The 57,671-nt window shown below is 46.8% G+C and carries 51 protein-coding genes and 1 tRNA gene (2 of these 52 cut by a window edge); 17 read left to right on the top strand and 35 right to left on the bottom strand.

The annotated features are described in order from the left end of the window. From cysS to B5M13_RS01395, 6 genes are all read left to right on the top strand, one after another. Window positions 1-1,438 carry the 3' portion of a cysteine--tRNA ligase gene (cysS, locus tag B5M13_RS01420; RefSeq protein ID WP_080053966.1) on the top strand. 62 nt of this gene lie to the left of the window's left edge, so only the last 1,438 of its 1,500 coding nucleotides appear in the window; its start codon lies beyond the left edge, outside the window; it ends in the stop codon at window positions 1,436-1,438. A gap of 93 nt (window positions 1,439-1,531) precedes the next feature. Next, window positions 1,532-2,053, top strand: a complete 522-nt coding sequence (dcd, locus tag B5M13_RS01415; protein WP_080053965.1) for a dCTP deaminase — start codon at window positions 1,532-1,534, stop codon at window positions 2,051-2,053. Window positions 2,054-2,153: 100 nt separating this feature from the next. Then, window positions 2,154-3,098: a ThuA domain-containing protein gene (locus B5M13_RS01410; protein ID WP_080053964.1), complete on the top strand. Its 945-nt coding sequence runs from the start codon at window positions 2,154-2,156 to the stop codon at window positions 3,096-3,098. Between the two features lie 78 nt (window positions 3,099-3,176). After that, the gene (locus B5M13_RS01405) at window positions 3,177-5,993 is read left to right on the top strand and encodes a M16 family metallopeptidase (protein WP_080053963.1); all 2,817 of its coding nucleotides are present in this window, start codon (window positions 3,177-3,179) and stop codon (window positions 5,991-5,993) included. A gap of 744 nt (window positions 5,994-6,737) precedes the next feature. Beyond that, window positions 6,738-7,292, top strand: a complete 555-nt coding sequence (locus tag B5M13_RS01400) for a TetR/AcrR family transcriptional regulator (RefSeq protein WP_170061074.1) — start codon at window positions 6,738-6,740, stop codon at window positions 7,290-7,292. Window positions 7,293-7,307: 15 nt separating this feature from the next. Then, entirely contained in the window at window positions 7,308-8,198 is an 891-nt protein-coding gene (locus B5M13_RS01395) for an alpha/beta fold hydrolase (protein ID WP_080053961.1), read from the top strand. Between the two features lie 359 nt (window positions 8,199-8,557). Here B5M13_RS01395 and B5M13_RS01390 read toward each other — a convergent pair whose 3' ends face one another. Continuing rightward, window positions 8,558-9,016: a winged helix-turn-helix transcriptional regulator gene (locus tag B5M13_RS01390; RefSeq protein ID WP_080053960.1), complete on the bottom strand. Its 459-nt coding sequence runs from the start codon at window positions 9,014-9,016 to the stop codon at window positions 8,558-8,560. A 103-nt stretch (window positions 9,017-9,119) separates the two neighbouring features. Between B5M13_RS01390 and B5M13_RS01385 the strand changes: the two genes are divergently transcribed. After that, window positions 9,120-9,983, top strand: a complete 864-nt coding sequence (locus B5M13_RS01385) for an SDR family oxidoreductase (RefSeq protein WP_080053959.1) — start codon at window positions 9,120-9,122, stop codon at window positions 9,981-9,983. Window positions 9,984-10,143: 160 nt separating this feature from the next. Here the strand turns inward: B5M13_RS01385 and B5M13_RS01380 are convergent, their stop codons facing one another. From B5M13_RS01380 to B5M13_RS01370, 3 genes are all read right to left on the bottom strand, one after another. Continuing rightward, complete coding sequence (locus B5M13_RS01380; protein ID WP_080053958.1) at window positions 10,144-11,421, bottom strand: alpha/beta hydrolase; 1,278 nt, start codon at window positions 11,419-11,421, stop codon at window positions 10,144-10,146. A gap of 485 nt (window positions 11,422-11,906) precedes the next feature. After that, window positions 11,907-14,267 carry an ABC transporter permease gene (locus B5M13_RS01375; RefSeq protein ID WP_080053957.1) on the bottom strand — a complete coding sequence of 787 codons (2,361 nt, stop codon included), beginning with the start codon at window positions 14,265-14,267 and terminating at the stop codon, window positions 11,907-11,909. A gap of 649 nt (window positions 14,268-14,916) precedes the next feature. Continuing rightward, window positions 14,917-16,113 (bottom strand): anhydro-N-acetylmuramic acid kinase, encoded by a 1,197-nt coding sequence (locus B5M13_RS01370; RefSeq protein WP_080053956.1) that lies wholly within the window; start codon window positions 16,111-16,113, stop codon window positions 14,917-14,919. Window positions 16,114-16,167: 54 nt separating this feature from the next. Here B5M13_RS01370 and B5M13_RS01365 point away from each other — a divergent pair, with 54 nt between their 5' ends. The 3 genes from B5M13_RS01365 to B5M13_RS01355 all read left to right on the top strand — a co-directional run bounded on the left by B5M13_RS01365 (window position 16,168) and on the right by B5M13_RS01355 (window position 19,442). Further along, a complete protein-coding gene (locus tag B5M13_RS01365) occupies window positions 16,168-17,058 on the top strand; it encodes a fructosamine kinase family protein (protein ID WP_080053955.1) in 891 nt (296 codons plus the stop codon). Between the two features lie 85 nt (window positions 17,059-17,143). After that, a complete protein-coding gene (locus B5M13_RS01360; protein WP_080053954.1) occupies window positions 17,144-18,571 on the top strand; it encodes a DEAD/DEAH box helicase in 1,428 nt (475 codons plus the stop codon). Window positions 18,572-18,647: 76 nt separating this feature from the next. After that, entirely contained in the window at window positions 18,648-19,442 is a 795-nt protein-coding gene (locus B5M13_RS01355; RefSeq protein ID WP_080053953.1) for a tetratricopeptide repeat protein, read from the top strand. 77 nt (window positions 19,443-19,519) lie between these two features. Here B5M13_RS01355 and B5M13_RS01350 read toward each other — a convergent pair whose 3' ends face one another. Next, window positions 19,520-20,356: a toxin-antitoxin system YwqK family antitoxin gene (locus tag B5M13_RS01350; RefSeq protein ID WP_245859671.1), complete on the bottom strand. Its 837-nt coding sequence runs from the start codon at window positions 20,354-20,356 to the stop codon at window positions 19,520-19,522. A 302-nt stretch (window positions 20,357-20,658) separates the two neighbouring features. On the opposite strand from B5M13_RS01350, the gene fcl reads away from it, so the two are divergent. Next, entirely contained in the window at window positions 20,659-21,600 is a 942-nt protein-coding gene (fcl, locus tag B5M13_RS01340) for a GDP-L-fucose synthase (protein ID WP_080053950.1), read from the top strand. A gap of 84 nt (window positions 21,601-21,684) precedes the next feature. On the opposite strand, the gene B5M13_RS01335 is transcribed toward fcl, so the two are convergent. Next, on the bottom strand, window positions 21,685-22,317 hold the full coding sequence (locus B5M13_RS01335) for an acetyltransferase (protein WP_080053949.1): 633 nt from the start codon (window positions 22,315-22,317) through the stop codon (window positions 21,685-21,687). A 112-nt stretch (window positions 22,318-22,429) separates the two neighbouring features. Between B5M13_RS01335 and B5M13_RS01330 the strand changes: the two genes are divergently transcribed. Both B5M13_RS01330 and B5M13_RS01325 read left to right on the top strand, forming a co-directional pair. Continuing rightward, window positions 22,430-23,257: a UDP-2,3-diacylglucosamine diphosphatase gene (locus tag B5M13_RS01330; protein ID WP_080053948.1), complete on the top strand. Its 828-nt coding sequence runs from the start codon at window positions 22,430-22,432 to the stop codon at window positions 23,255-23,257. Window positions 23,258-23,322: 65 nt separating this feature from the next. Further along, complete coding sequence (locus B5M13_RS01325; protein ID WP_080053947.1) at window positions 23,323-24,465, top strand: glycosyltransferase family protein; 1,143 nt, start codon at window positions 23,323-23,325, stop codon at window positions 24,463-24,465. 43 nt (window positions 24,466-24,508) lie between these two features. Here B5M13_RS01325 and B5M13_RS01320 read toward each other — a convergent pair whose 3' ends face one another. From B5M13_RS01320 to B5M13_RS34720, 28 genes are all read right to left on the bottom strand, one after another. Beyond that, window positions 24,509-25,345, bottom strand: coding sequence for an NAD(P)-binding domain-containing protein (locus tag B5M13_RS01320; RefSeq protein ID WP_155297155.1), 837 nt, complete (start codon window positions 25,343-25,345; stop codon window positions 24,509-24,511). A gap of 2 nt (window positions 25,346-25,347) precedes the next feature. Further along, window positions 25,348-26,358, bottom strand: coding sequence for an outer membrane beta-barrel protein (locus tag B5M13_RS01315; protein WP_080053946.1), 1,011 nt, complete (start codon window positions 26,356-26,358; stop codon window positions 25,348-25,350). Continuing rightward, window positions 26,355-27,293, bottom strand: coding sequence for a hypothetical protein (locus B5M13_RS01310; RefSeq protein ID WP_080053945.1), 939 nt, complete (start codon window positions 27,291-27,293; stop codon window positions 26,355-26,357). Before B5M13_RS01310 ends, B5M13_RS01315 begins: the two co-directional genes overlap by 4 nt. Next, window positions 27,259-27,882 (bottom strand): RNA polymerase sigma factor, encoded by a 624-nt coding sequence (locus B5M13_RS01305; RefSeq protein WP_080053944.1) that lies wholly within the window; start codon window positions 27,880-27,882, stop codon window positions 27,259-27,261. Before B5M13_RS01305 ends, B5M13_RS01310 begins: the two co-directional genes overlap by 35 nt. A gap of 145 nt (window positions 27,883-28,027) precedes the next feature. Next, on the bottom strand, window positions 28,028-28,270 hold the full coding sequence (locus B5M13_RS01300) for a hypothetical protein (protein WP_245859667.1): 243 nt from the start codon (window positions 28,268-28,270) through the stop codon (window positions 28,028-28,030). Between the two features lie 376 nt (window positions 28,271-28,646). After that, complete coding sequence (locus B5M13_RS01290; protein ID WP_080053941.1) at window positions 28,647-29,189, bottom strand: DUF420 domain-containing protein; 543 nt, start codon at window positions 29,187-29,189, stop codon at window positions 28,647-28,649. 5 nt (window positions 29,190-29,194) lie between these two features. Continuing rightward, a complete protein-coding gene (locus B5M13_RS01285; RefSeq protein ID WP_080053940.1) occupies window positions 29,195-29,905 on the bottom strand; it encodes an SCO family protein in 711 nt (236 codons plus the stop codon). Window positions 29,906-29,909: 4 nt separating this feature from the next. Continuing rightward, window positions 29,910-30,239 (bottom strand): cytochrome C oxidase subunit IV family protein, encoded by a 330-nt coding sequence (locus tag B5M13_RS01280; RefSeq protein WP_080053939.1) that lies wholly within the window; start codon window positions 30,237-30,239, stop codon window positions 29,910-29,912. A 15-nt stretch (window positions 30,240-30,254) separates the two neighbouring features. Beyond that, complete coding sequence (locus B5M13_RS01275) at window positions 30,255-31,052, bottom strand: cytochrome c oxidase subunit 3 (protein WP_020598557.1); 798 nt, start codon at window positions 31,050-31,052, stop codon at window positions 30,255-30,257. Between the two features lie 15 nt (window positions 31,053-31,067). Next, the gene (locus B5M13_RS01270) at window positions 31,068-31,658 is read right to left on the bottom strand and encodes a cytochrome c oxidase subunit 3 (RefSeq protein WP_080053938.1); all 591 of its coding nucleotides are present in this window, start codon (window positions 31,656-31,658) and stop codon (window positions 31,068-31,070) included. Between the two features lie 9 nt (window positions 31,659-31,667). Further along, a complete protein-coding gene (cyoE, locus tag B5M13_RS01265) occupies window positions 31,668-32,555 on the bottom strand; it encodes a heme o synthase (RefSeq protein ID WP_080053937.1) in 888 nt (295 codons plus the stop codon). Beyond that, window positions 32,548-33,567, bottom strand: coding sequence for a COX15/CtaA family protein (locus tag B5M13_RS01260; RefSeq protein WP_080053936.1), 1,020 nt, complete (start codon window positions 33,565-33,567; stop codon window positions 32,548-32,550). Before B5M13_RS01260 ends, cyoE begins: the two co-directional genes overlap by 8 nt. Further along, window positions 33,542-35,425: a cytochrome c oxidase subunit I gene (locus B5M13_RS01255; protein WP_080053935.1), complete on the bottom strand. Its 1,884-nt coding sequence runs from the start codon at window positions 35,423-35,425 to the stop codon at window positions 33,542-33,544. The genes B5M13_RS01260 and B5M13_RS01255 overlap by 26 nt, the downstream gene beginning before the upstream one ends. A gap of 28 nt (window positions 35,426-35,453) precedes the next feature. Beyond that, entirely contained in the window at window positions 35,454-36,572 is a 1,119-nt protein-coding gene (locus B5M13_RS01250) for a cytochrome c oxidase subunit II (protein ID WP_080053934.1), read from the bottom strand. Between the two features lie 19 nt (window positions 36,573-36,591). Beyond that, window positions 36,592-37,902 (bottom strand): quinol:cytochrome C oxidoreductase, encoded by a 1,311-nt coding sequence (locus tag B5M13_RS01245; RefSeq protein WP_080053933.1) that lies wholly within the window; start codon window positions 37,900-37,902, stop codon window positions 36,592-36,594. A 76-nt stretch (window positions 37,903-37,978) separates the two neighbouring features. Further along, window positions 37,979-38,584: a c-type cytochrome gene (locus tag B5M13_RS01240; RefSeq protein ID WP_170061073.1), complete on the bottom strand. Its 606-nt coding sequence runs from the start codon at window positions 38,582-38,584 to the stop codon at window positions 37,979-37,981. A 14-nt stretch (window positions 38,585-38,598) separates the two neighbouring features. Beyond that, window positions 38,599-39,132 (bottom strand): DUF3341 domain-containing protein, encoded by a 534-nt coding sequence (locus B5M13_RS01235; protein ID WP_080053931.1) that lies wholly within the window; start codon window positions 39,130-39,132, stop codon window positions 38,599-38,601. 68 nt (window positions 39,133-39,200) lie between these two features. Beyond that, complete coding sequence (gene nrfD / locus B5M13_RS01230; protein WP_080053930.1) at window positions 39,201-40,631, bottom strand: NrfD/PsrC family molybdoenzyme membrane anchor subunit; 1,431 nt, start codon at window positions 40,629-40,631, stop codon at window positions 39,201-39,203. An 82-nt stretch (window positions 40,632-40,713) separates the two neighbouring features. Then, window positions 40,714-43,830 (bottom strand): TAT-variant-translocated molybdopterin oxidoreductase, encoded by a 3,117-nt coding sequence (locus tag B5M13_RS01225; RefSeq protein WP_080053929.1) that lies wholly within the window; start codon window positions 43,828-43,830, stop codon window positions 40,714-40,716. Between the two features lie 57 nt (window positions 43,831-43,887). Then, complete coding sequence (locus B5M13_RS01220; protein ID WP_245859663.1) at window positions 43,888-45,135, bottom strand: c-type cytochrome; 1,248 nt, start codon at window positions 45,133-45,135, stop codon at window positions 43,888-43,890. A 282-nt stretch (window positions 45,136-45,417) separates the two neighbouring features. Beyond that, window positions 45,418-45,488: transfer RNA gene (locus B5M13_RS01215), tRNA-Cys, on the bottom strand. Between the two features lie 139 nt (window positions 45,489-45,627). Further along, the gene (rpsA, locus tag B5M13_RS01210; RefSeq protein ID WP_080053927.1) at window positions 45,628-47,412 is read right to left on the bottom strand and encodes a 30S ribosomal protein S1; all 1,785 of its coding nucleotides are present in this window, start codon (window positions 47,410-47,412) and stop codon (window positions 45,628-45,630) included. Window positions 47,413-47,657: 245 nt separating this feature from the next. Next, on the bottom strand, window positions 47,658-48,173 hold the full coding sequence (locus tag B5M13_RS01205) for an HNH endonuclease (protein WP_080053926.1): 516 nt from the start codon (window positions 48,171-48,173) through the stop codon (window positions 47,658-47,660). A 154-nt stretch (window positions 48,174-48,327) separates the two neighbouring features. Next, window positions 48,328-48,789: an SsrA-binding protein SmpB gene (gene smpB, locus B5M13_RS01200; protein ID WP_080053925.1), complete on the bottom strand. Its 462-nt coding sequence runs from the start codon at window positions 48,787-48,789 to the stop codon at window positions 48,328-48,330. Window positions 48,790-49,017: 228 nt separating this feature from the next. Then, window positions 49,018-49,614, bottom strand: a complete 597-nt coding sequence (locus tag B5M13_RS01195) for an OmpH family outer membrane protein (protein ID WP_080053924.1) — start codon at window positions 49,612-49,614, stop codon at window positions 49,018-49,020. 60 nt (window positions 49,615-49,674) lie between these two features. Continuing rightward, window positions 49,675-50,034, bottom strand: coding sequence for a hypothetical protein (locus B5M13_RS01190; RefSeq protein ID WP_080053923.1), 360 nt, complete (start codon window positions 50,032-50,034; stop codon window positions 49,675-49,677). A 60-nt stretch (window positions 50,035-50,094) separates the two neighbouring features. Beyond that, a complete protein-coding gene (locus tag B5M13_RS01185) occupies window positions 50,095-51,705 on the bottom strand; it encodes a penicillin acylase family protein (RefSeq protein ID WP_449448530.1) in 1,611 nt (536 codons plus the stop codon). Window positions 51,706-51,746: 41 nt separating this feature from the next. After that, window positions 51,747-52,532, bottom strand: a complete 786-nt coding sequence (locus tag B5M13_RS34720) for a penicillin acylase family protein (protein ID WP_449448528.1) — start codon at window positions 52,530-52,532, stop codon at window positions 51,747-51,749. Between the two features lie 380 nt (window positions 52,533-52,912). Between B5M13_RS34720 and B5M13_RS01180 the strand changes: the two genes are divergently transcribed. The 3 genes from B5M13_RS01180 to B5M13_RS01170 all read left to right on the top strand — a co-directional run bounded on the left by B5M13_RS01180 (window position 52,913) and on the right by B5M13_RS01170 (window position 55,890). Continuing rightward, complete coding sequence (locus B5M13_RS01180) at window positions 52,913-53,224, top strand: sigma factor-like helix-turn-helix DNA-binding protein (protein WP_080053922.1); 312 nt, start codon at window positions 52,913-52,915, stop codon at window positions 53,222-53,224. A 178-nt stretch (window positions 53,225-53,402) separates the two neighbouring features. Further along, complete coding sequence (locus tag B5M13_RS01175) at window positions 53,403-54,296, top strand: glycerophosphodiester phosphodiesterase family protein (RefSeq protein ID WP_080053921.1); 894 nt, start codon at window positions 53,403-53,405, stop codon at window positions 54,294-54,296. A gap of 70 nt (window positions 54,297-54,366) precedes the next feature. After that, window positions 54,367-55,890, top strand: coding sequence for a GH3 auxin-responsive promoter family protein (locus B5M13_RS01170; protein ID WP_080053920.1), 1,524 nt, complete (start codon window positions 54,367-54,369; stop codon window positions 55,888-55,890). Window positions 55,891-55,901: 11 nt separating this feature from the next. Here B5M13_RS01170 and B5M13_RS01165 read toward each other — a convergent pair whose 3' ends face one another. After that, window positions 55,902-57,173, bottom strand: coding sequence for a hypothetical protein (locus B5M13_RS01165; protein WP_080053919.1), 1,272 nt, complete (start codon window positions 57,171-57,173; stop codon window positions 55,902-55,904). Between the two features lie 204 nt (window positions 57,174-57,377). On the opposite strand from B5M13_RS01165, the gene B5M13_RS01160 reads away from it, so the two are divergent. Further along, window positions 57,378-57,671, top strand: partial view of a 4-hydroxy-3-methylbut-2-enyl diphosphate reductase gene (locus B5M13_RS01160; protein ID WP_080053918.1) — the 5' portion only. It continues 936 nt past the right edge of the window; 294 of the gene's 1,230 nt are visible here — the first part of the coding sequence; it begins with the start codon at window positions 57,378-57,380; the stop codon falls past the right edge of the window.

The following is a 57,671-nucleotide window of genomic DNA, read 5'->3' as shown; positions in this document are numbered from 1 at the left end:
TGTGCCGTTGGTCGAGGGGAAAGTGGGCATGTATGTATGTGGCCCCACTGTTTATGGTGAGCCGCATCTGGGCCATGCGCGATCAGCAATTTCGTTTGATATCCTATACAGATATTTCAGGTTCCTGGGCTATCAGGTACGTTACGTTCGGAATATTACCGACGTGGGCCATCTGGAAGATGAACTGAATGGGCAGGGTGAAGACAAGATTGCCAAAAAAGCGCGGCTCGAACAGCTTGAGCCCATGGAAGTGGCCCAGCACTATACCAACCTGTACCGCAGCATGATGGCTAAGCTCAACGTATTGCCTCCATCCATTGAGCCTACCGCATCCGGCCATATCGTTGAGCAGATTGAGATGATCGGGCAAATCCTGGCGAATGGGTTTGCCTACGAAACAGATGGCTCGGTTTACTTCGACGTGCCTGGTTATGCAACAACGTACCCCTACGGGCAACTGTCTGGCCGTGTCCTGGACGATCTGCTGGCCGGAAGCCGCGAACTGGACGGGCAGGAACAGAAGAAACATCCGGCTGATTTTGCGCTCTGGAAAAAAGCGGAAGCAGGCCACATCATGAAATGGCGTTCGCCCTGGGGAACCGGTTTCCCAGGTTGGCATATCGAATGCTCAGCGATGAGTATCAAATACCTGGGGCTGCCATTTGATATTCATGGCGGGGGAATGGACCTCAAGTTTCCGCATCATGAAGCCGAAATTGCGCAGTGCCATGCTGCCTTTGGCCGCGCCCCGGTCCGTTACTGGATGCACAACAATATGGTGACGCTCGATGGACAGAAAATGGCGAAATCGAAAGGAAATTTCATTTCGCTTGGCCAGATGTTTAGTGGCGACCATCCCTTACTGGAGAAGGCTTACAACCCCATGACGGTGCGCTTTGTGATGTTGCAGGCGCATTATGGCAGCACCATTGATTTCTCGAATCAGGCACTCAAGGCCGCAGAAGTAGCGTGTGGGCGGTTGCAGAAGGGGTTAAAACTGATCGAAGGGTTACAGATAGATGAGTCAACGGTCATCGACACCGAGCTATCGGCGCAACTACTACGTGCCTGCGAACGATGCTACCAGACGATGGGCGATGATTTCAACACCGCAGAAACCATCGCGGGTCTGTTTGACCTCCTGCGGTTGGCCCACCAACTGACCCAACGTCAGGGCGGAATTTATCAGCAGACGTTGAACACGCTTCAAACGACCTACCGGGTTTTTTTGATCGATGTGCTGGGCATCAGCCCTGAAACAGATTCGGAAGACACCCGATTACCCGACGTGCTGGCTATCCTGACAAACCTAAGACAGCAGGCACGTACCCAGAAAAACTTTGCGTTGTCGGATCAGATTCGTGAACAACTGGCCTCCATTGGCATACAGGTCAATGATGATAAGACAAGTACGGCCTATGAGTTCGTCGCGAAATAACGAATAACGATGCTGAAGAAACCCGTTTGTCGGGTAACCTTCGTGGTGATGCGGCTCAACGAAAACCAGGTTTAACACAACTGATTTGCAGGAATGATATTGTCAGGCATTGAAATCAAAAACAAACTCGGTACCGATCTCTCAATCGAACCTTTTTCCGAAGCGCAACTCAACCCAAATAGCTACAATCTCAGGCTTCATCACGAATTACTGGTTTATGATGACACACTGCTCGACATGAAACGTAACAACCCGGTGAGCAAAATAACCATTCCGGAAGAGGGTTTGGTGCTCCGTCCCGACCGGCTTTACCTGGCTCGTACCATCGAGTATACGAAAACCCATCGTTACGTACCGATGCTGGAAGGTCGATCGTCGGTGGGGCGGCTTGGGCTATTTGTGCATGTAACAGCAGGTTTCGGCGATGTGGGTTTTGAAGGGTACTGGACACTCGAAATGTATTGCGTGCAGCCGATAAAAATCTATTCGGGTATTGAGATTTGTCAGATTTATTATCACGCGCTGGAAGGAGAATTTGAGCAATATACTTCCGGAAAATACCAGCGAAATACAGGAATTCAACCAAGTTTACTTTATAAAGAATTGATAGCTTAACAAATCAAACGTCTATTAAATCAGTCTGGCTTGACTCCTTCAGGCCCTATCCAAATTGTTTTTACTCTATTGTTTTGGCACTTATCAAATCATGAAACTCATGAAACGTTTATTATTCACCCTTTGCGCGGTCAGCCTTGTTGCGATCTCCCTCAGCGCGCAACCTCCGATCCGGGTTATGCTTCTCGATGGTGAGATGAACCCGTACCATCGTTGGGATCTGACCTCGCCCGTGTTAAAAAAAATCCTCGATGAACCCGGTAAATTTAGCGTTGACGTAGTGACTGCTCCTCCTCAGGACAGCGCGATGGGTTCTTTTATGCCGAAATTTTCGGATTACCAGGTCATTGTGTTAAACTACGATGTACCGGCTGGCCGGTGGGGTGATGCGTTGAAAAAATCGTTTGAGCAATACATGACTAATGGCGGTGGTCTCGTAGTGATTCATGCGGCCAACAATTCATTTCCGGAATGGAAAGAATATAATACCATGATTGGCGTGGGCGGCTGGCGAAACCGGAATGAAGCAAGCGGGCCCTATTGGTATTATAAAGACAACAAATTGGTGTCGGACCCCAAACCCGGTAATGCCGGTAGTCATGGAAACCGGATTCCCTTCCCGATGAAGGTAGTTGACCCAAATCATCCCATCACCAAAGGATTACCGCCCATCTGGATGCATCAGTCGGATGAGTTATACGCGCAACTTCGGGGTCCGGGCAATAACATGACGGTTCTGGTTACCGCGTACTCTGATCCGGCCAACAGAGGAACGGGGTACGATGAGCCACAGTTGATGGTGCTCAATTACGGAAAAGGAAGGATCTTTCACTACGCCCCCGGCCACGATGTCGCTGCCATGAGTTCGGTCGACTACGTCGTTCTGCTTCAGCGCGGCACCGAATGGGCCGCAACGGGTAAGGTAACACAGAAGGTCCCGGACGATTTTCCTACCCCGAAAAGCGTTGCCTACCGGGTAGATATTTCTAAAATGGATCCGGGGCCTGCCGCTCCCAGGCCGGCTGTGCGAGCAGCTAACAAGTAGCGTATTTACGATTTCCCCAAACAGGTAAACTAATCTCTTTATAGTTTTTTTGTCCACTTAAAACCGCTCTTTGCTATCATGAACAAAAGCAGTCTATTTTCCTGGCTATTGGCTTGCCTCACGCTCCTGACGGGCTATAGCACGCTGGCTCAAACCGACTTATCGAAACCAGTACCCTTCGACCCCAACACCAAAAAAGGTACTCTGCCCAATGGCATGACCTATTACATCCGCAAGAACAGCGAACCCAAAAACCGGGCTCAGTTGTTGCTGGCGACCCGGGTTGGTTCCGTGCTGGAAACGGATGACGAGAATGGGCTGGCCCACTTTACCGAACACATGGCGTTTAATGGCACCAAAAAATTTCCCAAAAACGAACTGGTCAGTTTCCTGCAGGCCAACGGGATTAAGTTTGGCGACGATCTGAACGCCTTTACCAGCTTCGACCAGACGATCTATATGCTGCCCGTGCCGACCGACTCAGCGGCCATTTTTCGGCGGGCCTTCGACGTACTGGAAGACTGGGCCCACAACCAGTTGATGGAAGAAGACGAAATCAACAAGGAGCGGGGCGTTATTCTGGAAGAACTCCGGGGGGGCAAAGGCGCTCAGCAACGGATGCGCGATAAGTACTTCCCAATCATTATGAATGGATCGCAATATGGCAAACGCAACATCATCGGCACCGAAGACATCCTGAAAAACTTCAAACCCGAAACCATTCGCACTTTTTACAAAACCTGGTATCGTCCGGACTTAGAGGCTATTATTGCCGTGGGCGATTTTGACGTGGCGGCTGTGGAGAAAATCATCAAAGAGCAGTTCGGGGCTATTCCGGCTGCCGCTGGAGCCAAACCCCGGCCTGATTACGAGATTCCCGCTCACAGCGATACGAAAGTGTCCATTGTGACCGACGAGGAGCAGCCGAATACCATTATCCAGACCCTGTACAAGCATCCGAAATTAATCGAGAAAACCCTGGCCGACACCCGTCAGTTGGTAGCGCGCACTCTGTTCAATTCTATGCTGCAAAACCGCTTGCAGGATATGACCAAAACGGCCGACCCGCCATTTCAGTTTGCCTTCAGCAATATGGGCGGTTTTCTGGGCAAGTACGATGCCTTTCAGAGTTTCGTCGTAGCCAAAACCGGGGCTTTGGAGAAGGGACTTAAGGCTGTGCTCGATGAGAATGCCCGCGTGCAAAAGTTTGGTTTTACGGCCACCGAACTCGACCGGGCCAAGCAGCAGTTGCTGACCTCAACCGAAAAACGCTTCAAGGAGAAGGATAAAACAAACTCGCAGCAGTTGGCTTTCGAATACGTAAACAATTTTGTGAATGGAACGTCTTCGATGGGTATCGATGCATACTACGACTTTGTAAAGACGGCGTTGCCGGCTATTACGCTGACAGACGTAAACAACGTAGCCACCCAATACATTACCAAAGACAACCGGGCGGTTATTGTAATGGGGCCGGAAAAGGATCAAACCACGATGCCCTCGGAAGCCCAGCTGCTGGGCTGGATCGACAATGCAGGTAAAGACGTAACGGCTTATGTCGACGAGGTGGTAACGGCTCCTCTGCTGGCTAAACTCCCCACGGGCGGGAAAGTGGCCACAAAAAAAAGCATTGCCGAACTCGGCGTGACAGAACTGACCCTGAGCAATGGCCTACGTGTCGTGTTGAAACCAACCGATTTCAAGAACGATGAAATTCTGATTTCAGCCTACAGCCCTGGTGGTACGTCGCTGTATCCGATGAGCGATTATTACAATGCCGACTTCTCAAACATGCTGGCCATGCAGGGCGGTGTAGCGGGTTTTTCATCGAACCAACTGCGTAAGTACCTCACGGGCAAGGTAGTCAGCGTCAGTCCGTACGTCGGCGAATTGAGCGAGGGTTTCCAGGGCAGTACCTCACCGAAAGATTTACCCACGGCCCTGCAACTGTTGTATGCCTACGTGACCCAACCCCGCCGTGACCCCGAGGTGGTGAAAGGATATCTGGGCAACGAACGGGATGGGTTGGTGCAGCAGGAAGCGACTCCCGAACCGCAGCAAGTCTTTTACGATACTCTCTCGGCCGTATTGGGCGGCTACAATCCGCGCCGAATGCCGCTGAAATCGAGCGATATTGATAAAATCAGCCTTGACCCGTCGTTGAAGATTTATAACGAGCGTTTTGGCAATGCCTCCGATTTTACCTACTTCTTTGTGGGTAACTTCTCCGTCGACAGCATTACGCCTTTACTCGAAAAATACCTCGGGGCTTTGCCCGGAACCGGCAAAAAGGAAGCTTATAAAGACCTGGGTATTCGCACGCCGAAAGGTAAAATTACTAAAACCATCTACCGGGGTATTGCCGATAAAGCGCAGGCCCAACTGGTTTTCTCCGGAGATTTACCCTACACGCCAGAGAATCGGGTAAACCTGGAAGCCCTCAAGGAAATTCTGAACATCAAGTTTATCGAAGAGATCCGGGAAAAGGAAAGCGGTGTCTATTTTATTGGTAGTCAGGCTGAAGCACAAAAACAACCCGCCCAACAGTACAAATTCTCGGTTGGTTACGGCACTAACCCGGGGCGGGTGGATGAGTTAGCGACAAAAGCAATGGCTATTATCGAGGGCATAAAACAAAACGGTCCCGACCCGAAAGACCTGGCTAAATTTAAAGCCGAGAGCCGCCGTCAGCTGGAAGTACGGATGCGCGAGAACCGTTACTGGATCGGAGCGCTGGCGCGGTCTTACGAGCTTGGCGAAGACCCACGACTTATTATGAAAGGGCTTTCACTCATCGACGGCGTGAGCGTCGCATCGACCAAAGCGATGGCTCAGAAAGTCTTCGGGCCTAATCTGATTAAAGTTGTCCTGCTACCCGAAGTCAGTTCGAAATAAGGCAATGGTCGCGGCTCGTCTGCTGGGCCCGGCACCAACTTTTTAACTTCTCCTAAACGAGTCGACTCTACCGGGTCGACTCGTTTTTTGTTATGTGTATATTACGGCCGTAAGTAGGGCCGCCAATCGGGCTGAACTGGTTCTGATTCAAACTCGGTGAAAACGTGGTATTTCCCCAAGTTTGGGCATGGATCTGTCACCCATTTTGCCCGATCATTGTTAACTTATTGAGCATCCTATCGGCGAAAACGCAATTCCGATTAGCCTAATAGCCACTCAGACTGTTGGTCTCTGTCCAGCTTGCCAGATGCTACTAATAGAGTGCATAGCTTTTACCAACGCACTCTAACTGATTTGCCCATTTGCGGAGAAGCAGTTCACCTTCGGCTTCATCTGCGGAAGAAATCGGCGAGGGTCTGGCCAAGTGGTGCGAAGAGGTCGCGCAAGTGCCAGCTTATATCGGTTTTGTGCGGGAATTACGCCAAGACTATGCGGCTGTTGAGCAAGCGCTTTGTCCGGATCAAACCGAAGAGCAGATGAATCGACTCAAGATGATCAAACGTCAAGGGTACAGACGGGCAACGGGCAGGTTTTGACTTGTTGCGTCGACGGGTGTTATTCCGAAATTGCACCCATCACCGAGATTGAATCAGAATTATTAGCCGTAATATATAAGATGCGGTTATTTCATTACAATTACCAATAAATGTCACATTCATGAGTCATTTGTACTACATTTGTGACATGAGAGTGACGAGAGAAAAATTGATCGAAGCGGCAGTTGTCGCGCTTAACCAAGATGAATCGGCCACCATTGAACAGATTGCTACCGTGGCCGGAGTGACCCGACGAACGGTCCATCGCTATTTCAACGACCGTAATACATTAGTCCAAGAATGTAAACAAACCATGCTCAAAGTTTGCAATCTCAAAATGACGCAGGCCTATCAAAGTAGTGAGCAACCTGCCATCCAGATTGAAAACATGTTCTATGCCGCCTTGGAAGTGGGGATTCAATACTCGTTTGTCAAAAAATTGTTCAAGCGAAATCAGTACACGGATCTGGTCAACAACCAGGAACGGGCTTATGACGACGTCAAAGCCAACTGGTTCAAGTTAGTTGAGCTCCTTCAGCAACAAGGAGCCATTGATAAAAAGCTCTCTGTCCCCTGGATCTACAATTTGTTTGGGGGCATGGTCGACATCGCAATCGATGCTCAGCAAGCAGGCGACGTGGCGCGCAATGATATTAAAACCTTTTCATGGACCTCATTCAAAGGAAGTATTGGCCTTCAATAACCAGCCATCCAACATATGCAATTACTCAACACTGCCGACACCTATATCGACAACGAATTAGTAAAACAGCTTCCCGGTTTCACCAGCCACTACCTACTAGTCAATGACGTTCAACTGCACTATGTACTAGGTGGTCAGGGTAAGCCACTCGTCTTGTTACCGGGCTGGCCTCAAACCTGGTGGAGCTATCACAAAATCATGCCCTTGCTAGCGGAGAGCTATCAGGTCATTGTAGTTGAGCTGCGGGGTATGGGAGGCTCGGATAAACCGATGGCGGGCTATTCGAAAAAAGGCATGGCTGGTGATGTATCGGCTTTACTCGACCAATTGGGCATTGAGCGAACCCTTATCGCCGGTCATGACATCGGGGCAGCCGTAGCCTTCAGCTTCGCGGCCCATTTTCCTCAAAAGACCGAAAAGCTGGTTTTGTTGGACACTCCCCATCCTGACGAGAACCTGTATAGTCTTCCCATACTCCCCACTGGTGGGGGCGTTCATCCGTGGTGGGTCGCTTTTAATCAAGTCAAAGCTCTGCCGGAACAACTACTGGAAGGCCGATTCCATTTAGTACAGAATTGGCTTTTTGACCAACTGCTGGAAGACAAGACGGCTATAAACTCGTTTGACCGGCACGTGTATGCCCAGGCTTATAACCATCAGGACGCTATTAGGGCTTCCAATGGCTGGTATCAGACCTTTCCTGAAGACATTGTCGATATTAAGGGCAAGAGGATCGAGGCCCCAGCTATTGGCATAGCTGGTCCTGCTGGCTACCAGATGCTGTCTTACGCGTTACCCCCTTACATTGACAAGTTGGAATTGAAAGTAGTGGTGGGAGCAGGTCATTTTGTGCAGGAAGAGAGGCCGCTGGAAACGGTCAGATTCATCCAGGATTTTCTGGGCTAGCCAGGTTCTTAAACAAGCCCAACTAGTTTGATGCAAAAAAAGCATTAGTTAATGGAGTTCAATAGTTGCTGACCAGCACCCTCGTCGATCTTCATTTTGGGGTCCCGTTTCTATAAACACTCTATACTTCCTACACAGTCCTTTTGAAGGCAAGTGACGGATTTTTACGAAACGTACCCATCACTCGACCATCTACGTCGATTCGCTGATGCAGAACCTGGGGCTACCCGCTTTCGGCCATACCATCGGTGATCGGTTTACATGGGACTACCCTAACGCCCGCTGACCATGCCTATCAGAATGCGTATCCCGGCATGAGCAAACGACCATACGGTGAGCTTACTTGACTCGCACCGTTTTCAGCCCTCTGCTTTCTGGGCGTGAGCACGCACGACGCTTGGTTTGATCAGGGCCTTTTCTCGGGAGAGCCGTTGGTACTTCGCAACGGCCGTCTCTTTCCCAACCTGAAGTTCTTCCAGCAAACTAGGCTCAACGACGCTGGGGCCATGCTGACTTCCCCATAGTAAGAGCTCTATAAGAATGGGGATCGTATCAACCCCTTTTTCGGTCAGGCGGTAGGTGAACTTCGATTTCTTATCGATAGCCACAGTCTTACTTAACAGGCCCTGCGACTCCAGCACCGCCAGGCGGTCGGCCAGCACGTTAGTCGCCATTTTCTCCGCTGACTGTAGAAATTCCCCATAAGTAGACTTCCCTGCAAACACTATATCCCGCAGAATGAGCAGGTTCCATTTGTCCCCCAATATATCAAGTGCTGTGCTGATAGGACACGTAGACCTATGTTTAAATACTTTCATAATAAATAGATCATCATTTTACTTGCTATTTGCAAGTATTTTAAATTATCTTTGTACTTGCAAATAGCAAGTAAATATACACGAATTTTTAGTTCTTTTTACCATGATTCTAGTAACGGGAGCCACCGGTGGGTTAGGCCACCAAACCATCGACTTTTTGCTCACAACCACCCCAGCCGCAAAAATTGCTGCCTTGGTGCGCGATGTCAATAAAGCTACTGACCTGGTTAAGCAGGGCGTTGACGTACGGCAGGCCGATTACATTGACTATTCTGCGCTGGTGAAAGCCTTTCAGGGCGTCGAGAAGGTGCTGCTGGTTTCGGCTGTGGCCTTTACCGACCGGGTACGCCAGCACCGCAATGTTATCGATGCTGCGGTGCAAGCCGGGGTGAAGCACCTTTTTTACACCAGCATCCAGCGCAGCACCGATTTTGTCATGCCGGAGGTCACCGAAAGCGACCTGGCCACAGAAGCCTACCTTAAAGCGTCCGGACTGGTGTATACCATTCTCAAAAACGGCTATTACTTTGAAGGTCTTGGATACCTGATTGGTAGCGAGGTGCCAGATAGCGAGATCCGTTTCCCGGCGGGCGAGGGCAAAATCGCTTTCGTTAAGCGGACCGAACTGGCTGCTACCACAGCCTCCCTGCTAACCAGTGAAGGACACGAAAACCAGGAGTATATTCTATCGGGGAGTGCAGCCTATTCGTTTCACGATATTGCCCGGGAATTCTCGGCTTTAGCGGGCCGACCCATCGCTTACAAAAGCATTGATGAGGCTCACTACATCGCCCAGAAAGTAGCCGCCGGCTTCCCCGAAGTTGTCGCCAACTTCTTAGCCCAGTGGGGTGCGGCCGCCAAAGAAGGCATGCTGGCTGGGACGAGTGATACCGTCGAGCGTCTGCTAGGCCGCCAGCCAACGTCGCTGCGGGAGTACCTGCAAACGACTTATTTTTCGGGTCGCTAACCGCAGCTAGTGTCGGTCAATACCCCATGCATCCATTCATCCGGGCCGGGCAAGTGACTTTGCATAGGAACTCACTCACCCGGCCATCCCGACTGTTTCCCGCTTTCTGACAAGTGAGTTTACCCCGTTGAAATAATGGATTCTATCGCTACCTGGACATTTATTTTTTCGGCTTAATAGCGGGGGATGGGCTAGGGCTACTGGGCGCTTGTAAAGCCGCTAATTTTTTTCGCGTTGCTGGGGCCTCTTTCACAGAAAGCGCTTTCTGGAAATTGGTCCGGGCATTGACCGTGTCTTTTTGAACCACAAAGTAATCTCCATACGAGTCATAGGCGTTGAAACTGGCTGGGTAATTCGCCACATTGAGTTTAAACAAACTTTCTGCTTTTTTAAACTTCTTCTGGGAGACCATATACTGGCCCAGTTCATTGACCAGAGCCTCCGGGGGCTTCACCAGATAGCCCAACTGCCGGCTGGCGGCCCTAAAATGGGTTGTCAGTTTATCGGCTAACTGGGTATTGTCTTGCTCATAGTCTTGGTCAGTTAGCTTTAATCGGTAGGCATCAAAAATGAAATGGAGCGCGTCGTACTCGGTGATGAGTGGCACCGAACTATGGTCATCCAGGTCGTAGTATTTCCCCTGGTAGCGTAAGCCGGTTTGTCCATTGGCCTTTAGCAAATGATTCAGGGCTAAGATGGAGCGAATGTGTTTGGTCGAGCCACTCGTATCGGCCTGTACCCGTAAGGTATCCATCCCCGACTCCATCGTATTGGCAATACCCATAAACAGGACTTTGCCCGCATACGTCTGGCTGGCTATAACCTGCTTAGCGGTATTGAGCAGCTGTTGATCCGCCCACCACATACTGGGGTCTATGGACACGTAGGCGTTGAACAGGTTGGGGTGATGAATGAGCGTGTTGATGACCAGCAGCCCACCAAGCGAATGGCCGATGAATATTTTGTAAGGCTCCGTGGGATACAATGAGTCAATGTGGGGCATCAGTTCGCTTTCGATGAAGGCGGTGAATTTCTCCCCTCCACCCGAGTTCCTGCGTCGTGAACTGTCGGCCGCCGATGGAATCATGCCGCCCCCCGGTGTGGGCGTCAGATCCCGCCCCCGGTTGGTATTGGTAATCCCCACCACGATCATCTCGGGGCAAATTGTATTGCCATTGACGGAACTTAGTTGATGGATCATGCCTACCACCGAGGGGAAGTGACTCTCGCCATCCAGCAGATAGACGACCGGATAGCGTCGTTTGGATGCTGCTTCCTGTTTATAACTGTCGGGGAGATGCACCCATAGTCTACGGGTCTCATGGAGAATTTTTGAGCTCAGGCTATCCATCTGACCGATGACCATTTGCCGAGTTGGCTGGGCTAGTAGTAGCCGGGGTAAGAGGCCAAACAGGGTAAGTAGAAACCATTTTTTCATAGAGTTGAGGCAAGAAGATTGATGGGTAACGGGACACAAGCCAACGCATAAACAAGGCAAATCTGTTTGTAAGGAGGATATGGAGTAAGTACCAGCCTAGAGTTTACAGCAAGTTATTGCGAATCATAAACTTATTGCAAACCAGTTATAGTTTAGCTAAACTACGAAAAACGGTAGACTAACTACTCATGAATTATACATCTCAACAAACCCTCCCAAATGCGACGATGTGAGATTTAGGTATCTGTCATTTGGGCATTTAAAGTAGATAGGCTACCCAATTTTCAACCATTAAAGTGTCCAATGAGTCGGCCATCTTTGGCGGACCGCCAACAAGTCAGTCATCAAAAACTAATACCTGAGCGCTTAAGCTACATGATACCCTATAACAGCTTGACTTTACCCACTTTTGAGCATCAGGAAGTCAGCGATTTTAACTAAGCTTCGAGAGGCTGACAAGGCTGGATCAAAAGACCAACACAAGACTAATCCATCTTCAACGTTTTAGCTGGATTGGTTTGAGCGGCTACTCTTGAAAAATAGCCTATGGCCCCCAACGCAACGCCCACCACAACTAATAAAAGCCAACTCATTGTCCAATAACTTAACCCATTATTGAACACAAAATATGTATTCATATACACCCCAATAGCAATACCAATAGGTATCGCTAGAGTAGTTGCAATAGCTAACAGTTTGATAAAATCCTTCGCCATCAATTGGATGATGGCGAACGTAGTAGCGCCTATTACCTTTCTGATCCCAATCTCTTTAGCCCGTTTCTCTAAGCTGTACGTTAGTATACCGATGAGTCCCAAGATGGCAATTACAAAAATGACCATTCCTTCTAAGCTCATCAATTGCATTTCATGGCGAGGGAAATAACGCTCATACAGATCCGTATCAAACCAGGAGAAATTCATTTCCTGTCGGGGATGCCGTTTATGCCATAAGTTTTGCAGCTCCGTTTCGATCGATAGCCGATCACTGGCTGGATTTGTCTGTAAACACATCACTTTAAATAAAGAAGGATTGTATTGAAAAACAACGGGCTCAATCTTGCGTTCATAGTCATAATGACAAAAATTAGCCACAACCCCTATAATGGTAGCCGAAAGAGTATCCTGTAGGGTGACAAGTTTCCCAATGGCCTCCTGGTCTGAACCAAGGGCTAGTTTCTCGACCGCTTTTTGATTGACCACAACCAGGGGGGAAGCCTGCTCGCCATGACTGTGTACCAGATTGGTTCCGGCCACAAATCTCAGCCCCATATTCTGGATAAAATTATGGTCGGCGGCATAATAAAAAGTCGAATAAGCAAGGTCGCTTTGCAAGGTTTTAATCGTGGTGGGGGTAGGTTTATTGCCAAAAGTAAGCGATGTATACCCTATAGTTTGTATGTCTTTAAGGGCATTGAGGTCCGCGGCAAAGGGTTGATAGGAGTTGGCTGGCAGGTTGATATTGAGGATATGATGACGATGGTAATTTTCATTATCATTGGCCATATAGTTGATTTGATGGTAGGCATGTCCAATAAAAAATAAATAAACCAAGGCAATGGTGAATTGAACGACAATCAACGATTTTCGAAATCCGATCTTCCCAAAACTGGCGGGTGTACCGCTGCCCTTCAAGACCGTTATGGGTTGAAAGGAAGAGAGAATCAAGCTAGGTGAAGCCCCCGCGAATAAGCCTAACAATAGGTTAAAACCGAAGAAGATCAGGATTAGATAGCCTAAATGATCAATATCCCAGGTCAGCCAGGAAACATGGAGATAATTCTTGATCAACCATAAGATCCCCAGCCCAAAACTCAAAGCTATATACGAAACCAGGACGGATTCAATCAAAAATTGAAAAACCAGTTGGCTTTTAGTGGCACCGGCTACTTTTCGCACTCCAACCTCCCGGCTTCGGTTCATCGACCGAGCCAAGGTCAGATTGATATAGTTTAACGAGGCCAATAACAGGATAATGAGCTGAAAGGCGAAATTGATGGCTATACTTCGAGTATCTTGAATGTATGGATCATTTTTCAGTACCTCTTTGGCGGGCGAAATGTCGGTCAGGTTTTGCGCTTTGAAATACAGTTTCTTACCCGTTGGCACATGGATTAATCCATTAATGGTGTTGGAGGTTTTTGCCAACTGTTCAGTCAGGTTTACAGTGGTCGTTCTACTGGCTAGTTTCAAAAATGTATGTGCATTTAATTCGGCCCAGTTATTTTGTCGATTATGGTTGACTCCATAATCCGCCAGGGGCACAAAAACATCTGTTCTAAACTGCGTTTTCTGGGGGTTGAACGGCTTTAAAACCCCAACGATTTTAAAATTGCCAAGCTTAGGATGTTCCAATATCTTGCCTACGGGATTGGTATTGTTAAAAAACCACCGAGCTGTCTCTTGGGTCAAAACAATCGTATTAGGCTCGATCGGATAAGATCCTGTTTCAAGAGGAAAGTTAAACAGTTGAAAAAAAGCGAGGTCGGTATAAATTGCTTTACTGTTTTTTGTTTTAATTCCATTACTTAATGTCCAATCAAACTCTCGGACCAACGTAGTGGCATTCTCGATGCCCGCCAGATTTTTTTTGGCATAGGTAGCCAATGGCACTGGGCTCGATGCCCAGTTGGTTAGGGTACCATCGGTCTGTCTTTCATCCGTTATTACACGGACGATCCGATCTTCATCTTGATGAAAATTATCGTACTCGTAATAGTTTACGATCTGAATTAAGGCCATTAATGCGGAAGGAATAGCCAAACTTAATCCGATGATGTTAATCAAGGAGAAGAGCTTATATTTTACCAGATTTCTCCAGGCAATTTTGACATAGTTGTATACCATAACCAGCTAATGATTTAGGAATCAGGATAGCTAACGATTGTTCGTTGAAAAAGGTAATGATGAATTATTAGCAAGCTGTTTCTTTTGTGTTGTTTGGCGGGAATTGATTATAAATGGTGTATTTTGATCAACCCAAATTGTTATTGTGTGAGCCCCTGTTAGTTGGACAGATTTCCTGAAAAGGCGGCAGCCGCTGCTGTTGTGTCGTAAGTTGCCTGGGCTTCTCCCCATTTTTGCTGGGGTCCGGTCCGCTGGTGCGGAATACGCCTGGGTCGATCGAGGGATTACCTGTTGAGCCATAAAGTTGTTTGGTGGCCTCATAGATGAAGCCGGGCTGCCGGAGCAGTCAGGCCGAGCGTTTCCTTTAACCGGCGGTAGAAATTATGCTTTGGGATACAGCTGGAAAGCTGAAAATAAGTGATATGCTTTTCGGGATACTCTTTTCGGCCCTGCATACCTGAAGATACAGAAAAGGCTACTTACAATTCTTAAGTAGGGTTGTGCAACAGCCACGCCCGTTGTATGTGATCAAAACAGAGAATCTCTGCTCCCGCTGTTTTTAGATACACCCTATATCAAATTGTTATCTCATAAATCTATGTCTCATTTACAAAACCATGACTGGTATTTGCGACATTAGTTAGGATAGTTATTTCGGAAAACTGATCTTACCCATCGATACAGTCGGAACGCCCTGTCGATCACCAAATGAGGTATGCCCCCCAGCCAAACTCTCATTGGCTAATACGGCAAAAAGAACCGCTTCTTTTGCATCGCCATCTATACCCAGATCGTCAGTACGACCGAATGTACAATCAGGCAGCAATTGCCGTAGCGTTGCGGTCAGAACCGGGTTGTGCATCCCCCCGCCACTCATGTAAATACGATAGGTTTCGCCGGGAACAATAACCCGTCTGATTGAATCGACAATTGTTTCGGCACTAAACTGAACGAGTGTGGCCATCAGATCAGCCTCCGACAAGCCTATGGTTTGGCTACGCGCCTGAGCCTCCTCTACATAAGGCATATTAAAAACTTCGGGGCCGGTCGTTTTGGGAAAGGGGGCATCGAAAAACGGGTTCTTTTTCAAGGCATCAATCAGAGTTGTATTTATTTGTCCCTGTGCGGCTACCTGTCCATCTTCATCATACGGCCGATTCAGAAACTTCCGGGCATACGCATCCAGGAGAGTGTTCCCCGGCCCTGTATCGGTCGTAAAAACGGCATTGGCATCACCATCGGCTGGGAGATAGGTAAAATTGGCAATACCTCCCATATTTAACAGAATCCGGTTTTCACCAGCTTTCGAGAACATAAAGTAATCGCCATATACCGCTAATGGAGCGCCCTCACCCCCAAGTGCAATATGCTTTTGTCGAAAATCACTCAAAGTAATAATGCCGGTTGTGGCCGCAACATGGTCACCATCACCAATTTGCAGGGTAGCATTTGGGAACTTATCACGTCGATGCTGACTTTTAGGCGCGTGGTATACTGTTTGACCGTGGCTGGCGACAATATCGATCTCGACTGGCTGTATGGCCCAATTCTGGAGACATTCCAACACCATCTGACCATGCAACCGGCCAATGAATGGGTTTAGCAAACAAAGTTGTTCAAAGTCAATAAGCGATTTAGCAAAAATGGTCCGAATATCAGCTTTTAACTCCTCCGGATACGGTACCGTCGCAAATCGCTCTACGGATACAGCGGTATCTGAGCCGCTCCCGGCGATGCGGCATAACGCTACGTCAAGACCGTCGAGCGAGGTTCCCGACATGAGTCCGATGATTCTACGCTCATTTTTTTGAGCAATAGTATATAAGTGCTGTATTTGATCGTTCATAGTTAGGTAACTATCCACTAATTTTGGTTAATTCGTAAGAACGGCTGTTAATAAATGGAATTCTGGGGTAACGAGCAATTTACCTTCTTCGAAAGCATTCTATTTTCGGCATTGGGTAAACCGGTCGATGTTTTGGAAACCCAGTTTCTATCTGGGGGCAATATTAACACCGCAGCCCGTGTATTTTCGACTGAAGGTGTTTTCTTCATTAAGTGGAATCAAAGCGATGGCCATCTTGAACAGGATATGTTCGAGGTAGAAGCCATTGGGCTTGATTTACTCCGCCAGACCCATACGTTCCCCATTCCCAAAGTTGTTAGCTGCGGTCACTTCCAGGGTAAATCGTATTTGATTCTGGAATATATTGACTTCGGCAAACGCCCAAAAAACTATTGGGAAACACTAGCCCAGCGATTGGCCTCATTACATGCAAACACCCAGGCGCAATTCGGGCTGTATTTTAATAATTATATAGGTTCTCTACCCCAGCCCAATCCGCTTACTGAAAACGGCTACGATTTCTTTTTTGAACAGCGATTACTCCCGCAGGCTGGTCTGGCACTCTACAAAGAGTTACTCACAAAGCAAACCTACGACGCGCTGCTGCGACTTCGCAACCAGTTGCCCAATTTACTTCCTGACGAGCCGCCTGCTCTGTTGCATGGCGATCTATGGTCGGGTAATGTACTGGTTAATGAAGATGGCTTGCCTGTTCTGATCGACCCCGCCGTTTATTACGGTTTCCGAGAAGCAGAGCTGGCCTTCACGAAACTATTTGCCGGATTCGATGAGCGCTTTTACGATGCATATGATGAAGCCTTTCCGCTGGAAAGTGGTTTCAACCAACGTATAGCCATCTACAATTTATACCCATTACTCGTTCATGTGAATCTGTTTGGCTCTGGTTACGTTAGTGGCGTAGAACGAATATTGAAACAGTTTTAAAGTCGTTAGTCGCTTGCCATCAGTCAACAGGGGTTATTGGAATCACTGTTGACTCATGATTAGCGATTAACGACTGATAAGGTTTATGGACATTATTTCCTTTGAGCAGTTCGACCTGAACCGCCAACTTTTGAATGCGGTGGCTGAACTAGGCTACACAGAGCCCACGCCCATCCAACAAAAAACGATTCCCCTAAGTCTGGGCAATCATGATGTGTTGGGTATTGCACAAACGGGTACGGGCAAAACAGCGGCCTATTTGTTGCCTCTGCTGATGAAAATCAAGTACCCGCAGGGGTCAAACCCCAGAGCCTTGATTCTGGCTCCCACGCGCGAGCTGGTTATTCAGATCAATCAGGCTGTTAGCGAACTTGGCAAATACACAGGCTTACGCCATCTGGCTCTGTATGGTGGACTTGGCCCTAAAACGCAGATTGAAACCCTCCAGCAAGGTGTTGATTTACTGGTGGCTACTCCTGGCCGGTTTATGGATCTGTACCGCATGGGCGAAATTGTCACGAAAGATATTCGCACAATGGTCCTCGACGAAGCCGATAAAATGATGGACATGGGCTTTATGCCTCAGATTCGATCGATTTTGGAAGTGATTCCCACAAAACGACAAAATCTGCTGTTTTCGGCTACATTTGGCGGGCGAGTAGAGCGGCTTTCGGCCGAATTTCTGGAAGCCCCTATTAAAGTAGAGGTCACTCCGCAGGCCTCAACAGCCGATATGGTGACCCAGGTGCTCTACGAAGTCCCCAATTTCCGCACTAAAATCAACCTGCTGGATTACCTGATTAGCAAGGACGCGTTTCAGCGCGTTATCATCTTTGCCCGCACCAAAGGAACTGCCGAGAACATCTATAAATTTCTGGCACGCAAAGTGATAGAGTCCGATAAGATTCGGGTTATCCATGCCAACAAAGGCCAGAATACGCGCATCAATGCTATGGAAGCCTTCAAAGAGGGAAATATCCAGGTATTGGTGGCGACCGATGTAGCAGCCAGAGGGATCGACGTTGCCGAAGTTAGCCATGTCATCAATTTCGACCTGCCATTAATCTATGAAGATTATGTGCATCGAATTGGTCGTACAGGGCGAGCAAATCGATCGGGCGAAGCCATCACCTTTTTGACAATGGCCGAGGAATACCATGTACAGAAGATCGAAAAAATCATCCGCATGACCATTCCTCGTAAACCGCTTCCTCCCGAAGTCGAGGTTACGGAAACGCCTTTCGACGAGCAGCAAGCCATGCTACGGCAGATTGACGAACAACGTCGGAAAGAAGATCCCACTTTTCTGGGCGCTTTTCATGAAAAAAAAGCAAAAAATTTACCGGGTGGTAAAACAAAGTTGATCAACAAAAGTAAACAGGGCGGAACGAAGAAAACAGCCTTTTCGGCCACAGGACAGGCTTCCGGCGGTACAAGGCGTAAAGCGGGTGCATCGTCAGGTCATAAAACAGGTACGGGAAAAGGCCCTGGATCTCGGGGAGGCCGACGGTAATTTGCCTGTAATGTACTAACTTGGTTTCCCGTTTCGTTGTATCGTAACACATACCTGCGTGTAGTACATGCTTCCGATGAGCGTTCGCATAAAGCTGATACAGTGGACTTTACTTGGATTACCGTTTTTGTCGGTAGCCCAACCTAAGCAGTTCATTACATCGGCGCGTTCGGGCGATACGGTTCGGCAATCCAAATCCGAGCACGATCACACAGAAACACTGGCTCACCCGACTGAATCGACTTTAGAGCCATCGGGAGGATTGGCTATCAATACTATCCCTTTGTTTGGCGAACGGCCTAAAACTGCCGAACAGATAAGCGAAGAAATTCACTTTTTGAACGACTGCGACCGAAATTTCGCCAGCCGGACCGAAGCTAGTGAGTTCTTTGCCAATCGGGGCTGGGATTACATTGATAAGCAACAACTAGACACAGCTGCTCACCGCTTCAACCTGGCCTGGCTCCTTAACGATAAAAATGCAGATGCTTACTGGGGCTTGGGTGTAGTCTGTTACCAGAAAAACCAATTGGCTGAAGCCATTCGGCTGATGAAGAAAGGGGTTGCTGTTGACGAAAATAATACGGTGCTCATGACTGATCTGGCAACTCTGGAAATTAAGCATTACCAGGAAAAGCCGAACGAGGAAGTGCTGACGGATGCTGAAGCGAATTTGCAACGTGCGATCACCGTAAATCCGAATGCGTTATCGTATCAAAAACTTTCCGTTATCTATTATTTGAAAGCCAATTACCAGAAGGCCTGGGAGCTTTTCCACCAGGCAAGTTCGCTTGACTTCTCAGCTATCGATATCAGTTATCTCAACGAGCTTCTGGCCAAGCAACCTGATCCTAAAGGGAAGTTCAAGTAGAGACGCATCTTTGCCTCTCATGATCGGCTGGTTTTAAGCAGTGCTGTATTGCTGACGCAACATATTGTAACTCTACATTAATTCTCCGTTTCCTCTTCCTGGACCACTTTTTCTTTTGAGCGTTCATAGGTAACTTTCCCTTTTTCGTCCCACTCGGTAATGGTGTAGGATTCGAATTCGGTATCCCACTGGTTACTGGCATATTGCGTAAGTTTACGACGCATCCGACGACCTCCCGGATTTATAGGATAGTATTCCGTCCAACGACCTACTTTAACTCCATTCTCATATTTCCCTTCTTCAGCCAGCAACCCGTTTTCATGGAAGGCCATATAGGTCCCTTTAATTTTACCATACTCCATCGGGACAATCTCTTTAATCTTATGATGGGTAGAATCGTAAAAGGTCAGTTTTGATTCGGCCGGGACGCCCTGATGCCAGCGAGATTTGTCCAGCAACATAAAATGACTGTCGTACTTTTCCCAACGGCCATCTTTCATACCAGCATAATAGTATCCCTCTTCAACTAAATCGCCGTTCTGATACCGTTTATAAGGCCCATGTAATAACAACCCTGAGCCTTCATCGCGTACAATCGAGTTAGTCACACGGCCTGATTTCTGGTAATACCGATAAATGTCCCTAATATACGGTAAGGGCTTAGCGGCATCGTTATCGCGCAATATATGAAACTCTTCGACGATGGTTCGATCACCACTACCAAACTTAGTATACGCTTTTACCATCGAAAACCCTTCATATTCCGTCTTTGACTGTTTATTTTTGGATTTGCGGTCAGCTTTTAATTTTTTTAATTGCTTAACTTTCAGGCCTAAGTCGGGCATAATACCCGATATGTAAGCATCTTTTTGCTCTTTTAACGACGACATGGTGGGCAACCCCAGGGTTGTCATAGAAGAAGGTACTGAGGAAAACGGAGCAAAAGGGGACGATGCGGCTCCCGCTGATTCGAGCACAGGCTTGGATGCGGTTGTTAAAGAAGCCGGAGCTGTTTGCACTGATTGCGCCCAGCTAATCGGCAAATTTGTTACCGAAATTACCAAATTGACGATAATTAGTTTAAATTTATTCACAATCATGACAATTTGACCAATTGGAGACCTAAGTTTGTTAGTTTTGCAACGCTTTACATCATTGCAATATTTTATCAACCTGTCCACCAGACCTTCCGGTGGTTTATCTATAACGTGTACTCGTGGAAAAACAAGCTCGTATTTATGTAGCCGGACACCGGGGGATGGTCGGCTCTGCTATTGTTCGTAAACTTCAACAGGAAGGTTATACCAACATTATCTCCCGGACCTCATCCGAACTTGACTTACGTAATCAAATCGCTGTTGCTGATTTTTTTGACCAGGAGCGCCCTGAATACGTATTTCTGGCTGCGGCTAAGGTAGGTGGCATTATGGCTAATAACACCTATCGTGCCGAATTTTTGTACGACAATTTGATGATTGAATCAAACATTATTCATTCTGCCTACAAAACAGGCGTAAAGAAATTGTTGTTCCTTGGCTCGTCGTGCATTTACCCAAAATTAGCGCCCCAGCCTCTTAAAGAGGAGTATTTGTTGAGCGGCTACCTCGAAGCGACAAACGAGCCGTATGCGATTGCCAAAATTACGGGTATTAAACTATGCGAAGCCTATCGCAGCCAGTACGGCTGTAACTTCATTTCGGCTATGCCAACCAATCTGTACGGCCCGAACGACAACTACGACTTACAAGGTTCGCACGTCCTTCCAGCGTTGATACGGAAATTCCACGAAGCAAAAATCAATAATTTACCCACGGTAGAAGTTTGGGGAACAGGTTCGCCCATGCGTGAGTTTCTCCATGCCGATGATCTGGCCGATGCCTGCTTCTACTTAATGCAACATTACAGCGACGAACTGTTTGTGAATATCGGAACGGGTGAAGATGTGACGATAAAGGAATTGGCCGAGATGGTTAAAGAAACGGTCGGTTACGAAGGTGAACTCCGCTGGAATACCGATAAGCCCGACGGAACGCCCCGCAAACTGATGGATGTGTCGCGGCTTCACGCAATGGGCTGGAAACATACAACCGAATTAAAACAAGGCCTTGAACTAACTTACCAGGATTTCCTGGCCAACGAGGTGCTGTATGTCGAGTAGAGACGCGATCCCTCGCGTCTCATTACCGAAATGTTTTGTGTCAAATGATTTGCTGACAGAGAGGAGACGCGAGGGATCGCGTCTCTATAGTTTTGCGGCAGGGTTTCCGAAAACCGTTGTCCCGGCACCCACATCTTCTACAACTACTGAGCCCGCGCCAATACGCGCGTTTTTGCCGATTGTTACACCGGCCACAATGGTGGCGCCTGTGCCAATAAAAGCCCCTTCACCAACAGTTACTCCACTATTGACTACACTTCCTGTACCGAGTTGAACATAGTCCCCGATTTTAGCCTGACTTTCAACGATGGCACCCGACTGAATAATACAGTGCTGGCCAATCTCAGTATACGGGTTAATAACAGCACGAGCGGCAATCAGATTGCCATGACCAATGCTTGCCAGCGCTGATACAATAGCCGTATCATGAATAGCATTAACGGGCTGTACCTTGCGTCGTTCGTTCAGCATCTTCACCAGGCGCTTACGCACGCGCACATCGGCAATAGCCACAAAGGCTTCGCACTTTTGTCCAATCAGTTTCAGAAAACCGTCATCATCGGTTTCACCCAGCACGGATACATCGCCAAACTCTTTACCGTGTAGGGTCTTATTATCGTCAAGCAAACCATAGACGACTACATTATTGCGTTGAAACAAGTCTAAAGCGGTCACGCCCAGGCTTCCTGCTCCTAAAATTAGCACTGGATTCTCCATTTACTGCGGTTTATTATGTCAATGTGAATAACTATTCCAATAACGCACTAATCTTGTCAATTTGGTAACAATCCCATAAATCCCAAGTCATATAGCATGGTTAACTTCGTCCATGCAACCAGGTACGCAATTCCGAACGATTGTTCTTTCCGACATTCACCTTGGCACAGCCGGTTCGAAAGCGAAAGAAGCCACCGAGTTTCTGCGAAATTACTCGTGTCAGAAGCTCATTCTCAATGGCGACATCATCGACGGCTGGCAGTTGAAACAGTATGGTACCTGGAAGAAAAAACACACTGCTTTCTTTAAAACGGTTTTAAAACAAATCGTTCACTACAATACCAAAGTTGTTTATCTGCGCGGGAATCACGATGATTTTCTGGATCAGGTGATGCCTTTAAAAGTGGGAAAAAACTTCTCCATCCGCAAAGATTACATCCTGAATTCGGGCAATAAGAAATTTTACGTAACGCATGGCGACGTGTTCGATTCAGTTACGTCGCAAATGAAATGGTTAGCTTATCTAGGGGATTTAGGGTATACGTTTCTGCTTTGGGTAAACAAGTTCTATAATAACTACCGCACCTGGCGTGGACTGCCCTACTATTCCCTCTCGCAGCAGGTTAAATCACGTATAAAAAAAGCCGTCAGCTACATCTCCGATTACGAACAAAAGCTGACCGAACTAGCCCGCGCTCGTCATTGCGATGGGGTCATTTGTGGGCATATCCACCAGCCTGCCATTCGTGAGTTCGACGGAATTCTTTATATGAACTCAGGCGACTGGGTCGAATCGCTTAGTGCACTGGTTGAAGACCACGAAGGCCAGTGGAGCTTACTGTATTATACATCTGATCTAGGCGAAGATGACGAACCGATTCAAGCCGTAAAGCCTGTCGGTCAGCCTTTTCAGCTCACAGTAAAGTCCATGTCGGCTTAACGACAGTCATTCTGACGCAGAGACTTATAGGAACCTAACTATTTACAGATCGTAATTTATACTTCATGCGGGTTTTATTTATAATACAAGGCGAAGGTCGTGGGCATTTAACACAAGCCCTTTCACTCCATCAAATGCTGAAACAGGCGGGGCACGACGTTATCGGCGCTATTGTTGGCGTAACAGCCGAACGGGACGTACCTACTTTTTTCAGCTCGGCTTTTACGGCTCCGGTCACGCCAATTTTTAGCCCTGGTCTGGTGTATAATGCGAAGACGAACGCGCTTGAGCCCTTCAAAACAACGCTGAAAGCCATCAGGACCATACGGCCATTCTGGCGTAGTCTGAAGCAGGTTCGCGCCATGATCGAAACGCATCAGCCTGATGTAGTGGTCAATTTCTATGAAATGCTGGGTGGTATGACGTACGCCCTGTTGCGCCCATCGGTACCTATGGTGTGTATCGCCCATCAGTACATGGCTTTCCACACTAATTTTCAATGCCCCAAAGGGCAGTGGTTCTACCGACAGGCGTTTAAAATCAATACCCGGCTCACTTGTTTCGGGGCCAATGAACTCTTGGCCCTATCCTTCGATAAACAGCCCGATGAACCTAACCAGCGTGTGCGGGTAGTCCCTCCTCTGCTTCGGCAGGAAGTTACGGAGTTGAAACCCACCGAGGGCCATTCGCTGCTGGCTTACGTTACGCAACCAGGCCTTAAAACTGAGTTGTTAAAAGCTCACGAACAGCACCCCGAAATCCCTATGGATGGTTTCCATTCGGGCGCTACCCTACCCGACCAGAAAGTTGACGACACGCTCACCTTTCATGCCATCGATGGAAAGCGTTTTCTGGAATTTATGGCCCATTGCAAAGCGATTGTGACAACGGCCGGGTTTGAATCGGTTTGTGAAGCAGCCTATCTTGGCAAGCCTGCTCTCATGATTCCGCAGGCCAATCACTATGAACAAGCCTGTAATGCGATCGACGGCCAACGGGCGGGCGTTGGTACAGCTTCCAGCCGATTCGATCTGGATAAACTGATCGACTATTTACCGAAGCATGATGTAGCCGTTAGCGAACAGTTCCGTGCCTGGCATGCACAAGGATATTTCATGTTTATGGCTGCCCTTAACCGGACTCAGATGCCTGCCAGCGGTCCCTCGGGTGGTTTTTTCTGGACACGAATGCGACACCTGCTTCGCTAATTTCTTATAACCTAATCAGCCACTTACTGCCATTGCCATCTGTTTAGATCGTTTTCTGGTAATAAAACTGTAACGGATCGGGATATCGATAAGGGTAGTGGATTGCCTGGAGGAGCTTGGCGGGGCTAATTAGTTTGTAAGGAACAGGTTCAGCAGGTTGGACAAAGGTTGGCAATGCATACTCAAATTCGGCGCAGCTTTTCCGATAAATAGCTTCCCGCGTTGGATGAATAGGGGCTACGGCATTGAACGTCCCCCCTACTCGATTGCCTATCAGTTCACACAAAATACCCACAGCATCATCACGGTGTAGATAATTGACAGGAACATCGCCAGTATCGACGGTTCGCCCCGCAACGTATTTACCGGGAATGCGATCGTAACCCATTAAACCTCCACAACGCAGGATCGTAACTACTCGCTCTTCTGCTTTTTCAAGTGTCTGAACAAGTTGTTCAGCCCGAACCAGCCCGGGAGCAGCCGATTGATCAGGGAAGAGTACATCCTCCTCAACAACCTCACGATTTAGTTCTGGGTACACCGACGTAGAGCTAACGTAAATAATATGCTTTAGGAAAGAGCTCTGTAGCGCATCGGCTATATATTGAATCTGAACTGGATGGAAATTATCACCTAATTTTCCTGCTTTGGGTGGTATATTGATCACCAGCGTATCGGCATCCAGCAAGCCATGTAAGTCCCCGATTGGCTCTGGGTTGAGCTGGAGTTCATAAGCGGCAATAGCTTTCTGTTTTAACGCCGTTACTTTTTCAGCCGACGTTGCGCTTCCCTTTACCGAAAAACCTTCATTCAGCAAACGCTCAGCCAGTGGCAGTCCAAGCCAGCCAAGACCAATGATTGATACGTTTTTTACGGACATACTCAAAAACCTATACCAAAACTCAACGTCCGCACATCGGGGCCTTTGCCGGTCTGGAAAAGCGGGCTCATATCATATTTAACAAAGAAATCCAGGCTTCGAATACCTAAATGAGCCATTAATCCATACCGAAAATTATTCAGATAAAAATCGGAATGACGACGGTCTTTACCGCCATCGGCTTCTTTGATCTTCCGGTAGCTGTCCAGTCTATAATTAGCGTACCCTCCAAGACCGATATGACATACTTTTTTGCCACTGCTGTTGTAAAAGGTTACGCGGGGTACCACAGGAATACCGATTGTACAAACCGTCAGCTTACTTTTTTGTAAATCACGACCTGCATCTGGAAATTCTACGGTTGTAGTTCCTTTTTGGACAATGTTATTCCCTTCAAACATAAAGTTGTTCCAGGCCAATTCTACACCATAATACAGCTTGAGGGAAGCGTATTTACCTCGAATGATCGTTGGCATAGCCCCTACCGACAATGCTACATAACGCGAACCGATGGGGCGTAAATCGTAACCATCTTCGGGGAAAGCGGTCATTGATTTCTCCTGAATAAAATTATTCAATCCAATGCTAAAATTGTAGTCAAAGCTTCCCTTGTCCCTGTCGCGTCGCTCACGTCGTTCTCGTTCGTAATCACTATCGCGCTTTGACGTTCTTTGTGTCGAATCCGTTTTCCCGTTAATAATAACCGTAACTCCATCACTTTTTTTGGTGACCACCAGTACAGTGTCTTTCAGGTAGCGATCTCCATCTTGCGAAATACGCGTTTGGCCACCGGGCACGGAATCGAGCTTCATACCCATTTCCCGCACAATTTTATTCAGATCGTAATTCGACAGAGCCTGAATAGCGGCTTTATCAGGCGCATAAATAACCAGTCGGGTGCGATTGGCAAACCGGATCACCAGCGAATCGGTCGGACTCATTGGCTTTGCTTGTACAAGCGAAGCCAGTAGACTCGTCGCTACCGCCACTACTGTAAGTAGTACTTTATTCATTGCTTACTAGATTTATCTTTATCGAGGCTGTGTTTAAGGCCACTATAGGCCCGGCCTAAGAGTCCACGGTCTTCACTGCTCGAATTATCGTTATCGCGCCGAGCAAACAGTTCACCTTCTTTAAAGCGTTTTACCTGCTGCCATAAACCGGTTGCTTTAGGATCTTTCTCCTGCTTTTCAGAAGAAGCTACAGTTGCTTTTTCTTCAACTGATGCTTTCGCAGCCTGACGCGCAGCAACCAAAGCCTCAGGCTCTGCAATTGTCACAACCAATACCCGCTCAGCCGGAGCCGTAGGTTTGGTGGTTGGCTTGACGTCGGCTACTTGCTCAGACCCAGTTGGCTTCTCTATCGACGGAGTAGTGTTAACATCCTGTTTGGTAGGCGTTTCAACTGGTTTGTTCTGTGCTAAAACAGGCTCTTGAGCCGTCGAGGGAGTAAACTTTGTGTTGGGTTTATAGCCGTTAACAGGTTGCTGAACCGGGCGATCTGCCTGCTTTACCTGGACAGCAGGTTTTTCAACAAGGGCTACTTGGCCTTCCTGTGTAGGCAGACCCGATTCGGTAGTCTCTGCTTCGCTTGATGTTGATTGGCCCTCTTCCGTATTTTCCGTTATTCCAGGCTTTGGACTGACTTCCTGATGAGCTGTTTGTTTACGGGGTCTATTAGTCGCCACCTGACTTTCTCCACCTGTCGACTGAGTACCTGTTGGCCAGTAAAGCCAGCCAAATAAACTGACCAATACCAAGCAAGCGGCAGCCGCCATATACCGTTGTATGGTCGGATTTTGCCAGAATACGACCCGTGCTTCAGGTGTACGCTTGCCCATACGTGCCTGTAACCGCTCGAAGCCATCGGCACTCGGCGGCAATGACATATTGCCTAGTTTCCGGGCAAATAAGTCATCGATTGGCTGTTTTTCCGACTGATTTTTCATAATATTCGCCTTGCCCAGACCATTTACGCTGAGCGATCTCCTGTTCTAATTTCTTTACATTCGCCTGCAACAGCATTCTTGCCCGACTTAACTGTGACTTCGATGTACCTTCCGAAATGCTTAACATATCAGCAATTTCGGCATGACTATAGCCTTCGATGGCATACAGGTTAAAGACTGTACGATATCCGTCGGGCAATTGATTCACCATTCGTAATAAATCATTTTCATTGACGGCAGTATCGGCCCATGCATAGTCTGGCTCAACGGTAACGTCGTCGATTGAAACTTCCTGACGCCATTGTTTATTTTTTCGCAAAAACATCAGTGATTCCGTTACCATGACCCGCCGAATCCACCCCTCAAAGCTCCCATCCTCCCGAAACTGCTCAATTTTCTCAAACACGCGCATAAACCCATCGATCATTACCTCTTCGGCATCGTCCCGGTTGGCGCAATAGCGCGTGCATACGGCTAGCATTTTACCGGCATACCGCTCGTATACGACCTTATGGGCGCGGCTTTCCCCACGCTTCAAGGCAGCAATCAACTGCGCTTCGGTCGTAAAAAACGGTATAAGTCGGAGCATAATCGTTTAGGTTCGTTGAGAAGATGCAAATTACTTATAAGCGGGTTGCATGACCAGGTAAAATTTTCTGAAAAAATTCCCTAACAGCCCAAGACTTTCCTATTCGCGGTCAACGAGTGCCAGTATTTAAACTAAAAAAGGGCCTTCAAAGCCCTTTTATGTACTTGATCCCGGCTACGTAATGAAGCCAGATCACGCGTGATATTCGAAAATTAATTGGCGCTATGACAACCATTAACGGGGCTATAATCGATGCATATACCCAGCCTTCAGGATCGCCTGCCAGATAGAATAATAGGAATCCTGCCACCAAAGCTACGCCACCTGAAATAGCATAGCTAACATACATGGCTCCGATAAAATAACCCGGTTCTACTTCGTAACGCAAGCCACAATGTGGGCAATGCTCATACATGTCGTCGAAGCCGCGTAACGAATAAAACGGTTTTCTGAAAATTTTCCCCTTTCTACACCTGGGACATAGCCCGCTTAATGCGGCCTGCAATTTCGAGACGTCTTCCATGCTCCTGTTTACTATTCCGATACCACAGATAGCCAATCGAAGCAACAATGAGGTAAGGAGCTAATAATAAATATAAAATGCCAAAATTAAGGTTTGACGCCACAACACTCCGGCCATTGCTGACCGTACTTTCAACCGTTCCGCGACACATAGCGCACTGAGCCATTAAATCGGGACTAGCTACAATATATAACATTGCTAGTATAAGCCAAACTTTCCAACTTTTCATATTTTTTGCCAATTAATGAAGGTAATAAGGCTTGATCATTAAATACACAATAACCCCTGTTATACTAACGTACAGCCAGATTGGATAGGCATATTTTACAGTCTGTTTATGCTTCAGAATCTGACCGCTGAGGGCAAAGTAAACGGCCCGTAGTACAAACCACACAACCACTACAGAAAGTACAATGTGTGAGATCAACAAAAAGTAATACACCGGACGAATCCAGCCCTGTCCTCCGTAAGGTGTTGAGTCGTTTGTCAGATGATACAACACATAACTTACCAAAAACAGCGATCCAAGGGTAAAAGCCGTCAACATTGTAAGCTTGTGGGCCTGTATATCTTTCTGTTTGATGAAATAAAGACCGAGCAGCAGTAATACCGACGTTACAGAATTGATGACTCCATTAATATGAGGCAAATAAGACGTCCAGTTACCTAAGTCGACCTTCTGACGAATGCCCAACAGCACAGCTACAGCCACTGGAATGGCGATAGCCAGCACATTAATGACTCGATTTGCTTTTTGCTCCTTTACAGGTTGCAACACTTCCATAACCGTTAATCTTTGTTATAAATATCCAGAAGTACACGAATTTCAAGAATCAGCCGATCCACATCTTCTTTATTGGTACCGTCGTAAAACCCTCTGACAATCCCCTCTTTATCTACCAGTACCAACTTTTCGCTATGGATAAAAGTTTCGTCAGGTTTACCCTCTTTCACGCCTGCATCGACCGTTGGCAAGTAGTATCCATGCATCGCTAAATCATAGATCGCAGCCTTGTCTCCAGTCAGGAAATACCACTTTCCCGGAATAGCTTCATATTTCTGTGCATAGGCTTTCAACTGCGCAGGCCGATCATGCTCTGGGTCGACAGTGTGCGACAAAAAAACAATAGAAGGATTCTCCCGAAAAATATCCTGAACACGAGTGAGCTGAGACGAAATACGCGGACAAATAGTGCCACAACGTGTAAAGAAAAAGTCAGCTACGTAAATCTTATTCTTAACAATTGACTGATCGACCGTTTTCCCATCCTGATCGATCAGCCGGAACGGGGGAATGTGATTATAAACCGTGTCGGTTATTACGCTGCCATCTTGTAAGGTCACTTTCCCCATTAATGGCTCTCCTTTCGTCGAGTCAATTTTGGGTAGATAACGAGGCAAAACATAATGGTTTTGCGTACCAAACCGAAGGAATAAATACAACAAAGCCGGGACCAGCAGCGTAGCGAGCAGGATCCCGGCTTTTTGATTAGTACTCATAGTATCAACCGAATACTGAAACGCCAATCCAGGCTCCTTCAGTCATCAAGGCAACTAATAACCAAATAACAAAAACAATCGGAATGACGATAGCCCAAATCAGGCTCTTTACTTCATGTTTCAGGTGCATAAACTCGCCAACAATATAGAAGGCTTTCACCAATGTCATGATAACGAAGAACGATGTGCGTAAGCCACCCGCTTTCATTAAGTAAGCAAGGGTAAATTCAACAGCTGTTATAGCTGAAAGAATCCAGAAAGTACGCCAGATAGCACCTGTATTTGCGGGTGGGATTTCACCAACTTCATGGGTCCCGTGTGTGTGATCAGACATTTTTAAAGGTGGTTATTAAACCAGATAGAAGAACGTGAATACAAATACCCAAACCAGATCGACAAAGTGCCAGTACAGACCAACTTTCTCAACCATTTCGTAATGACCCCGACGAGCATACAGGCCAGTGGCTGCTCGGTAGAAAATCAGAATATTCAGGATAACACCACTAAATACGTGTGTACCGTGGAAACCAGTGATGAAGAAGAACAAGTCAGCAAAAGCCGGAGGTCCGTATTGGTTCTCAACCAGATTAGCACCAAAAATAGTCCGTTGAATCGTTTGGCCATTGACAATTTCACTAATTGTCGTACCTGTTTCTGTCCCATGAATAAAGTGCGACCACTCCCAGGCCTGGCTACCCAGGAACGTAAAACCACCTAAAATAGTCCAGAGCATGTATTTTTCAACATCCGCCTGATCCATCCGATGTCCCGCTTCGACGGCTAACACCATGGTAACACTACTAAAGATCAGGATAAATGTCATGATCCCTACAAAGATCAGTGGAGCGTGTACACCATGCAGGAAGGGAACGGCAGCATACACCATTTCAGGTGTTGGCCAGTATAGGTTTGAGAATTTAAATACCTCCCCATAAATAGCCGGGTCCCAGGCTGGATAGCTAAACCGAATCAGACCATAAGTTACCAGCAAAGCTGAGAACGTAAAGGTATCAGAGATCAGGAAGAACCACATCATCAGCTTGCCGTAGCTCACTTTCATTGGTTCAACACCACCCATCCAGGTTTTCTTATCGAAAATAGCGTCCGAGTCGGTTGTTAGGGTATCGTGTGTTACAGTAGCCGCCATGCGTCTAAGAGATTATCAATGAAAATAGACTAAAAAGAAAAACAAATACAACCACAAAATATCTAAGAAATGCCAATACGTTGCCGCAATCTCAATTTGATTCAGGCTCTTGGCATGGATTCGGAGTCGGAACGCAGCTACCAGCGCAAACACCAGTACGATAATACCAGAGATAAGGTGGAAACCATGTAATCCTGTAAAGATGTACATGAATGAACCTGCAGGATTACCAACGAAAAATACGTTTTCATTGACCAGATCAACCCATCCCAGGAACTGCATGTACAAAAAAATCGCCCCAAGCACAAAAGTAATAGTTATCGCAATTTTCAGATTGTCAAAGTTGTCTTTTTTTGCAGACAAGTAAGCCCAGTGCATAGTTAAACTACTAATTACCAGTACGACCGAACTATAATAAAAAATAGACGGTATAGCATACTCCAGCCAGTTCCCTTCTGCTCTGCGTACCAGATACGCGCTGGTCATAGCGGCAAAGAGCATAATAATACTAACAATGAATAACCATAAGATGAATTTACGGGGATTCATCGAGAGCGTTTCTTCCGGCTCTTCAACTAAGGTTATGTTATTTACTAATTCGCTCATGATTTGTTGTTACACTTTATCTAACAGATACACAATCTGCACGATAGGCAGATAAAGCAATGAGCCAAACATCATTTGCAGGGCTGCCTTATCCGTACAGGTTCTCATTAAATGGAACGTTTGCGCCAAAAACAAGATTCCACCAAACATGGCTACTAATGCCGAATTAATGCCTGTCATTCCCAGAAAATACGGTAGCCAACCAATTGGGACTAAAAACAGCGTATAAATCATAATACGAAACGCTGTTTCGGTTGTTTTACCATCACCAGGCATCATCTGTATACCTGCTTTCTTGTATTGATCGAAGGCAAGCCAGCCAATTGCCCAGAAATGCGGAAATTGCCAGAAAAATTGAATTGCAAACAGAATGCCAGGAGCCCAGCCAAAATGGTTTGTTGCAGCCACCCAGCCAATCATTGGAGGAAAAGCACCAGGTAAGGCACCTACAAATACGGCAATTTGCCCTTTCCGCTTGAGCGGAGTGTAAACAAACCCATAGAGCAGCAATGATAAAACAGCCAACGCTGCTGCCCGTATATTAAAAACTTCTACGAATAGATAGCAGCCAATTGCAAATAAGACAAACGCAAAGGTTGCCGCTTCTCGCACCGTCAGCCGTCCTGTTGGCAAGGGCCGCACTGAGGTACGCTTCATCAGCTTATCTGAATCTTTCTCGATTATCTGATTGATAATATTTGCCGAGCCGGTTATAGCGATAGAGGCAATAACTAATAGGATAAGCTTTAGCCAATTGACCTGATCGCTCGCTAAGCAATAGCCAAACACTCCCGAGAAAACAACGGCCAGCGTTAGCTTTAACTTTATTAATTCAACGTATGCCTTCGCCTTATCACTAAACGCACCTATCGTTACTAATCTCTCCGTATCAAGCATGGGCTACTTCCATATTTCGCTTAACAGTCTTTGGTAAACTAATACCTGGTGTTAATGCGAGTACTGCAATAAACTGTAAGCCGACCAAAAGAATAGCCAACAATAAATGAATTGGCTGAGCCACGGCTGGCACATTCAAATAAGCCATAACAACGCCTGTCCCTATTTCTAATAGAAGACAAGCAAGTAAACCGTTCACTACCCAGGTCAAATTTTTGAATTTGCCCAACTTACGTAGCTGATAAATTAGGGTTAAATGCCCGGTCAATACTACCAGCGAAAACGAACGATGCACATAAAAGCGCCAATCCAGGCTACTGATCCAATTTTGGCGTTGAACATAACCCAGTTTTTTAACAACAAGGTCCAGCGCTTCTCTTACCTCAGTTCCTAATACAATCTGTCCGATTGTTATAATAGTCAACCCTAGTGCCAACCAGCGTAATCCAACTTCTTTTTGTTGTGCTATATTAACGACTACTTGAGCAGCTCGAGAACGAACCCATACAAAAAGTAGGGCAAAAACAACTAAAATAGCCAGCAGCATATGAATGGTAATCATGTACTGGGCCAGCTCCGTCGATACTACTTTAGACCCTAGCCATCCGTTCAGGCCAATTAGGAAGAAAGCCGTAAAGCTTCCCCAAACAATGGCTTTATCTTTTTGCCAAAATGAAAGTGATGTCAATAAGGTGGCGAAAACCAAGAAGCCAGCTAGGACACCAACCAAACGGTTCACATACTCGATCCAGGTCTTTACGGGATTGAATTCAACCTCCCCTTTCAACTTGGCCCCGTATATCTCCTGATAGTTAGCCGGAAGCTGGGAAATTTCGGTTGGGGGAATCCAACGGCCAAAACATTTCGGCCAGTCTGGACAGCCCATTCCAGAGCCAGTCCCTCTAACAATACCACCGGCCAAAATGACCAGATAAATGGCAACAATTGTCAGTAGGGCCAGACTCTGGAAGCGCTGTTCCTGTTTATTAATGAGGCTGGTTGAACTGGTCATTCAGATTTTGTGCCTCAATTTCTTTCTCCAGGCCAATCAACTCATTTTCATGAGGCAGGTTTGATTCTGGAGTTTGTGAGTAAGGCACGTTTTGGGGAATGAAATCATCCTTAGCGCCTGGCTTACTATAATCATAGGCCCAACGATAAACAGCAGGAATTTCACCAGGCCAGTTTCCATGTCCAGGATTAATTGGCGCCGTCCATTCTAATGTGTTGGATTTCCATGGATTCTGCGGAGCCTTCCGACCTTTAAACATGCTATACACGAAGTTCCAGATGAAAATCCACTGGGCTGTAAACGTAAAGATAGCAGCAAGGCTAATGAAGCTGTTCATATCAGCGAAGATGTTCTTCGTGAAATCATAGCTTGTAAAGGCATAATACCGACGCGGGAACCCTGAAATCCCGATGTAGTGCATTGGGAAGAATACCAGATAGATACCAATAAAGGTCAGCCAGAAGTGAACATAGCCAAGCTTCTCGTTCAACATACGGCCAAACATTTTTGGGAACCAGTGATAAACCCCAGCTAACAGACCGAATGCAGAAGCAGCACCCATTACCAGGTGGAAGTGAGCCACTACGAAATACGTATCGTGCAATTGAATATCCAGAGCTGAGTTACCCAGGATAATACCCGTCAAACCTCCCGAAATAAAGAACGATACAAGTCCGATTGAGAACAGCATAGCTGGTGTAAACCGGATATTCCCACGCCATAGCGTTGTAATGTAGTTGAACGCTTTTACAGCCGATGGTACCGCAATGATCAGCGTCAGGAACATGAAGATTGAGCCTAGGAAAGGATTCATCCCTGTTACAAACATATGGTGAGCCCATACGATAAAGGCCAGAAATGCAATACCCATCATGGAGGCAATCATAGCACGGTAGCCGAAGATAGGCTTACGTGAGTTGGTTGCAATAATCTCTGAAGTCATACCCAGAGCAGGAAGTAGTACGATATACACCTCTGGGTGGCCCAGGAACCAGAACAAATGTTGGAACAGAATTGGGCTACCCCCTACATTTGGTAGTGCTTCACCCTTAATGTAGATTTCAGACAGATAGAAACTTGTACCGAAGCTACGGTCGAAGATCAACAGCAGTGCCGCCGAAAGAAGAACGGGGAATGAAATCAGACCGAGAACAGCCGTCAGGAAAAAGGCCCAGATCGTCAGTGGAAGTTTACTGAACGACATACCGCGAGTACGCAGGTTAATAACCGTCGTAATGTAGTTAATACCGCCTAACAACTGCGATACAATGAACAAAGCCATACTAATCAACCACAAGGTCATCCCAAGTTCAGACCCTTTATGTGCTTGGGGCAACGCACTTAATGGCGGATAAATTACCCAACCACCAGCCGCGGGACCTGTTTCAATGAACAAAGAACCCAGCATAATCATACTGGCTAGAAAGAAGAACCAGTAGGATAGCATATTCAGAAAGCCTGATGCCATGTCCCGTGCGCCTACTTGCAGCGGAATCAGAAAGTTCGAGAAGGTTCCACTCAAACCAGCCGTCAATACAAAGAATACCATGATGGTTCCGTGCATTGTTACTAGTGCCAGATAGAAATCTGGATCAAGCTTACCTGTTTCATTGATCCAGTTTCCGAGAATTGGCCGTAGGAAGTCGAGCTTCATAGTAGGAAAACCCAACTGAAGCCGGAACATTACCGATAGGCTAATACCAATGATTGACCAAATGATCCCTGAAATCAGGTATTGCTTCGCAATCGTTTTGTGATCTTCTGAAAATATGTACTTGCGCCAAAAACTTTGTGGCTCATGGTGGTCATGCTCTGCCGCATGGGCCACAGTTGCCGAGTTAGCTGCTACAGTCGCCATAGTATTTGGTTTCTTGTAAGTTTAGAAATTAACGGACTGCAGCGCTGGCTACAGTCTCTCCAGTTTTAACAATTGATGCCGTGGTTGTATCTGCAGGAGCAGCCGTTTCTGGGGCTGACAGATATTTAGCCGCTTTTGCTTTCAGGTTAGCTGGTATACGTGATGCCAGTTCGGGTGATGAAGTCAGCAAAGGCTTTTGTTCTTTGCACCATGCCTGCCAAGAAGCTTCATCCTCAACAACTAAACGAATTCGCATAGAGAAGTGTCCCTGACCACAAACTTCCGTACAAGCAATTTCATACGTAAAGTTCGGATTACCCGTTATATTCTTCATTTCATCCGTCGTTTTGTCGGCGGTGAACTGGAAACGGGTTGGCATACCAGGCACAGCATCCATTTTTACCCGCAGGTGAGGAATGAATACACTATGCAAAACGTCACGAGCGCGGATTTTCAGAAGAATAGGCTTATTAACTGGAATGTGCAGTTCCGAAGTCGAAACGAAATCATCGAACGATGATTCGTCTGTATAATCGATACCTGTTTCGTTGTTGCTATCAATCAGTTTGTAGTTAAACGCACCCAGTTTATTATTGTCAACGCCAGGATAGCGAGCAATCCAGTTGAACTGCTTACCTACCAATTCAAAGACTTGTGCATTTTCAGGAGCTTCGGCCATAATATCGCGCCATGCCCGCCATCCTGTAAATACAAGCAGCGCCATAACAACAGCCGGAATTACCGTCCAGATCAATTCCAGTTTATGGTTTTCTGGATAGTAAGAAGCTTTGTGTCCTGGTCGATACTGATAACGCCAGGCAAAGAAAAATAATAAGGCGTTTGTTACGATAAACGCAACAGTAATAATGCTCATCGACAGCCAGAAAAGAAAATCTGTATGGCGACCATGAGGACTAGCAGCTTCGGGCAGGAAAAATTGCCGGGCATGAAGAAATGACCAGATTGCCGCAATCAGACCTACAACAAAGAAAACAACCATCAATGCTGCATTTAAGCGATTACTCATGCCAATCCGATCTTCATCGACGGGACCTCTGGCAGTCTGTACTACGGCAGCCATCCGAGAAATGACCATCACTGCCAGTCCCAGAAAGATTACCGATAATATAGCGATTATATAAACCATTGTTCTGTACAGTTATTAATTAAATATCGTGATGCAGCGTTTCTTCTAGCATAGGGTGATTCTTTGGAATCAGGTTTGCCTTTGCTAGTTGAGAATAAAGCGACCAAACAAAACCAGAGGCAAAAATCAAGATCATCCCAAACTCCATAGGTCCGAATCCACCATGTTCTCCTACGGTTCCCGGCATAATATTATTATAGAAGTCGAAGTAGTGGCCTACAATAATACACCAGGCTGCCAATTTCAGAATAATATTCGTCCGTTTGGCATCCCTAGTCATCAGGATCAGGAAGGGGAAAACGAAGCACAAGAAGATATTAACGATAAATGGGACTTTATAGATTCCACCATATCCGCTAAAACGTTCACGATAATAGATGGTTTCCTCAGGCAGGTTAGCATAGTAGATCAGCATAAACTGTGCGAACCATACGTATGCCCAGAAGATTGTAAAAGCAAACATAAATTTGCCTAAATCGTGCAGATGGCTTTCATTAATCCATTGCATGTATCCTCGCTCACGTAACGTTACAACTGTCAGTGTAATAATAGCCAATCCAGTTACGTGCCAGCTTGCCAGTGTATACCAACCGAACATGGTACTGAACCAGTGCGTATCGATCGACATGACAAAATCCCAGGCTGATGTCGATGATGTTACTCCAAAGACAAGCAGGAAAGCTGTTCCAAACTTGATACTCTTTTCGTAGTAATCAGTACCACCATACAAGTCTTCCTGAAGTGAGAAATTACGCAGCATTCGCCATAAGCCGTACCATAAGACAAAATACAGGATAACCCGAGTCAAATAGAAAGGGGTATTAAGGAATCCTTTTTTTCCATTGATAATCGGATCAAATTCCGGGCTCGACTTATCAAATAGACCTGGGTGAGTCCAGTGAAACAGATCGTGACCAGCAATGAAAAATACAGCTAATACGGCTATCCCCATAAATGGCAAATAGGCTGGCATAGCTTCAGGAATACGCTTGAACGCAACCGACCAACCTGCTTGTGCCAGGTAGTTATAAGACATAAAAAACATGCCAATGACTGAAGCGCCTGTAAAATAAATAGCGTTCAGCCAAACATTAGCCCATAAGCGATTAGTCCATTTGTAGGCATGATGAGCTCCTTCATGAGCCTCATGCCCACCGGCGGTATGAGCTGCCACGTGGGTTTCGTGCGAACCAGCCCCTGATGCCAGAAGATATGCGCCGATCGCAACCAGCACTACTCCTACACCAAGGCCAATCATTATTCGACGCTTGGACTCTGCGGTAAATTCAAATTCTTCGTCTAAGGACGGTATTGCGTGAGCCGATGCCATTCTTAACAGTTTTCAGTTTTCAGTTTTCAGTCATTAGAAAAGGTGTATTGTTAACTCCTATCCTATGAGCTCAAAATTATCCTTGTTGTAATTTGTGTACATATTGTACAATTTTCCACCGATCTTCAGGTGTAATCTGCGACCCATGCGGCCACATACGGCCTTTCCCGTTTGTAATTACGTGAAAGATGTGTCCATCATTCAGTGTCTTCAATGCATCTGAAGAATAGTTTGGCACCCCTTTATATTCTTTACCGACCAGTCCATCACCTTTTCCTGTTTCACCATGGCAGTGGCTGCAGTAACGAGTATATAACGTTTTGCCTTCGGCCAATGACTGTTCGGTTTCCGGAATCGGGTTGGTCAGTACCCGCTCTGCAATCTCAATGCTGTCAGCCGGAATATTATAAATCATTAAATCAGTTTTGGCCTCAGCACCTTCTCCAAATTTTGTATGATAGTTTGGTCGAGCCACTGTTCCTCGAGCAGGCAGACGCATGTTCAGTCCCTGAGGGTTAATGGTATTTGGCCGAATCTGACGGTAAGGTTCATAACCTACCGCTTCATACATTTGAGGTGCATATTCAACGCCTGTATTATCGTGGCCTCTTTTACAGGACGTCCCTGTAATGATCAGTCCAATAATAGCCAGCGCGGTTACACTTGTATGTTTAGTAATCATTCCCATTCTGAATATTAGAACTGCTTAACATTTACTTCAGCAGCGCCTGATTTTTTCAGAATCTGCTCAATATCACTTTCACCGATATTATTTTGGTTCAGGTCGATTGCCATCGCAAATTTATTATCGGTCGTCCGAAGGTCAAACATAAGAGGCTTTACCGTTGGGCCCATTCCATTTGATATCAGGAAGGTGCCTACCATGCCCAAGGCACAAATAAGTACTGTTAACTCAAAAAAGATTGGTACATAAATAATTGGTGAGTACGAATCTTTCCCACCGACAATCATTGGCCAATCGAAACCTTCAGTATAAAACGTCAGGGCTAGCGCACAGAGGGTACCGGTCATACCAAACAAAAAGGCGGCAATACCCAGGCGCGTACGTGGGTGACCCAACGCAACGTCTAATCCGTGAATTGGGAAAGGTGAATAGACTTCATGAATCCGAACACCTGCTTTTTTAACTTCTTTAACGGCCTGTAAAACCACATCATCATCGTCGAAGATGCCGACTAGGAATTTACCGTTATCGTGTGCGTCTGACATACTTTATCCGGTTTACAGTTTGCGGTTTTCGGCAACATAATACCGGAAACCGCAAACCGAATAGGTTATTACTCTACGTTTTTGTTAAATGTTGGATTTGCAACGCGCTCACCTTTCGCAACGCCCGATACCGAAACCGGCAATTTCTCAGACGACGATTTGATAATGGTTTTAACTTCGGCCATGTTTACTACTGGCAGGAATTTCGAGAACAGTAGGAATAAGGTAAAGAAAAGACCAAACGAGAAAATGTAATCACTAATGTCAAACAAGGTTGGGTGGAACATGGCCCAGCTTGATGGCAGGTAATCGCGGTGCAACGAGGTAACGATAATTACAAATCGCTCAAACCACATACCAATGTTTACGACAACCGACAGAACAAAGGTCCAGACAATGCTCCGACGAATAGCCCGCGACCAGAACAGTTGGGGAGTAATTACGTTACATGTCATCATGGCCCAATAAGCCCACCAATAAGGCCCCGTTGCCCGGTTGATAAATGCATATGCTTCAAATTCAACACCCGAATACCAGGCGATGAAGAACTCTGTCAGATAGGCTACCCCTACAATTGAACCGGTCAGGGTAATGACCTTATTCATTGATTCGATGTGCTCAACTGTAATGTAATCTTCCAGTTTAAATACAACCCGGATGATAAGCACCAGGTTCTGTACCATGGCAAAGCCTGAGAAGATAGCACCAGCAACGAAGTATGGCGGGAAGATAGTTGTGTGCCAGCCTGGAATTACCGAGGTAGCAAAGTCCATACTTACAATTGTGTGTACAGACAGTACAAGGGGTGTAGACAGACCAGCCAGAATCAAGCTCATGTATTCATAACGAGCCCAGGTTTTTGCTGAACCATTCCAGCCCATCGCGAAAGCACCGTAGATATAGCGCGATACTTTGCTTTTTGCGCGGTCGCGAATGGTAGCCAGATCAGGAATAAGACCCATATACCAGAATACCAGCGATACAGTAAAGTAGGTACTGATAGCAAATACGTCCCAAACTAGCGGTGATTTGAAGTTAACCCAGAGAGAACCCAGTGTGTTAGGCAGTGGCAAACACCAGTAAGCTACCCAGGGCCGACCAGCGTGCATCATGATAAAGCTGGCCGCACAAATAACGGCGAAGATCGTCATGGCTTCAGCCGCCCGGTTTACCGCCGTCCGCCACTTCTGACGGAACAGTAACAAAATAGCCGAGATCAGCGTACCTGCGTGACCGATACCTACCCACCATACGAAGTTGGTAATATCCCAGGCCCAGCCGACGGTTTTGTTCAGCCCCCAAACGCCCAGACCTTCCCACCACGTCCAGAACAGACAGGCTGTTCCGTAAGTGAGAACAATCACCGCAATCGTGAAGGCAATGGTCCATTCACGGGTCGGATTGCCCTCAACCTGCTTACTAATATCCTCCGTTACGTCGGCGTAGGTTTTGCCACCGGTAACGAGAGGGGTTCTTACAGCTGATGTAACATGCGACATAATACTTACTGTATTTACGATTTACGATGTACGAATTACGATATCAGACGTTGAACTTATCCATCGTAAGTCGTAATTGAGTTTATGCAGGCGTTTCCTGCTTCGCGTTTTTGTTATCTTTTGCCTCTTCGTCCTTATTCCGAATTTTCGTCAAGTACGAAATTTGCGGCCGCACGTTAATTTCTTCCAATACGTGGAAAGCTCGTCCTTCCTGCTCGGCCATAACCACTTTCGAAACGGTACTTTCTGGGTTATTCAAATCACCGAAGATAATAGCGTTGGTTGGGCAAGACTGTGCACAAGCGGTCTGAATTTCATCCGGCGCTAACCGACGACGCTCTTTTTTAGCAGTCAGTTTACCTTCCTGAATCCGTTGTACGCAGAATGAACACTTCTCGATAACCCCCCGCGAACGAACCGTTACGTCTGGGTTAATGACCATTTTGCCCAGATCATTGTTAAAATGATAATCGAAATTATCGTTATCGAAGTACTTGAACCAGTTGAACCGTCGCACTTTGTAAGGACAGTTGTTCGCACAGTAACGAGTACCGATACAACGGTTGTACGTCATCTGGTTCAGACCTTCCGTACTGTGCGTCGTTGCCAATACTGGACATACCGTTTCACAGGGAGCATTGCTACAGTGCTGGCAAAGCATTGGCTGAAAGGTTACTTCCGGGTTAGCCGAAGCCACTTCCAAAGCAGTGTAGTCTTCAACATCAGCATCGCTACTGTAGTATCGGTCGATCCGCATCCAGTGCATTTCACGACGACGGAGTACTTCTTTCCGGCCAACTACCTGAATATTATTTTCAGCATTGCAAGCAACTACGCAAGTGCCGCAACCAATACAGGAGTTCAGGTCAATAACCATACCCCATGAATGGTTCGGCTTACCATATCCATTCCAAAGAGTAATGTCGGTTGGATTAACCGGACCTTCGGAGGTTTGTACTTTGGGCTCGTACCGGCCAGCTTTCGGATTTTTTTGGTAAGCCGCTAAAACAGTCTCCTGCAAAACAGCCTTACGACCCATCACAGTCTCGTGCGTCTGCGTTTGGGCAATTTCATGCGAACCGCTGGCTTTTTCTACTTTCGCGCTGAAAGACGCATAGGTAGCATAACCGCCAGTCAGGCTAACCAATGGGAAAGCATTTTTACCAACGCCATTGGCTGATTTACCAGCTTTCTCACGACCATACCCAATCGCAATCGACACTGTATTGTCGGCTTGTCCGGGTTGCACCAGTACAGGCAATTCGACCGACTTACCGTTAACCGTTACGGTTACCATGTCATTTTGAGCAACGCCTATTTCTTTCGCCGTTTTCTGTGAAAGGCATGCGTAGTTATCCCAACAAGCTTTCGAAACGGGATCTGGTAACTCCTGTAGCCAAGGGTTGTTAGCCATAGCGCCGGAACCTACACCAACTTTCTCGTAGAGAGACAGCTCCATACCTGTAGTTGGCTTATACCGTTGTGCAATGGCAGCTGCAGCTTGGGCTATGTTTCCCGTGAAGGAGGCACCACCTGCTGAAGCGGCTCCAGCATTTGGCTCCAACACACCGTCGTTCAGACATTTTACCCAGAATGCGTCGAACGAACTAAAGCCCGATGCCTGAGAATAGTGATTAGCACGCCAGTAATTTTTCAGGTAAGCCTGATAATCGGCTGATTTGCCCGCCCATTTCAATAGGCTTGACTGATACTGACGAGTTTTGAAGATTAGTGTGATCGCTGGCTGCATCAGGCTAAAGTAGCCTTGTTTTGGCTCAGCATCGCCCCAGCATTCCAGATAGTGTGGAGCAGGGGTAATGTATTTGGCTAATGATGCAGTTTCGTCGGCCCGGTCAGCAAATGATACAGACAGTTGAACTTTGGGTAACGCTTCAGCCAATTCAGCACCACGAGGATGATCGTAAACAGGGTTAGCAGCAATGAAGAACGCTGCACCAACCCGTCCACCTTTGATTTCATCGATGAATGCATTCATCTGCTGATCGTCACCCTGGCGATAATTTACCGGCGTATTGATGTCAATCGTTGTGCCATAGCTGCCCAACAGATTATTCAGCGCATTGACAATGGTCTGAACGTTCGGATCGTTCGAACCTGAAACAACCAATGCTTTACCACGTGAATTGGCCAGATCCGTAGCGGCTTTGTCCAGATGAGCGACATCAACTGATGGTGTGCTCAATGCCCCCCCGCCTACTTTGGCCGCAACCTTATTATAAAGTGCTGCAACAACTAACCCTTCCTGCGATGGCTTAATAGCTGTACGATAGTCCGCATTAGCCCCCGTCATCGAAAGGCCGGTCTCAAATTGATAATGGCGCGACATGGTTTTCTTTCCACCTGCCATAGCACCAACCTGACGACCTTTTGCATAAGCCCCCATGTATTCGATAGGCGCAATCCATGTTCCTAAGAAATCCGCACCGACGCTAACGATGGTTTGCGCCTTACTGAAATCATACGATGGAATAACGGCCTTACCAAACGAAGCCTGATTAGCCTGTTTGATTCCGAATACTGAGTTTGCATCGTACATGATATGACGAGCGGTTGGGTATTTCGCTACGAAATCAGCGATAACGGCTTTGGTAGCCGGGCTAAGAATCGTAGACGAAACAATCCGAATAGCACCACCTTTCGCAGCTACTGAACTCAGTTGACTAAGGATTTCGCGGTCGGCTGTATCCCAGTCGATATCAGCGTCGCCACGTTTGGGACCTTTTAGTTTATCAATATCGTAGAGCGAAAGCACCGAAGCCTGAGCCCGTGCAGTTGTCCTCCCTTTCGATATAGTTGATGATGGATTACCTTCTATTTTGATAGGCCGACCTTCACGTGTTTCTACTAGAACAGAAACATAATCGCCACCCTCTACGAAGGTGGATGCGTAATAGTCAGAAATTGAAGGGAAGGTAAATTCCGGTTTGTTGATATACGGGATGGCTTTATGAACCGGCGTTTCACAGGCGGCCAGCGACACAGCAGCCATACCAAATCCCATTACTTTCAGAAAGTCACGGCGTTGGGTGTTTGAGCCACCGAGCAAACCTTCTTCCAGGTCATTCGACGATTCGCTCAGGTCGGGGTTAGCAAATTCGCTGTTGGCATTCTTAACAAATGTAGCGTCGTTGCGTAACTCCTCGAGCCCTTTCCAATACCGTTTAGATGTATTTTCCATGCGTGTTGTATGCGGTAAGTACCCTATTGGTTGAGCTGGCCTACACGGCCCGGTGGATTAATAGTGACATTTTGAACATTCAAGGCCGCCAATGTTAGCTACTTTGAGCGGCTCTTTGCTTTCTTTCCGGTGCAACGCCACCAGCTTGTCGTAGTAAGCGTTGTCTTTCGTGTTCACATCCGTCCGGCGGTGACAATCAATACACCAGCCCATGGTCAGTGATGAACGAGCTTCAACCACTTCCATCTTCTCAATTTCACCGTGGCAGGTCTGACAGGCTACATTCCCAACGTTTACGTGCTGTGCGTGGTTGAAGTAAGCCAGATCAGGCAGGTTATGAACCCGAACCCATTCAATTGGCCGATTTTCTTCAATAGCCGTATAAATCTTCTGAATTTCGGGCGACTCTTTTTTGATAACGCCGTGGCAGTTCATACAGATGTTGGCGGCCGGAATGGTAGCGTTCTTACCTTTTTGTGCACCCGTGTGGCAGTAGTTACAATCAATTTTGTACTGACCAGCGTGCAGTTTATGCGAATACGCAATAGGTTGTTTCGGCGCATAACCTTGCTGAATACCTACGCCATAAGCACCATCGATGGTTTCTTTAGCAACCACTAACAAAAACAACCAGATGACGATTGTACGAAGCGTAGGATTGTTGAACGCGTTCGACAGACCTGTCTTCAACCGTTGGCCGAAGTTCGAAGGCACTTCTACCCCTTCAACTGTAGCTGGTGCTACTGCTTTCGACAGAATGCTTACAATGGCCAGCAGAACACCAAGCACAAGGAGCATAACGATCAACAAGGCAACCAGTACAAACGTGAATAGTTCTGAGGGGCCACTTGTTGTACCACCTCCCTGCTGACCTACTGGATTTTCGCCTGGCTTTGCTGTTTGACCTTCAGGAGCTGTGTTAGCCTGATCAATGTAGGCTAAGATACCATCGATATCGGCATCGGTTAAGCTGGGGAAGCTCGACATCTGCACTTTACCATTGGCGTTGAAGACCTGATTGGCATACTGGTCACCCGAAGCAATCAGAGCTGATGAATTCCGAATCCACTTGTGTAACCAATCTTTACCAGGGGTACGAGACTCTACACCTTTAAGACCAGGGCCTACAACTTTCTCGTCTGTCACCGCGTGACACTGAGCGCAGTTGTTTGTAAATAAGGTCTTCCCTTTTTCAACATCAGCACCACCAGCAGGTGCAGCGTCCTGTGCTCTCAACTGACTATTGGAAACCAATAGCATGAGCGTTAGGATCAGGGCCCCGCCAAGCTTGTATAAACGACTCATTTTATGAACTATATTAATTGAGTGAATCAACATAATCACTACCGCTTTTTATTTAGCGCCCAAAAGTACGACACGATTGCTGGATAGGCAAAAGTTGGTGTTTAGTTATTTGAGCACTCTTTTTTATTTATATTCTTTCTAATTAAGAGCCTTTTATCAACTCCTACGCCCGTTTAACTAATTCTTACTTGGTTGGGAGAAAATAAAAAATACCATCCCGCACGAGTTCAATTGAAGTCGGACAAGATGGTAAAGTTGGCAATTTGCTTACTGATTTTGAAGAGGTTCCGAGCGGATTCGAACCGCTGTACGAGGTTTTGCAGACCACTGCCTAGCCACTCGGCCACGGAACCTTATTTCCCTTTCACTTGAAGAGCCATGCTTTCGGGACTGCAAATATACGATTTTATCTCGTTTTGTGAAAAGCGACTCTAAAAAAATACTCCTGACCATAACAGACAGGAGTATTTTTTAAACCAAAATTAATCCGTATTAGTTACGGCCTTCCATTTGTTCTTTCAGCGCTGCCAGTGCATCAAGGTCGCCCAGGGTAGCACCACGCTCAGGAGCTGACGTTGAACCTGCTTTCGAAGCAGAAGCTTTTGGTGCTTTTGGTTCTTTAACAGGCTCGTTTTTCTCCTGCCATGCTTTCGTGTGCGACAGCATGATACGCTTCTCTTCTTTCGAGAATTCGGTTACTTTGAAATCGAGCGTTTCACCAACTTCAGCAAACGTTCCATCTTCTTTCGCCAGATTCTTCAGCGATGAGAAGCCTTCGATACCGTATGGCAGTTCAAGAGTGGCCATCTTATCGTTTTTGCTCAGGATGGTGCAACGATGAATCGTACCTACTGCAAATACGGTTTCGAACGTATCCCATGGGTTCTCTTCAAGTTGCTTGTGACCCAGGGCCAGACGACGGTTATCAACATCCAGTTCCAGTACCACTACTTCGAGTTCGTCACCAACCTTGATGAAGTCTGAAGGATGTTTGATCTTCTTCGTCCACGACAGGTCAGATACGTGGACCAGACCATCGATACCTTCTTCTAGTTCAAGGAATAGACCGAAATTAGTTAGGTTACGGACCACCCCTTTGTGCTTCGTTCCGACGGCGTATTTTGTACGCAATTCTGGACGAGTCCAGGGATCTTCGGTCAGTTGTTTAATGCCTAACGACATTTTGCGATCAGCCCGATCGAGCGTCAGTACAACAGCCTCTACTTCGTCGCCCACTTTCAGGAACTCCTGTGGGTTACGCAGGTGCTGCGACCATGACATTTCCGATACGTGGATCAGACCTTCTACACCTGGCATGATTTCGAGGAATGCACCGTAATCGGCGACATTCACGATTTTGCCTTTTACTTTCGAGCCAACCTGGATATCTTCGGCCAGAGCGTCCCATGGGTGAGCCTGAAGTTGCTTCATACCCAGCGAAATCCGCTTTTTGTCTTCGTCGAAGTCCAGAACCACCACGTTGACTTTCTGGTCGAGGTGAAGTACTTCCGATGGATGGCTGATGCGGCCCCAAGAAATATCTGTGATGTGCAACAGACCATCGACGCCACCCAGATCGATGAATACACCGAAGTTGGTCATGTTCTTGATAACGCCTTCGAGTACCTGACCTTTTTCGAGGTTGTTCAGGATTTGAGCACGTTGTGCTTCGAGGTCTTTTTCGATCAGGACTTTGTGCGAAACGACTACGTTATCGTTTGCATAGTTGATCTTAACAACTTTAACCTCCATTTTCTTGCCCACAAAGATGTCGAAGTCACGAATTGGCTTCACATCGATTTGCGAACCTGGCAAGAACGCTTCTACACTATAAATATCGACAATCAGACCACCTTTGGTCCGGCGTTTTACGAAACCATCGATTACGAGGTCTTCGTCGAGCGCACGCTGAATTTTCTGCCATGCGGTAATGACTTTCGCTTTCTTGCGCGAGAGTACCAACTGGCCATTCGGGTCTTCCTGATTTTCTACGTAAACTTCAATTTCATCACCCATCTTCAGGTCGGGCATATCCCGGAATTCTGAAGCAGGCACCAAGCCATCCGACTTAAATCCAATGTTGAGTAATACTTCCCGGTCCGTTATCCCAACGACGGTTCCCATTACTACTTCTTTTTCTTTAACTTCCGACAGGGTATTGTCGTACAGTTCCATCATCCGGTTGCGCTCGGCATCCGAATAGCCACTCCCAAACCCTTTGTTGTCTGCGCGGTCCCAATCAAATGCCGGCAGTTCGCGTTGCTGCGTTTTGCTCATAAAAAATGTTTTCCTGACCCACTCAGTACATCAGCCCGTAGGTCAATGGCGAGCTGACTTTTGGTTATAAGTTGATTACCTGTAAAAAAGGCCTGCAAAGATAGCAATTGCTTTTAGAAAAAAGTTTCGGAAGGCGCAAAACTCTTTGAAAAAGAGGAGAAAAGCAGAAAGGGACGAACAGAATGTGGGAAATGCTTTGGCAAATCCGTTATTCTGTTCGTCCCTTTCTGCTTTTCTCTCCTCGATTATTGGAACGCCTTCTCTTTTTTCGCTAAGAAAGGCATCCAACTTTGTTCAATAGAGCCAGAAAATTCGCGTAAAAAAACCAGAAACGTAGGTTTGAACGGTTTCTGGCGCAGTTTCATGTTAGCTTCATCAGGCGTGTAGTCACCTTTCCTCGAGTTACAACGTTTACAGGCGGTAGTGAGGTTGTCCCAACTCGTTTTCCCTCCCCTCGACTTAGGCATTACATGATCCAGCGTCAGGTCTTCAGTGGTACCGCAGTACTGACAATGATTGCCATCTCGCTTGAAGATATTCTGGCGGGTGAGCATGACGCCTTTGTAAGGCAGATTGACATATCGGTGAAGCCGGATAACGGACGGCATTGGGAACTCAGCGGAGACAGTTCGCAGGGTGAACTGCTCAGATTCGGCAACAAGTTCAGCTTTGTCTAAATAAACCAGCAAAAATGCCTTGGGAACGGAGCAAATGCTGAGAGCACTGTAATCTTGATTTAAGACTAATACTTTCCTACCCATATCGCGTTTAGATGCCTCTGTACGGTAGCAAGTTACAGAGTTATCTACATAACGACAAGAGTTTAGAAAAATTTAGTTAACAGTAGGTTATCATCAGTCACCCGTCCAAACTAATAGCTGGAAAGGTACGCAATTGCCTGACGAATGGCTATGCTCAATACCGCTCCTGCTGCAAATCCCGCGTTACGTCGCGTTCTTTGATACTTTCACGTTTATCGAAAAGTTTTTTACCCTTCGCTAGAGCGATTTCGACCTTAGCAAACCCCCGCTCATTGGTGAACAAACGAACCGGCACGATAGTCAGTCCCTGATCTTTCAGTTTTTCGGTAAGCCGTTTTATTTCCCGCTTTGTTAGTAATAATTTACGGTCACGGAGGGGTTCATGGTTATAGTATGTACCTTCTGTGTAGACCGAAATGCTCATCTGCCGGATAAACAGCTCGTCGTTATGAATCAGGCAATAGGCGTCCTGCAAATTGACCTTGCCCTGTCGAATGGATTTTATCTCGGTACCTGTCAGGACAATACCCGCCGTATAGGTTTCTAAAAACGAATACTCGAACGAAGCCCGACGGTTTCGGATATCAACCTGTTTAACAATTGAAGCAGATGCCATTATTGATATAGGATGTAGGATATATGATGCATGAGCCTGCTAATGAGCGCACTGCCTCAAAATGACTCTAGTTTACCAGATTATTACTTAACCGGGTAAGAGCAACAACGTTGAAATTCCGCGAGAGGTTTACACACGCAGAAAATTTCAGATTTATATGCAAATAAACCCGGCTTACTGATGCACATGTCCAGTAAGCCGGGTTTATAGCCACAAAAGCACTAAATCTTACTTCTTTGTCTGTCTTGCCTGATATTCTTTGTTCAGACCGTCCAGAATGGCTTTGGTCTGATCAGCCTCAGGATTAGCAAACAGGATACCGCCCCCTTTTGTATAGCCAAGAACAAATTCGTATTTGTTCTGAGCATTTATCTTTTTAAGGTAATTGTAAATTTCGTCGTAAAGCTCTTTGTTTTTAGTTTGCTCTTCAAGCGCAAGATTTTGCGCAGCACGATCGCGGTAAGCCAGAATATCCTGCTGTTCTTTCTGCAAAGAGGCTTCTGTTGCCCGACCTTGCTCCTGCGTCATGGTGGCAGCTCGCTGCTGGAAGAAAGCAACTTTGTTTTGCAGGTTCCTGCCTTTGGAGGCTATGTCATTTTCCAACTGAAAGCGCTTACTTTCCAGCACTTTCTGGGTGTCTTTAAAGAAATCGTATTTATTCAATAGTGAATCAACATTGACATATACGATGGCTTTGCCTTTGGCTTCAGCAGGAGTAGAAATAGCCGGGGTACTTTCGGACTGGGGGCCTTTAAAATGCAAGTAGTACAATACAGCTACGGCAATCGTCAAAACGACGTTTAGAATTAACGAGGCATTCTTCACAGGAAATAATTCAGTTAGTTATCAGTTTATTCTACAAAGGTAGAGGGATTTACGATTTTACTAGCTACGGGCCGTGATTTGATTTTGAGTAGCCTGACGAACGAAATACCCTGACAGACCAGCTAGCCCACCAACCAATCCACCAATAATCGCCGTCACTAATCCGGGAAGAATAGGGCTATTTGTTTTGAAGAGTAATTCTCCCATGCGCCCAGTAAATATGCCATCGGTACGCAAATGGAGCATAACGGCATACGCCAGCCACACGAATGCTACGCCATAAAATCCAGCAAAAAACGCCTGTCCTGCGCTTGGGCTACGCCATAAACAAACTAGGAAGGCAACGACAGCCAAACTCCACCAGGGCAATATAAGCTGAGCCAGCAAACTCAAAATAGCAATAAGAATAATTTGAATCATGGTAGTAGGACGGCTGATAAGCCGCTTTTATGTGCTTTAATTGGCGGCTTTCCAGCCGCTTTACTTCAAAACAAGTTTCTGCTTAATACGAAGGCTTTTGTCGTGAGCGGTTTGCAGATAGAGCAACTCGTTAAGTTGGCCGGTTCGCCAGGTTTCCAGCAGATCCTGATAATGCGGACTACCGGGGTTACCTGACTGCCCACCTGGGAAAACGCCATAGGCTTTCGGCTGGTCGCCGAGTGCAACAACCATTCGCCAGGAAGGTCCTGCTCGCTCGCTGGTTGCGTTGACAATACCACTGCCACCACCAATCTGTACATTCAGCGCACTAAACGCATCGACACCGGGTAACAAATGTCGAATGGATGTGCTTTTGTGCGGCCCCCAAGCCCACGACGACCCAAAGGCTCCATGCTTTTTAGCCAGTGTATCACAGGCTGCCTGAAAACTTTGCGTCAACACATCGGTCATGCGTTCGTGAGCGGGTGTTTTTACATTATCGAACCAACGAGCTTCTGGGTCGCGCTGCATCATGGTCAACGTACGGTCAAAAGTAGGGTTACGCATGGGCAACGAATCGCCCATATCGAATTCATCAGCCCAAATTGCTTCGAGTAATCGCTGGGTCCATTCCGTAAAGACTGTTGCCCCCGTTTCGGCCACATCGTTATTCTTTTTCCATGCTTTCAGCGAAGCCAACGCTTTTTTCTGATCGGCATTTAATCGGCTGGCATCAATGTTCGTTAACATGACTGGCAACGCGTCGGCGGCTCGTAGATTAAAATTGTCGTTTTGCAGCATCCGAAGGCTATCAATTGTAGCATGCTGCATAGCCGTCAGCCGTTGGTTGATACGCCGTCCACGCTCGGCAGGTGCAAACTGCCAGTTTAGATAATACGGATAAGTACGGTCGGTTGAAAATTGGTTGGCCGAACTCACAAACCCTCTGGGCGGATTCTTGACCAATGGGTTCTGATCGGCTGGAATAAAACCATGCCAGTCATCAGCCGGGTCGGTGCCATCCAGCAGAAACTTACCCTGGTCCATCCATTTCAGCGGAAAACGCCCATTCGGTGATATGGCAATGTCATTTTGATTACTGGCAAAGATAAAATTCTGGGCTGGCGCAACGTAGAGAGCGAGTGCCTTCCGGTAATCATCAAAATTTTTAGCCCGATTCAACCCGTAAAAACAGGCCAGGTCATTCGATGGTTCATGCGCAATCCAGCGAGCAGCGTAACCAATCGGAATATTTTTCCGAAACGCTTTTGCACCGGGCATGTAAACAACCGGACCATGATGGGTATAGAATACTGTATCGACTACATCAGGCTTCCCTTTCACTTTAATGACTTCGATGCGGGCGCGGGTGGGCTTCCATTTATTATCATGCCAATATTCCCGGTGGGTAGCGTCCTTAAATTTTACCGTATAAAAATCCAGCACGTCAGCCCCTACATTTGTTACACCCCAGGCTACATCCTTGTTGAAGCCGATAATTACATTAGGTGCGCCCGGCAGGGTAGCCCCATACACATTAACTGTCGGTGAAACCAACTGCATCTGATACCAGATCGACGGTAAACTCAAGGTAAGGTGTGGATCATTGGCCAAGATAGGATGGCCGGTTGCCGATTTTGACGGACCAACCGCCCAGTTATTCGACCCGATTTCAGGGTTAGGCCGTCGAAAGCCGGTATCAAACCAGGCAATTATGTCGTTGATGGTGGTATCATTCGGAGGGGATGGCCGGGAAGATACTGGTTTAAAATCCCAGGGAGTACCGGGGGAATGATGGGGTCCTCAAGGGTTGGATAATCTGGGAACAGATCGGCGGTAACGATTGAGCCATATTTCCGTAATATATTGGTCATCAACAAATCATCAGCTCCACTAGCGAGGGTGCTGGTCATCTGCTTCAAAAGTAGCGCACATTTAAGCGGTGTCCAAGATTCGGGAGCGTAACCGAGAAGCTTATACTCAATGGGGTATTTCGCGGGCGACAACTGATCAATCCAGGCATTAACGCCAGCCGTATAGGCCTCAAGAGCGACCTTCGAAGCCGGGTCGGCCTGCATTCCTTTCAACGTCTGCTCGGCTCCATAGCCCATACCCATATGCCGATTGTAACGATCCAGCTCAAGTGCCCGATCACCAACTAACTCGGATACCCGCCCAGCGGCTGCATGTGTCTGAAACTCCATTTGCCAGAGCCGGTCACGGGCTGTCAGGTAACCCTGAGCAAAAAACAGGTCATGATCATTCTGGGCGAACACGTGCGGAACCCCTTTATCATCAATCAGAACAGTTACAGGAGCCTGGGTTCCCTGTATGGCTAACTCTTCATCGGAAACGTTTGCGGATTCTGCATTTTGCCAAAATCCCACAAACGGACTTAATAATGGGCCAAACGCCGGAATACTTCCCCATGGCCGGTTTAATCCCCAAATCAGCAGAACAGTTAGTATAGAAACAACAATAGCTTTTATATAGCGCATAGGTAAGTTAAGGAGCGTGGGCCTGTTTTTCTGCAAGTTTACTATTGCACTCAACAAATAAAAAGTATTCTTTTCTTTACCAGATTAAAAGGTTTATATTTGTACACTACAAGGCCTCGAACACCCATTTTAACGACCATTGTTTCCACTCATCTGGTGACAAAACGTATGGATCAGACCGATACAGCAGTAACGCATCGTTTACAAAAAGAAGACACAACGGCGTTCGATACCCTGTTTCGGAGTCATCAGCACTCATATGCAGACGACCTCTTCCAGGCCAACTACACATTTCCGCAGATGTGTTTACACGTAATGGACGTGAGCATACACAGCAGGTTCCATATAAATAATCCGTTAACAACTATTAAGCAACAGCCATGTATCAGGTAGTAGACACCATCAGCAACGACAACCGGGAGCTTTTAGCCACCGAAGAACCGCTTGCCCTGAGTGAGTATAGCTCAGTAGTTCGTGACGGGTTACGTCAGCTTTCCGTTCAGCGTCGGTTAGTATTTACCTTACGGTCAGAGCAAGGGCTCTCCAATGAAGAGGTGGCCGAAAAGCTCCAGATTCCGGTTAGCCTGGTAAAGACACAATATTACAATGCCTGCCGGTTTCTGCGCGACTATCTGCGCCAGCATGCGGGTGTAAAAGCCATGCTAGTCGTTATGACCACCTTCTGTAATTAATTTACGGCTCCGCCTTTACCAACCGCTGCGTCAATCGTTGGGCATTAAGGCTCTGCTGTCTTTCTAACTTGTTTTCCTTGTTACTTTATTACTGAGCGCCTGCTAGTTGTGGGCGCTTTACTTATGTGGCCACTGGTTAACTGAACAAACCACCCTTATAGTCGTTCTAAGAGCAGTTATGAATACACCTGCCAATTTGCTATTCGTCACTCTATTGATTGCTATGGTGGTCCCTGCTCCTTCCCCTTTCGATGTGCAGGGGCACCGGGGCTGCCGTGGACTAATGCCTGAAAACACGGTACCAGCTTTTCTGAAAGCATTGGATCTGGGAGTTACGACGCTGGAAATGGATGTGGTTATTAGTAAAGATAAGCAGGTAGTGGTTTCCCATGATCCGTATTTCAACGCCGATTTTAGTATCACACCTGATGGCAAACCCGTTAATAAGCGGAATCAGAAAAGTATACTGCTGTATCAGCTCAATTATGCCGACATTCAGCAATACGACGTTGGCTCCAATGGAAATCCGGCCTTTCCTGAACAGCAAAAACTAAAAACCTACAAACCCCTGTTGAGTGAAGTTATTGATGAAGCGGAAGCGCATCGGAAAGCAAAAAATCTCGCTCCATTCGCCTACAACATCGAACTCAAAAGCGAATCGTCGGAATATAACATAAGCCAGCCCGAACCAGCCGCCTTTTGCGAACTTGTTCAGGCCGTTCTCAAACAAGGCCTTACGCCAGATCGAGTAACTATACAAAGTTTTGACTTTGCCATATTACGACAGTGGAAACGGGGGGCCGATGCCGGAAAGTATCCTAAAGTAAAATTATCGGCGCTAGTCGAGAATCTCCGAAGCCCGGAGAAAAATATCGAGGAACTGGGCTTTAAACCAGATATTTATAGCCCTTATTTCCGGCTTATCAATCAGGATAAAATTGCCCGGATGCACGATCAGGGCATTCGGGTCATTCCCTGGACGGTAAATCAACGGGCCGATATGATTCGGCTGAAAGAATGGGGGGTTGATGGACTTATCACAGACTATCCCGATCGGGCCAAAGGATTATAAATCAAGCAGAATAGTTATATATTTGACACCTTAGCCTATTCACTAAAGTTGTATTGCTTATTTTAGCCCCATGACTTTACTCAATACCACGCTTAAATGGCTTCTTCAACGGCGCATTCCGCGTATTGAAGCAATGATGCAACAGCCCGGCGTGGTTCAGCAGCAGGTATTTCGGCAACTCATCCGTGCCGGTCGCCGGACCGAATGGGGTAAAAAGCATCACTACAAGTCGATCCAAACCATACAGGACTTTCAGCGGCAGGTTCCGGTTTCCAGCTACGAAGATTTGTTTCCCTATATCGAACGGGTGCTAAAGGGTGAAAATAAAGTGCTCTGGCCTTCGCCGGTTCGTTGGTTCTCGAAATCGTCCGGTACGACCAATGCCCGTAGTAAATTCATTCCCGTAACGATGGAATCGCTGGACGAAAGCCACTTTAAGGGGGGTAAGGATATGATGGCTATGTATATCGCCAATAATCCGAGTAGCCGGGCTTTTGAAGGAAAGGGGTTATCCATAGGCGGCAGTCTTCACCCAAACCCATACAGCACTAACAGCGCGGTAGGCGACGTATCGGCTGTTGTAATGAAGAATCTTCCCAGTTGGGCACAGTACATTCGTACACCATCCCTCTCCATTGCGCTGATGGATGAGTGGGAGTCCAAACTGGAGCGAATGGCCGAAATAACAGCCACCGAAAACGTAACCAGTATGCTGGGCGTACCTACCTGGGGGATGGTGCTAATCGATAAAGTGCTGGCCCGAACGGGAAAATCGAATATCCTGGAAGTATGGCCCAACTTTGAAGTGATGATGCACGGAGCTGTTAACTTCCAGCCTTATCGGGAGTTGTTCCAGCAGCAGGTTTTCCCTTCAGCCCAGGTTCGGTATCAGGAAATTTACAACGCTTCCGAAGGCTTTTTTGCTATTCAGGACGACTTAAGCCGTGTAGGAGAAATGCTTCTGATGCTGGATTATGGCATTTTTTACGAGTTCATGCCCGTTCACGAAGCCGACCAGCCTTTCCCAAAAGCATTGACCATTGAGGAAGTCGAACTGGATAAAAATTACGCGCTGATCGTATCGACTAATGGGGGTTTGTGGCGCTATAAGGTTGGCGATACGGTTCGGTTTACCTCACTCTGTCCCCATCGACTGAAAGTAAGCGGCCGAACAAAGCATTTTATCAATGCCTTTGGTGAGGAAGTAATTGTCGAAAATGCTGAAACAGCCATTACCAAAGCCTGTGAAGCGACGGGAGCCGTACTATCCGATTATACGGCTGGTCCGGTTTACATGGGTAACGGTAGCAATGGGTGCCATGAGTGGGTCATTGAGTTTACGCATGAGCCCAATAGCCAGCAAACGTTTGAGCAAATCCTTGACGAAACGCTACGACAAATCAATTCAGACTACGATGCCAAGCGCTACAACGATATGGTGCTCAAACGTCCGCGTATCCACGTTGTTCCACCGGGCACATTTTATGCCTGGATGAAACAACGCGGCAAATTAGGCGGTCAGCATAAAGTACCCCGGCTAGCCAATTCCCGCGAGTATCTGGACGACATTCTGGGCCAGGTTCTTGAATTATAGCTCTGCCCACATTAGCGATTAGCTTCTGAAAGCCAGTGAAATTGGCGCTCTGCCAACTGAAAATGACGATTCTGGCGTTTGAGGCCAACAATCACTGAATCAGTCCGGATTTTCCCTCGCAACAGAATATGATTCGTATCCGGCATGGTATAGTGCATGGTAAATAATGCTGTAGTATCAAACGAATTTTTCCTGAACGTAATGGTATTCGTTAGCGAGTCAAGCTTATAGTTGAAATACCCTCGCCGGTATCGCTGCCGAAATAGGGTATCTGACGTTAAAATACTGCCTGATGTACTAGGCTCAAATACGACATCTTTCCAGCGCAAACTATCAACAGAACTTCCTCGAAACTGCTCGACCGAGAAGAAGCCTGTGGCCAGCGTTTTTGGTTTCGACCCCTGAGTTGAACTCACTGCGAATTCATAAACAGGTATGACCAGAAAGAGCAGTACGAAAGCGGCTTTTAAGGCTAGCTGACCTCGCTTCGACCATGTTCCCGGCAAGGTATAGCGAACGGCTGGTTGTGTAGGTCGGTTAAACACGAAGAAATTGAGCAGTCGTTTGGCATCGCCCAGCAATAAAAAAGTACTAAACAGGAACAGATGAATTGAAAATAGCTTGACCGGAATATCGTAGCACAGGTTCATCATCATCACGTTGAGAAAAACGCTGGCTGCCACAAAAGCACCTAATGTGCTGGTTCGTCGAAAGATGAGCAGAACACCAGCCACGGCCTCTACAGCACCCGAAAAAAACTGATAAGGAGTAGAATAACCAATAAAATACCAGGAAAACCGCATAGGCAATAAATCGCCTAAAGGCGTAGCCAGTGCACTCAGTGGCGGAAAAATCATTTGCTGGCCAAACAACTTGATGATTCCATAGCGTAAGGCCACCATAGCCACATAGTAGCGAACAGCAACCAGTAGCCAGTAATAGGCAATTGCATAATTGGCCCGCTTATCGAAGATCGTCCAGACAACTGCTCCAACCAGTGCTGTCAGCAAAAAAAAGCATAGTTGTGCATAGCCGTAGGAGGTATCGCCACTGCCATTCAAGGGGACCAAAACATCTTTAATATGAAAGAGATTAGCGTTGGCTAAATTCACTAGCCAATTCTCTGCTTCCCCATAATAATCACTGAACCAGCTGAGAACCGGAATGCCACCCAGCCAACTTAGGGGCGACATATACAACAGTAGATAAATACAGCTAAATCGAAAGAGAACTTTACGCCACCAAGCCCAGTGGTTGGTAGCTTGCAAAGTCATTGTTGTCATAAATGATTACGTTTACAAACGGAGTTGAACTGTAATCAAATATAACAAAAGCTCCTGACCGTAAGCGGCTAAGTCTATCATTCCTGGTTACCTTTGCCCTGAACGAAGCTTCGGGCTCCACTGTTTTACATTAAACAACGCTTACGGACAAGTGACGAGCTTTTGGATGCACTCGCATTGCCGTTGCTTAGCTATTTTCGCTCCATGAAATCTTTCGACATCCCTGAATACTACCGCAGCCGAATCATTACTCCTCTCAAAGAATTTCGTCGGAAGCGAGATAAACTTAAACGTGACTTTACCCCTACTTTGCTCGATTTTGGCCCCATCCGGGTATTACTTGCCCGCCATTTCGGCTTTTGCTACGGGGTCGAAAACGCCGTTGAAATCGCCTATAAAGCCATTGCCGAAAATCCGGGCAAACGCATTTTTCTGCTGAGCGAGATGATCCATAATCCCGATGTAAATGGAGATTTACAAAGCCGTGGAGTGCGTTTT

The organism is Spirosoma aerolatum (genome assembly GCF_002056795.1).
GTDB classification, from domain to species: domain Bacteria; phylum Bacteroidota; class Bacteroidia; order Cytophagales; family Spirosomataceae; genus Spirosoma; species Spirosoma aerolatum.
This window is presented reverse-complemented; position numbering and strand designations above follow the sequence as displayed.

Bases quoted from the DNA above. Each gene is read 5' to 3' on its own strand.
- dcd (WP_080053965.1), top strand. From the start codon at position 1,532: ATGATATTGTCAGGCATTGAAATCAAAAACAAACTCGGTACCGATCTC.
- B5M13_RS01410 (WP_080053964.1), top strand. From the start codon at position 2,154: ATGAAACGTTTATTATTCACCCTTTGCGCGGTCAGCCTTGTTGCGATC.
- B5M13_RS01405 (WP_080053963.1), top strand. From the start codon at position 3,177: ATGAACAAAAGCAGTCTATTTTCCTGGCTATTGGCTTGCCTCACGCTC.
- B5M13_RS01400 (WP_170061074.1), top strand. From the start codon at position 6,738: ATGAGAGTGACGAGAGAAAAATTGATCGAAGCGGCAGTTGTCGCGCTT.
- B5M13_RS01395 (WP_080053961.1), top strand. From the start codon at position 7,308: ATGCAATTACTCAACACTGCCGACACCTATATCGACAACGAATTAGTA.
- B5M13_RS01390 (WP_080053960.1), bottom strand. From the start codon at position 9,016: ATGAAAGTATTTAAACATAGGTCTACGTGTCCTATCAGCACAGCACTT.
- B5M13_RS01385 (WP_080053959.1), top strand. From the start codon at position 9,120: ATGATTCTAGTAACGGGAGCCACCGGTGGGTTAGGCCACCAAACCATC.
- B5M13_RS01380 (WP_080053958.1), bottom strand. From the start codon at position 11,421: ATGAAAAAATGGTTTCTACTTACCCTGTTTGGCCTCTTACCCCGGCTA.
- B5M13_RS01375 (WP_080053957.1), bottom strand. From the start codon at position 14,267: ATGGTATACAACTATGTCAAAATTGCCTGGAGAAATCTGGTAAAATAT.
- B5M13_RS01370 (WP_080053956.1), bottom strand. From the start codon at position 16,113: ATGAACGATCAAATACAGCACTTATATACTATTGCTCAAAAAAATGAG.
- B5M13_RS01365 (WP_080053955.1), top strand. From the start codon at position 16,168: ATGGAATTCTGGGGTAACGAGCAATTTACCTTCTTCGAAAGCATTCTA.
- B5M13_RS01360 (WP_080053954.1), top strand. From the start codon at position 17,144: ATGGACATTATTTCCTTTGAGCAGTTCGACCTGAACCGCCAACTTTTG.
- B5M13_RS01355 (WP_080053953.1), top strand. From the start codon at position 18,648: ATGAGCGTTCGCATAAAGCTGATACAGTGGACTTTACTTGGATTACCG.
- B5M13_RS01350 (WP_245859671.1), bottom strand. From the start codon at position 20,356: ATGACAACCCTGGGGTTGCCCACCATGTCGTCGTTAAAAGAGCAAAAA.
- B5M13_RS01335 (WP_080053949.1), bottom strand. From the start codon at position 22,317: ATGGAGAATCCAGTGCTAATTTTAGGAGCAGGAAGCCTGGGCGTGACC.
- B5M13_RS01330 (WP_080053948.1), top strand. From the start codon at position 22,430: ATGCAACCAGGTACGCAATTCCGAACGATTGTTCTTTCCGACATTCAC.
- B5M13_RS01325 (WP_080053947.1), top strand. From the start codon at position 23,323: ATGCGGGTTTTATTTATAATACAAGGCGAAGGTCGTGGGCATTTAACA.
- B5M13_RS01320 (WP_155297155.1), bottom strand. From the start codon at position 25,345: ATGTCCGTAAAAAACGTATCAATCATTGGTCTTGGCTGGCTTGGACTG.
- B5M13_RS01315 (WP_080053946.1), bottom strand. From the start codon at position 26,358: ATGAATAAAGTACTACTTACAGTAGTGGCGGTAGCGACGAGTCTACTG.
- B5M13_RS01310 (WP_080053945.1), bottom strand. From the start codon at position 27,293: ATGAAAAATCAGTCGGAAAAACAGCCAATCGATGACTTATTTGCCCGG.
- B5M13_RS01305 (WP_080053944.1), bottom strand. From the start codon at position 27,882: ATGCTCCGACTTATACCGTTTTTTACGACCGAAGCGCAGTTGATTGCT.
- B5M13_RS01290 (WP_080053941.1), bottom strand. From the start codon at position 29,189: ATGGAAGTGTTGCAACCTGTAAAGGAGCAAAAAGCAAATCGAGTCATT.
- B5M13_RS01285 (WP_080053940.1), bottom strand. From the start codon at position 29,905: ATGAGTACTAATCAAAAAGCCGGGATCCTGCTCGCTACGCTGCTGGTC.
- B5M13_RS01280 (WP_080053939.1), bottom strand. From the start codon at position 30,239: ATGTCTGATCACACACACGGGACCCATGAAGTTGGTGAAATCCCACCC.
- B5M13_RS01275 (WP_020598557.1), bottom strand. From the start codon at position 31,052: ATGGCGGCTACTGTAACACACGATACCCTAACAACCGACTCGGACGCT.
- B5M13_RS01270 (WP_080053938.1), bottom strand. From the start codon at position 31,658: ATGAGCGAATTAGTAAATAACATAACCTTAGTTGAAGAGCCGGAAGAA.
- cyoE (WP_080053937.1), bottom strand. From the start codon at position 32,555: ATGCTTGATACGGAGAGATTAGTAACGATAGGTGCGTTTAGTGATAAG.
- B5M13_RS01260 (WP_080053936.1), bottom strand. From the start codon at position 33,567: ATGACCAGTTCAACCAGCCTCATTAATAAACAGGAACAGCGCTTCCAG.
- B5M13_RS01255 (WP_080053935.1), bottom strand. From the start codon at position 35,425: ATGGCGACTGTAGCAGCTAACTCGGCAACTGTGGCCCATGCGGCAGAG.
- B5M13_RS01250 (WP_080053934.1), bottom strand. From the start codon at position 36,572: ATGGTTTATATAATCGCTATATTATCGGTAATCTTTCTGGGACTGGCA.
- B5M13_RS01245 (WP_080053933.1), bottom strand. From the start codon at position 37,902: ATGGCATCGGCTCACGCAATACCGTCCTTAGACGAAGAATTTGAATTT.
- B5M13_RS01240 (WP_170061073.1), bottom strand. From the start codon at position 38,584: ATGATTACTAAACATACAAGTGTAACCGCGCTGGCTATTATTGGACTG.
- B5M13_RS01235 (WP_080053931.1), bottom strand. From the start codon at position 39,132: ATGTCAGACGCACACGATAACGGTAAATTCCTAGTCGGCATCTTCGAC.
- nrfD (WP_080053930.1), bottom strand. From the start codon at position 40,631: ATGTCGCATGTTACATCAGCTGTAAGAACCCCTCTCGTTACCGGTGGC.
- B5M13_RS01225 (WP_080053929.1), bottom strand. From the start codon at position 43,830: ATGGAAAATACATCTAAACGGTATTGGAAAGGGCTCGAGGAGTTACGC.
- B5M13_RS01220 (WP_245859663.1), bottom strand. From the start codon at position 45,135: ATGAGTCGTTTATACAAGCTTGGCGGGGCCCTGATCCTAACGCTCATG.
- rpsA (WP_080053927.1), bottom strand. From the start codon at position 47,412: ATGAGCAAAACGCAGCAACGCGAACTGCCGGCATTTGATTGGGACCGC.
- B5M13_RS01205 (WP_080053926.1), bottom strand. From the start codon at position 48,173: ATGGGTAGGAAAGTATTAGTCTTAAATCAAGATTACAGTGCTCTCAGC.
- smpB (WP_080053925.1), bottom strand. From the start codon at position 48,789: ATGGCATCTGCTTCAATTGTTAAACAGGTTGATATCCGAAACCGTCGG.
- B5M13_RS01190 (WP_080053923.1), bottom strand. From the start codon at position 50,034: ATGATTCAAATTATTCTTATTGCTATTTTGAGTTTGCTGGCTCAGCTT.
- B5M13_RS34720 (WP_449448528.1), bottom strand. From the start codon at position 52,532: ATGCGCTATATAAAAGCTATTGTTGTTTCTATACTAACTGTTCTGCTG.
- B5M13_RS01180 (WP_080053922.1), top strand. From the start codon at position 52,913: ATGTATCAGGTAGTAGACACCATCAGCAACGACAACCGGGAGCTTTTA.
- B5M13_RS01175 (WP_080053921.1), top strand. From the start codon at position 53,403: ATGAATACACCTGCCAATTTGCTATTCGTCACTCTATTGATTGCTATG.
- B5M13_RS01170 (WP_080053920.1), top strand. From the start codon at position 54,367: ATGACTTTACTCAATACCACGCTTAAATGGCTTCTTCAACGGCGCATT.
- B5M13_RS01165 (WP_080053919.1), bottom strand. From the start codon at position 57,173: ATGACAACAATGACTTTGCAAGCTACCAACCACTGGGCTTGGTGGCGT.